General features: G+C 61.7%; 55 protein-coding genes and 1 pseudogene (2 of these 56 running past the window's edge). 30 read left to right on the top strand and 26 right to left on the bottom strand.

The window, feature by feature from the left end; genetic code table 11:
- Both J2W17_RS11265 and J2W17_RS11260 read right to left on the bottom strand, forming a co-directional pair.
- On the bottom strand, positions 1-1,364 hold the start of the coding sequence (locus J2W17_RS11265) for a monovalent cation/H+ antiporter subunit A (RefSeq protein WP_307333571.1). The gene continues 1,555 nt to the left of window position 1, outside the view; 1,364 of the gene's 2,919 nt are visible here — the first part of the coding sequence; its start codon is at positions 1,362-1,364; its stop codon lies off the left edge, out of view.
- Positions 1,365-1,548: 184 nt separating this feature from the next.
- Positions 1,549-2,589, bottom strand: a complete 1,041-nt coding sequence (locus J2W17_RS11260; protein WP_307333569.1) for a DMT family transporter — start codon at positions 2,587-2,589, stop codon at positions 1,549-1,551.
- Here J2W17_RS11260 and J2W17_RS11255 point away from each other — a divergent pair.
- From J2W17_RS11255 to J2W17_RS11250, 3 genes and pseudogenes are all read left to right on the top strand, one after another.
- Complete coding sequence (locus J2W17_RS11255) at positions 2,569-3,132, top strand: helix-turn-helix domain-containing protein (RefSeq protein ID WP_307333567.1); 564 nt, start codon at positions 2,569-2,571, stop codon at positions 3,130-3,132. The genes J2W17_RS11260 and J2W17_RS11255 overlap by 21 nt on opposite strands.
- Positions 3,133-3,292: 160 nt before the next feature.
- Positions 3,293-3,426: pseudogene (locus J2W17_RS31110) on the top strand (ABC transporter ATP-binding protein); the annotation flags it as partial.
- A 79-nt stretch (positions 3,427-3,505) separates the two neighbouring features.
- The gene (locus tag J2W17_RS11250; RefSeq protein WP_307333565.1) at positions 3,506-4,939 is read left to right on the top strand and encodes an FAD/NAD(P)-binding protein; all 1,434 of its coding nucleotides are present in this window, start codon (positions 3,506-3,508) and stop codon (positions 4,937-4,939) included.
- A 193-nt stretch (positions 4,940-5,132) separates the two neighbouring features.
- On the opposite strand, the gene J2W17_RS11245 is transcribed toward J2W17_RS11250, so the two are convergent.
- From J2W17_RS11245 to ppnN, 3 genes are all read right to left on the bottom strand, one after another.
- Positions 5,133-5,357, bottom strand: a complete 225-nt coding sequence (locus J2W17_RS11245) for a hypothetical protein (protein ID WP_307333563.1) — start codon at positions 5,355-5,357, stop codon at positions 5,133-5,135.
- Positions 5,358-5,475: 118 nt separating this feature from the next.
- On the bottom strand, positions 5,476-6,216 hold the full coding sequence (locus J2W17_RS11240) for a response regulator (RefSeq protein ID WP_307333561.1): 741 nt from the start codon (positions 6,214-6,216) through the stop codon (positions 5,476-5,478).
- A 239-nt stretch (positions 6,217-6,455) separates the two neighbouring features.
- The gene (ppnN, locus tag J2W17_RS11235; protein ID WP_307333559.1) at positions 6,456-7,829 is read right to left on the bottom strand and encodes a nucleotide 5'-monophosphate nucleosidase PpnN; all 1,374 of its coding nucleotides are present in this window, start codon (positions 7,827-7,829) and stop codon (positions 6,456-6,458) included.
- 216 nt (positions 7,830-8,045) lie between these two features.
- Between ppnN and J2W17_RS11230 the strand changes: the two genes are divergently transcribed.
- Both J2W17_RS11230 and J2W17_RS11225 read left to right on the top strand, forming a co-directional pair.
- Positions 8,046-8,573: a DUF3087 domain-containing protein gene (locus tag J2W17_RS11230; protein ID WP_307333557.1), complete on the top strand. Its 528-nt coding sequence runs from the start codon at positions 8,046-8,048 to the stop codon at positions 8,571-8,573.
- Positions 8,574-8,724: 151 nt separating this feature from the next.
- A complete protein-coding gene (locus J2W17_RS11225; RefSeq protein WP_307333555.1) occupies positions 8,725-10,302 on the top strand; it encodes a sensor domain-containing diguanylate cyclase in 1,578 nt (525 codons plus the stop codon).
- Between the two features lie 6 nt (positions 10,303-10,308).
- Here the strand turns inward: J2W17_RS11225 and J2W17_RS11220 are convergent, their stop codons facing one another.
- Positions 10,309-10,680 carry a DUF2784 domain-containing protein gene (locus J2W17_RS11220; RefSeq protein ID WP_307333553.1) on the bottom strand — a complete coding sequence of 124 codons (372 nt, stop codon included), beginning with the start codon at positions 10,678-10,680 and terminating at the stop codon, positions 10,309-10,311.
- A gap of 168 nt (positions 10,681-10,848) precedes the next feature.
- Between J2W17_RS11220 and J2W17_RS11215 the strand changes: the two genes are divergently transcribed.
- Together J2W17_RS11215 and J2W17_RS11210 are read left to right on the top strand one after the other, a co-directional pair.
- Positions 10,849-11,016 carry a hypothetical protein gene (locus J2W17_RS11215; protein ID WP_307334102.1) on the top strand — a complete coding sequence of 56 codons (168 nt, stop codon included), beginning with the start codon at positions 10,849-10,851 and terminating at the stop codon, positions 11,014-11,016.
- 280 nt (positions 11,017-11,296) lie between these two features.
- Positions 11,297-12,196, top strand: a complete 900-nt coding sequence (locus tag J2W17_RS11210) for a polysaccharide deacetylase family protein (RefSeq protein ID WP_307333551.1) — start codon at positions 11,297-11,299, stop codon at positions 12,194-12,196.
- Between the two features lie 223 nt (positions 12,197-12,419).
- Here the strand turns inward: J2W17_RS11210 and J2W17_RS11205 are convergent, their stop codons facing one another.
- Positions 12,420-13,304, bottom strand: coding sequence for a LysR family transcriptional regulator (locus J2W17_RS11205; RefSeq protein ID WP_307333549.1), 885 nt, complete (start codon positions 13,302-13,304; stop codon positions 12,420-12,422).
- Between the two features lie 127 nt (positions 13,305-13,431).
- On the opposite strand from J2W17_RS11205, the gene J2W17_RS11200 reads away from it, so the two are divergent.
- The 8 genes from J2W17_RS11200 (at position 13,432) to J2W17_RS11165 (ending at position 21,296) form a co-directional block, all read left to right on the top strand.
- A complete protein-coding gene (locus J2W17_RS11200) occupies positions 13,432-14,580 on the top strand; it encodes a muconate cycloisomerase family protein (protein ID WP_307333547.1) in 1,149 nt (382 codons plus the stop codon).
- Between the two features lie 10 nt (positions 14,581-14,590).
- Positions 14,591-14,881 (top strand): muconolactone Delta-isomerase, encoded by a 291-nt coding sequence (gene catC / locus J2W17_RS11195; protein ID WP_128872106.1) that lies wholly within the window; start codon positions 14,591-14,593, stop codon positions 14,879-14,881.
- Positions 14,882-14,936: 55 nt separating this feature from the next.
- Entirely contained in the window at positions 14,937-15,866 is a 930-nt protein-coding gene (gene catA / locus J2W17_RS11190) for a catechol 1,2-dioxygenase (protein ID WP_307333545.1), read from the top strand.
- Positions 15,867-16,139: 273 nt separating this feature from the next.
- On the top strand, positions 16,140-17,099 hold the full coding sequence (locus tag J2W17_RS11185; protein WP_064677164.1) for an AraC family transcriptional regulator: 960 nt from the start codon (positions 16,140-16,142) through the stop codon (positions 17,097-17,099).
- Positions 17,100-17,474: 375 nt separating this feature from the next.
- Entirely contained in the window at positions 17,475-18,839 is a 1,365-nt protein-coding gene (benA, locus tag J2W17_RS11180) for a benzoate 1,2-dioxygenase large subunit (protein ID WP_307333542.1), read from the top strand.
- Positions 18,836-19,324, top strand: coding sequence for a benzoate 1,2-dioxygenase small subunit (gene benB, locus J2W17_RS11175; protein ID WP_128872102.1), 489 nt, complete (start codon positions 18,836-18,838; stop codon positions 19,322-19,324). Before benA ends, benB begins: the two co-directional genes overlap by 4 nt.
- Positions 19,325-19,334: 10 nt before the next feature.
- Positions 19,335-20,348, top strand: a complete 1,014-nt coding sequence (gene benC, locus J2W17_RS11170; protein WP_064677168.1) for a benzoate 1,2-dioxygenase electron transfer component BenC — start codon at positions 19,335-19,337, stop codon at positions 20,346-20,348.
- Positions 20,349-20,522: 174 nt separating this feature from the next.
- The gene (locus J2W17_RS11165; protein WP_307333538.1) at positions 20,523-21,296 is read left to right on the top strand and encodes a 1,6-dihydroxycyclohexa-2,4-diene-1-carboxylate dehydrogenase; all 774 of its coding nucleotides are present in this window, start codon (positions 20,523-20,525) and stop codon (positions 21,294-21,296) included.
- A 13-nt stretch (positions 21,297-21,309) separates the two neighbouring features.
- Here J2W17_RS11165 and J2W17_RS11160 read toward each other — a convergent pair whose 3' ends face one another.
- On the bottom strand, positions 21,310-21,672 hold the full coding sequence (locus tag J2W17_RS11160; RefSeq protein WP_307333535.1) for an NUDIX hydrolase: 363 nt from the start codon (positions 21,670-21,672) through the stop codon (positions 21,310-21,312).
- A 219-nt stretch (positions 21,673-21,891) separates the two neighbouring features.
- Here J2W17_RS11160 and J2W17_RS11155 point away from each other — a divergent pair, with 219 nt between their 5' ends.
- On the top strand, positions 21,892-22,095 hold the full coding sequence (locus tag J2W17_RS11155) for an SPOR domain-containing protein (protein ID WP_307333534.1): 204 nt from the start codon (positions 21,892-21,894) through the stop codon (positions 22,093-22,095).
- A gap of 5 nt (positions 22,096-22,100) precedes the next feature.
- On the opposite strand, the gene J2W17_RS11150 is transcribed toward J2W17_RS11155, so the two are convergent.
- On the bottom strand, positions 22,101-22,376 hold the full coding sequence (locus J2W17_RS11150) for a hypothetical protein (RefSeq protein WP_307333532.1): 276 nt from the start codon (positions 22,374-22,376) through the stop codon (positions 22,101-22,103).
- A 91-nt stretch (positions 22,377-22,467) separates the two neighbouring features.
- Between J2W17_RS11150 and J2W17_RS11145 the strand changes: the two genes are divergently transcribed.
- The 3 genes from J2W17_RS11145 (at position 22,468) to J2W17_RS11135 (ending at position 24,420) form a co-directional block, all read left to right on the top strand.
- Entirely contained in the window at positions 22,468-23,694 is a 1,227-nt protein-coding gene (locus J2W17_RS11145) for an RtcB family protein (RefSeq protein WP_307333529.1), read from the top strand.
- A gap of 100 nt (positions 23,695-23,794) precedes the next feature.
- Entirely contained in the window at positions 23,795-24,013 is a 219-nt protein-coding gene (locus J2W17_RS11140) for a hypothetical protein (protein WP_307333527.1), read from the top strand.
- Between the two features lie 71 nt (positions 24,014-24,084).
- On the top strand, positions 24,085-24,420 hold the full coding sequence (locus tag J2W17_RS11135) for a hypothetical protein (protein WP_307333525.1): 336 nt from the start codon (positions 24,085-24,087) through the stop codon (positions 24,418-24,420).
- 3 nt (positions 24,421-24,423) lie between these two features.
- On the opposite strand, the gene J2W17_RS11130 is transcribed toward J2W17_RS11135, so the two are convergent.
- Positions 24,424-24,993 (bottom strand): RrF2 family transcriptional regulator, encoded by a 570-nt coding sequence (locus J2W17_RS11130; RefSeq protein ID WP_307333523.1) that lies wholly within the window; start codon positions 24,991-24,993, stop codon positions 24,424-24,426.
- Between the two features lie 255 nt (positions 24,994-25,248).
- On the opposite strand from J2W17_RS11130, the gene J2W17_RS11125 reads away from it, so the two are divergent.
- From J2W17_RS11125 to J2W17_RS11115, 3 genes are all read left to right on the top strand, one after another.
- Positions 25,249-26,451 carry an NAD(P)/FAD-dependent oxidoreductase gene (locus J2W17_RS11125; protein WP_307333521.1) on the top strand — a complete coding sequence of 401 codons (1,203 nt, stop codon included), beginning with the start codon at positions 25,249-25,251 and terminating at the stop codon, positions 26,449-26,451.
- A 393-nt stretch (positions 26,452-26,844) separates the two neighbouring features.
- Positions 26,845-27,399 carry a helix-turn-helix domain-containing protein gene (locus tag J2W17_RS11120; RefSeq protein ID WP_150796278.1) on the top strand — a complete coding sequence of 185 codons (555 nt, stop codon included), beginning with the start codon at positions 26,845-26,847 and terminating at the stop codon, positions 27,397-27,399.
- Positions 27,400-27,422: 23 nt separating this feature from the next.
- Complete coding sequence (locus tag J2W17_RS11115; protein ID WP_307333518.1) at positions 27,423-28,769, top strand: glutamine synthetase family protein; 1,347 nt, start codon at positions 27,423-27,425, stop codon at positions 28,767-28,769.
- 183 nt (positions 28,770-28,952) lie between these two features.
- Here the strand turns inward: J2W17_RS11115 and J2W17_RS11110 are convergent, their stop codons facing one another.
- The 7 genes from J2W17_RS11110 to J2W17_RS11080 all read right to left on the bottom strand — a co-directional run bounded on the left by J2W17_RS11110 (position 28,953) and on the right by J2W17_RS11080 (position 36,674).
- The gene (locus J2W17_RS11110; protein ID WP_307333516.1) at positions 28,953-29,531 is read right to left on the bottom strand and encodes a sarcosine oxidase subunit gamma; all 579 of its coding nucleotides are present in this window, start codon (positions 29,529-29,531) and stop codon (positions 28,953-28,955) included.
- Positions 29,532-29,534: 3 nt separating this feature from the next.
- On the bottom strand, positions 29,535-32,432 hold the full coding sequence (locus J2W17_RS11105; RefSeq protein ID WP_307333514.1) for a 2Fe-2S iron-sulfur cluster-binding protein: 2,898 nt from the start codon (positions 32,430-32,432) through the stop codon (positions 29,535-29,537).
- Positions 32,429-32,728 (bottom strand): sarcosine oxidase subunit delta, encoded by a 300-nt coding sequence (locus tag J2W17_RS11100; protein ID WP_064677183.1) that lies wholly within the window; start codon positions 32,726-32,728, stop codon positions 32,429-32,431. Before J2W17_RS11100 ends, J2W17_RS11105 begins: the two co-directional genes overlap by 4 nt.
- Positions 32,729-32,741: 13 nt before the next feature.
- Positions 32,742-33,983, bottom strand: a complete 1,242-nt coding sequence (locus J2W17_RS11095; RefSeq protein ID WP_307333509.1) for an FAD-dependent oxidoreductase — start codon at positions 33,981-33,983, stop codon at positions 32,742-32,744.
- Positions 33,965-34,870, bottom strand: a complete 906-nt coding sequence (gene folD, locus J2W17_RS11090) for a bifunctional methylenetetrahydrofolate dehydrogenase/methenyltetrahydrofolate cyclohydrolase FolD (protein ID WP_307333508.1) — start codon at positions 34,868-34,870, stop codon at positions 33,965-33,967. The genes J2W17_RS11095 and folD overlap by 19 nt, the downstream gene beginning before the upstream one ends.
- Positions 34,867-35,733 carry a formyltetrahydrofolate deformylase gene (gene purU, locus J2W17_RS11085; protein ID WP_307333506.1) on the bottom strand — a complete coding sequence of 289 codons (867 nt, stop codon included), beginning with the start codon at positions 35,731-35,733 and terminating at the stop codon, positions 34,867-34,869. Before purU (J2W17_RS11085) ends, folD begins: the two co-directional genes overlap by 4 nt.
- A 341-nt stretch (positions 35,734-36,074) precedes the next feature.
- Positions 36,075-36,674 (bottom strand): helix-turn-helix domain-containing protein, encoded by a 600-nt coding sequence (locus J2W17_RS11080; RefSeq protein ID WP_307333502.1) that lies wholly within the window; start codon positions 36,672-36,674, stop codon positions 36,075-36,077.
- 281 nt (positions 36,675-36,955) lie between these two features.
- On the opposite strand from J2W17_RS11080, the gene glnT reads away from it, so the two are divergent.
- From glnT to J2W17_RS11055, 5 genes are all read left to right on the top strand, one after another.
- Complete coding sequence (gene glnT / locus J2W17_RS11075) at positions 36,956-38,290, top strand: type III glutamate--ammonia ligase (protein WP_307333501.1); 1,335 nt, start codon at positions 36,956-36,958, stop codon at positions 38,288-38,290.
- Positions 38,291-38,428: 138 nt separating this feature from the next.
- Positions 38,429-39,334, top strand: a complete 906-nt coding sequence (locus J2W17_RS11070) for a class II glutamine amidotransferase (RefSeq protein ID WP_307333498.1) — start codon at positions 38,429-38,431, stop codon at positions 39,332-39,334.
- A gap of 11 nt (positions 39,335-39,345) precedes the next feature.
- Complete coding sequence (locus J2W17_RS11065; RefSeq protein WP_307333496.1) at positions 39,346-40,029, top strand: protein glxC; 684 nt, start codon at positions 39,346-39,348, stop codon at positions 40,027-40,029.
- Positions 40,030-40,049: 20 nt separating this feature from the next.
- On the top strand, positions 40,050-41,387 hold the full coding sequence (locus J2W17_RS11060) for an FMN-binding glutamate synthase family protein (protein WP_307333495.1): 1,338 nt from the start codon (positions 40,050-40,052) through the stop codon (positions 41,385-41,387).
- 178 nt (positions 41,388-41,565) lie between these two features.
- On the top strand, positions 41,566-42,891 hold the full coding sequence (locus tag J2W17_RS11055; RefSeq protein ID WP_307333493.1) for an ammonium transporter: 1,326 nt from the start codon (positions 41,566-41,568) through the stop codon (positions 42,889-42,891).
- 87 nt (positions 42,892-42,978) lie between these two features.
- Here the strand turns inward: J2W17_RS11055 and J2W17_RS11050 are convergent, their stop codons facing one another.
- From J2W17_RS11050 to J2W17_RS11010, 9 genes are all read right to left on the bottom strand, one after another.
- Positions 42,979-43,911, bottom strand: coding sequence for a bifunctional 5,10-methylenetetrahydrofolate dehydrogenase/5,10-methenyltetrahydrofolate cyclohydrolase (locus J2W17_RS11050; RefSeq protein WP_307333491.1), 933 nt, complete (start codon positions 43,909-43,911; stop codon positions 42,979-42,981).
- Positions 43,912-43,999: 88 nt separating this feature from the next.
- A complete protein-coding gene (locus tag J2W17_RS11045; RefSeq protein ID WP_307333489.1) occupies positions 44,000-45,679 on the bottom strand; it encodes an APC family permease in 1,680 nt (559 codons plus the stop codon).
- 172 nt (positions 45,680-45,851) lie between these two features.
- On the bottom strand, positions 45,852-48,194 hold the full coding sequence (locus J2W17_RS11040; protein ID WP_307333486.1) for a DUF1989 domain-containing protein: 2,343 nt from the start codon (positions 48,192-48,194) through the stop codon (positions 45,852-45,854).
- A gap of 15 nt (positions 48,195-48,209) precedes the next feature.
- Positions 48,210-49,577, bottom strand: a complete 1,368-nt coding sequence (locus J2W17_RS11035; protein ID WP_307333484.1) for an NAD(P)-binding domain-containing protein — start codon at positions 49,575-49,577, stop codon at positions 48,210-48,212.
- A gap of 39 nt (positions 49,578-49,616) precedes the next feature.
- On the bottom strand, positions 49,617-50,483 hold the full coding sequence (purU, locus tag J2W17_RS11030; RefSeq protein WP_307333482.1) for a formyltetrahydrofolate deformylase: 867 nt from the start codon (positions 50,481-50,483) through the stop codon (positions 49,617-49,619).
- A gap of 33 nt (positions 50,484-50,516) precedes the next feature.
- Positions 50,517-51,647, bottom strand: coding sequence for an aminomethyltransferase family protein (locus J2W17_RS11025; protein WP_307333480.1), 1,131 nt, complete (start codon positions 51,645-51,647; stop codon positions 50,517-50,519).
- Positions 51,648-51,680: 33 nt separating this feature from the next.
- On the bottom strand, positions 51,681-52,694 hold the full coding sequence (locus J2W17_RS11020; protein ID WP_307333478.1) for a heme-dependent oxidative N-demethylase family protein: 1,014 nt from the start codon (positions 52,692-52,694) through the stop codon (positions 51,681-51,683).
- A gap of 9 nt (positions 52,695-52,703) precedes the next feature.
- Complete coding sequence (locus tag J2W17_RS11015; RefSeq protein ID WP_307333476.1) at positions 52,704-53,633, bottom strand: PDR/VanB family oxidoreductase; 930 nt, start codon at positions 53,631-53,633, stop codon at positions 52,704-52,706.
- The gene (locus tag J2W17_RS11010) at positions 53,630-54,142 is read right to left on the bottom strand and encodes a dimethylamine monooxygenase subunit DmmA family protein (RefSeq protein WP_307333474.1); all 513 of its coding nucleotides are present in this window, start codon (positions 54,140-54,142) and stop codon (positions 53,630-53,632) included. Before J2W17_RS11010 ends, J2W17_RS11015 begins: the two co-directional genes overlap by 4 nt.
- A 226-nt stretch (positions 54,143-54,368) precedes the next feature.
- Between J2W17_RS11010 and J2W17_RS11005 the strand changes: the two genes are divergently transcribed.
- The 3 genes in view from J2W17_RS11005 to J2W17_RS10995 are tightly spaced (each overlapping or abutting the next) and all read left to right on the top strand, a layout consistent with a single transcriptional unit that may run on beyond the window.
- Positions 54,369-55,514: an ATP-binding protein gene (locus J2W17_RS11005; RefSeq protein WP_307333471.1), complete on the top strand. Its 1,146-nt coding sequence runs from the start codon at positions 54,369-54,371 to the stop codon at positions 55,512-55,514.
- Positions 55,483-56,154, top strand: a complete 672-nt coding sequence (locus J2W17_RS11000) for a response regulator (protein WP_307333469.1) — start codon at positions 55,483-55,485, stop codon at positions 56,152-56,154. The genes J2W17_RS11005 and J2W17_RS11000 overlap by 32 nt, the downstream gene beginning before the upstream one ends.
- Positions 56,155-56,438, top strand: the beginning of a protein-coding gene (locus tag J2W17_RS10995) for a PAS domain-containing protein (RefSeq protein WP_307333467.1). 469 nt of this gene lie beyond the right edge of the window; the window shows 284 of its 753 coding nt (coding positions 1-284); its start codon is at positions 56,155-56,157; the stop codon falls past the right edge of the window.

Genomic DNA, 56,438 nt, shown 5'->3' with positions numbered 1-56,438 from the left:
GCGCGCATCCAGCGTGGCGGTTCATGCGGGGTGTGCGGCAGGTCGGTGGCGGTCGGGCCGAAGAACACATCCACCGTGAAGCGCAGGGAATAGGCGACGCTGAACGTGCCGGCGATGGTCGCGACGATCGGCAGGGTCAATTCGATCCAGGCCGTGGCGTTGATGAACACGGTTTCGGCGAAGAACATCTCTTTGGAGAGGAAGCCGTTGAGCAACGGCACCCCGGCCATCGAGGCACTGGCGACCATGGCCAGGGTCGCGGTGAACGGAATCAGCTTGACCAGGCCGCTGAGCCGGCGAATGTCGCGGGTGCCGCTTTCGTGGTCGATGATCCCCGCGGCCATGAACAGCGAGGCCTTGAACGTGGCGTGGTTGAAGATGTGGAACACCGCGGCCACGGCGGCCAGCGGACTGTTCAGCCCCAGCAGCAGGGTGATCAGGCCCAGGTGGCTGATGGTCGAATAGGCCAGCAGGCCCTTGAGATCGTTCTGGAACATCGCGCAGTACGCGCCGAGCAGCAGGGTGCAGGCCCCGGCGCCGCTGACGATGTAGAACCATTCTTCGCTGCCGGACAGCGACGGCCACAGCCGTGCGAGAAGGAACACCCCGGCCTTGACCATGGTTGCCGAGTGCAGATAGGCCGAGACCGGTGTCGGCGCCGCCATCGCATGGGGCAGCCAGAAGTGGAAGGGGAATTGCGCGCTTTTGCTCAAGGCGCCGATCAGGATCAGGGGCAGCAGCACAGGGTAGAGGGCATGTGCGCGAATCAGTTCGCCGGCGGCCAGGACCTTGTCCAGGTCATAGCTGCCGACCACATGGCCCAGCAGCATGACCCCCGCCAGCAGGCACAGACCGCCCGCGCCAGTCACCATCAGCGCCATGTAGGCGCCGCGCCGTGCATCGGCGCGGTGGTGCCAGTAGCCGATCAGCAGGAATGAAAAGAGGCTGGTCAGCTCCCAGAAAAACACGATCTGGATCAGGTTGCCGGAGATCACCAACCCGAGCATCGCGCCCATGAACGCCAGGAAAAACGCGAAGAACCGCGGCACCGGGTCGTCCGGCGACATGTAGTAGCGGGCGTACAAGGAGACCAGGGTGCCGATGCCGAGCACCAGCATCGAGAACAGCCAGGCGAAACCGTCCATGCGCAGCACGAAGTTCAGGCCCAGGCTGGGCAACCAGAAGAATTCTTCGCGAATCACACCGCCATCGGCGATTTGCGGGAACAACAGGGCGACCTGGATGGTGCCGATCAGGGCAACCAGGCCAGCCAGCAAGGATTCGGTGTTACGCGCGTTGTGTGGCAGCACGGCGGCCAGACAGCTGCCGACAAAGGGCAGAAGCAGTAGAACTATCAGGGACATAGGCTTCTAATCTGCGGAAGTTTGTGAAGCATCATACGTGCCAGCTCCCGGATCGCCAAACACCAAGCTGTCGCAGAATCCTACAAGGTAGAGGGATAAATCCTGTTTTTTATTGTTTCGCAGGTCTGTGTTCAGCAGGGCTTGCTCGCGAAGACTATCTACCAGACGCTACAAATCCAGAAGCTCAACCCTGGATTTCCTGCTCCATCTCTTTCTCAGCCGCAACAATCTTCCCCTTGGTCTTCAACTCACTGACAATCACCGCCGCCACGATCAACCCCGCCCCTAGCAACGCAATTGCCGGCAACCGCTCCCCGGCAATCCGCCCGACAATCCCGGCCCACACCGGCTCTCCGGCATAGATCAAGGTCGCCCGGGTCGGCGAAACGCTCTTCTGCGCCCAGTTCATCGCCACCTGGATCGCCGCACTGGCCGCACCCAAACCCAGCGCACTGCACAACAGCAACCAGGAAAAATCCGGAATCACTTCCTGGGTTGGCACCACCATCAGGAACGCCAGTACCGAGGTCACCGCCAGTTGCACCACCGTCACCCGGCGCACATCGACCTGGCCGGCATAGGTGCTGATCAAGATGATCTCCGCCGCGATCGCCACGGCGCTGATCAGCGTGGCGATTTCACCGGGGCTGAAATTGAAGGCCGCCCCGGAAGGCCCCGACAGCAGCATCAACCCGGTAAACGCCAGCATGATCCCGATGCTCGGCATCAACCCCGGGCGGCGTCCCAGCACCAGCCATTGCAGCAACGGCACGAAAGGCACGTACAACGCGGTAATGAACGCCGACTGACTGCTGGGAATGCTCTGCAAGCCCACGGTCTGCAAGCCGTAACCGAGCATGATCGCCACGCCGATGAAGGCCCCGGCCTTGAGTTCGAACAGGGTCAGCTGGCGCAGATGCCGCCAGGAGAACATCGCGACAATGATCGCCGCAGCGGCAAAGCGCAGGCCGACGAAAAACATTGGCCCGCTGACAGTCATTGCATGCTGGACCAGCAAAAAGGTACCGCCCCAGACCATGGTGATCAGCACCAGCACGCACTCGGCCTTGCTGAACCGTGAGAAACGGGAAGAAACCTGAGAGGAGTTCACCGACGTCATGACCTTGCGCGCTACCTGGGGTCGACGCACAATGCGTCGAATGTTGCGCAGTATACTGCCCAACCCCACCAAGTGAGCAATATAGTGCACAAAGATTCCACGCATCGGGCTTCGGTCCTTCAGCATGTCAGCCACAATGTTCGGCGTCTGCGCCATGCCGCCGACATGAGCCAGACCGCGCTGGCTGAGAAGTCCGGCGTCAGTCGACGCATGCTGGTGGCGATTGAAGCGGGCGAAAAGAATGTCAGCCTGACCACCCTCGACCGCGTGGCCGAGGCCCTGGACGTTGCCTTCAGCGACCTGATCCAGGCCCCGGACGCCCGCGACCCCAGTCGCATCAACGAAGTGGCCTGGGCCGGGACGATTCCCGGCAGCAAAGCCGTTCTGCTGTCCAAGGCCACCGCCACTCGCGAGGTGGAGCAATGGGAATGGTGCCTGCAACCGGGCGAAATCTACCCGTCGCAACCGGATGCCGATGGCTGGAGCGAACAGATCTACGTGTTCGAAGGCTGCCTGACGTTGATGCTCGGCGACACGCCACACGCGATTGGTGCCGGTGAGTTCTATATGTTTGCCAGCAACCAGCCCCATGCCTATCGCAACGACGGGGCGGTGGCCGCGCGGTTCGTGAGGAATGTGGTGATCTGACTGCTTGCCAATCAACACCGGGTAGACACTTAGCCGACACGACACACATCCCCTGTGGGAGCGAGCTTGCTCGCGATGACGGTGTGTCATTCAACATCGATGTCGACTGATGCACCGCCATCGCGAGCAAGCTCCCACAGGTATCGCTCGAATGCTGGGATCCTCCGGTGGCAAGCAGCAGAAGGTCCCATCGGTCCGGCCTGGATCATGCATCCTACTTTGGTACTGCTTGACGAAACTTCCATGGGTTTGACGCCTATTATCGTCCAGAAGATTTTCGTGATAGTCGTCCAGCCCGGCAGCAGCGAGGCGCTGTTGACTCAGGGCGACCTGTACGATTCCTAACAGGCAAACACTAACCAGCGAGAACGGCATGAGCGAACCCCAAAGCGGACCGGTAACCGACGCCATCCGCACTGCAGACATCCTGATCGTCGGCGGCGGCCTCAGCGGCGCGATGCTGGCGGCGCAATTGCTGCGCCTGCCCGGCAAACGATCGGTGCTGGTGATTGAACCCCGCGCCGAACTGGGCCGGGGCGAGGCGTATAGCGCGGTCGAGTTGGGTCATACCCTCAACGGCAACGCGGCCCGCATGAGCGTCGACCCGGACAACGCTGACGACCTCACCCAATGGCTGACCGAATTCATGGCGGCAGGTGGCTGGCCGGAGTCCGACGAGCAGCATGTGCCGGTCAGCGAACTGTTCCCGCCACGAGGGCTTTTCGGGGTTTACGTGCAGCAGCGCCTGGTGCAGGCGCAAGCAGTGGGGGCGTTGAACGGTTCGACGGTCGAGCATGTGCGGGCCGAGGTGGTCGACTTGCAGACGCTGGACGATTCGGTGCGGCTGACCCTGAGTGACGGGCAACGCTTGCAGGGTACTTATGCGGTGCTGGCGACCGGCATGTTCCCCGCCGCGCGTACACCGCAGACCGAATCCAGCGGGTTGAACGCCGCGGCACTCGACCCGTGGGATGTCGCTGCCATGCGCCAGCTTGATCCGCAGTCGACTGTGCTGATCATCGGCTCGGGCCTGACCATGGTCGATGCCGTGGTGTCGCTGGAACAGGCCGGGCATCGCGGGCCGATCGAAGTGTTTTCGCGCCATGGACTGCTGCCGCATGTGCGTCGACAACCGCCGGCCTGGGCGGATTTTCTTGCCGAGGAGCCGAGCATTCGCACGCCGCGCCAGCTGGTGCGCGAGTTGCGCCGGCATTGCCGGGACGCTATCGCCCAGGGCATCGACTGGCAGGCGCCGCTGGATACGGTGCGGGCGCACATCGGCCGGCTGTGGCATCAGGCGACGGACGTGCAGCGTCGGCAGTTCGTGCGGCATGTGCGGCCGTGGTGGGAAAGTCATCATCACCGTTCACCGCCCTTGAGTGCCGAGCTGGTGGCGCGGCTGCATGGAGAAGGACGGTTGCGGATTCAGGCGGCGTCGTTCAAGGGGCTGGAGCCGTCTTCGGGTGGTGAAGTGCGCATTCGTATTCGTCGACGTGGTGAAGTTGAAACTGTTGTGGTCAGTGGTGCCGCGTTGATCAACTCCAGTGGCATTGAATACGACTGGCGACGGGTGGCGCGGCCATTGCCCCAGCAGCTGTTGGCTCGCGGGTTGGTGCGACCGGGGCCGTTGGCGTTGGGGATTGCGGCCGAGGTTGATGGTGCGGTGGTGGGCGTTGATGGTCAGGTTGCCTGTCGACTGTTTGCCATGGGGCCGCCGTTGCGTGGCATGTGGTGGGAGAGTACGGCGGTGACGGATGTGGCGAGTCAGGCCAAGGCTCTCGCCGCTCGACTGGTGACTGGCGGGTAGAGGCCCGGTTTTTGGGCATGAAATCGATCAACCTTATTTGGGCATGACACAGATCACCCTGTAGGAGCGAGCTTGCTCGCGATGGACTTCCAGACAACGCGGGCATTCAGACAGCCCGCGTCATCGTTGACGCCCATCGCGAGCAAGCTCGCTCCTACAGGGGGGGCCGTATCAGGCAGCACAATGCCGTTGATCAATAACGCTGATATTTCGAACCAAACTCGGGACGGTTTTCCGCTACGTAGAGTTTGCCTTGTTGGCTGTCTTTATGGTCAATACCAACGGTGTTCACATTCAACACTGCCGGCTGGCTGACTTTAGCCGCCGCAGCGACAGTTGACGCGGCATGCGGAGCCGCAATGGCGGACGTAGCGCCAAGAACCGACAGGGCGAAACCAAGACCGATAATGCTTTTCATGATGGTGCTCCAAAGAAGTGGGGAGAAGATGTCGCCACTCTAGAGCTGGAACACTGCGATGAAAAAACACCCTGACGCATAGTCTCTATCGAGAACATTGATCCTTTGTCAGCCTGACTCAGGACTCTGCGCCGAGCATCTCCACCGGGTAAGAGAACACATAACCTTCGCTGCGCACGGTCTTGATGTAGGTCGATTCACGGGAGTCGTCCTTGAGCCGCTGGCGCAAACGGCTGACCAGCAGGTCGATGGAACGGTCGAACAGGTCGGCGTCGCGGCCTTGGGTCAGGTTGAGCAACTGGTCGCGGCTGAGGACCCGTTGCGGGTGGTCGAGGAAGACGCGCAGCAGGCGGTATTCGGCACCGCTGAGAGCGACCATGGTGCCGTCTTCGTCCAGCAGGTGGCGGGCGGTGGTATCCAGGCGCCAGCGGCCGAAGCCCAGCTGTCGGCCGCTTTCACTGATCAGCAGGTTGGGGGGCAGCATCCGTGTGCGGCGCAGCACGGCATTGATCCGCGCCAGCAGTTCGCGGGCGGCGAAGGGTTTGGTCAGGTAATCGTCGGCGCCCATTTCCAGGCCGAGGATGCGGTCGGTTTCATCATTACGGGCGGTGAGCATGAGGATCGGCGTGGCCTTGTGCTTGCCCGAGCGCAACTCGCGGCACAACTGCAGGCCGTCATCGCCGGGCATCATGATGTCGAGCACGATCAGGTCCACGGTGTTGGCTTCGAGAAAGCTGCGCATCTGCCGGCCATCGGCGACCACGGTAGTGCGCAGGCCGTTCTTTTTCAGGTAATTGCCCACCAGTTCGCGGATCTCGCGATCGTCGTCGACGATCAGGATGTGGTCCACATGGTCCATTGCTCAACCCTCTTGTCATTCGCACGTTGCGCATTCCAGGGAGCCACGTCGAGGTGCTTGCCGGCCTTTATACATCCTACTGTATCTGGCGTTGCTTCAAGCCTTGTAGCGTCAATGAAGACGCCTTCGCCGGCAAGCCGGCTCCTACAGGTTTTTTTGTGTCGGGTCCATCATGTCAGTCAGCAAGGTATCCGTGGCGAGGGGGCCAGCCCCTCGCCATAGAATTTACTTGAGCAATGTCATGCAACCACTTGATAACACGGAACATACGCCGCGCCACCGGGCAATTTCATCCGGTGCTGGGCGACAAAGGCCTTGAGCAGTTGATCGAGCGGCTGCATGACGGCCACATCGCCGCGGATCTGGTATGGCCCGTGTTCTTCGATCAGGCGGATGCCTTTGTCCTTGACGTTGCCGGCGACGATGCCGGAGAACGCGCGGCGCAGGTTGGCGGCCAGTTCGTGGGCGGGCAGGTTGCGGCTCAGTTGCAGGTTGGCCATGTTTTCGTGGGTCGGATCGAACGGACGCTGGAAGCCTTCATCGATCTTCAGCAGCCAGTTGAAATGGAAGGCGTCGTTGCGTTCGCGGCGGAACTGTTTCACCGCCTTGAGACCTTGGGTCATCTGCCGCGCCACTTCGGCCGGGTCGTCGATGATGATCTCGTAATGTTGCTTGGCGCCTTCACCCAGGGTGGCGCCAACAAATGCATCAAGCTGTTCCAGGTACGGCGCGGCGTGTTTCGGGCCGGTGAGGATGACCGGGAAGGGCAGGCCCTTGTTGTCCGGGTGCATCAGGATGCCCAGCAGGTACAGGAACTCTTCGGCGGTCCCGGCGCCGCCGGGGAAGATGATGATGCCGTGGCCGACACGGACGAAGGCTTCCAGGCGCTTTTCAATGTCCGGCAGGATCACCAGTTCGTTGACGATCGGGTTCGGCGCTTCCGCGGCGATGATGCCGGGTTCGGTCAGGCCCAGGTAGCGTCCGCCATGGATGCGCTGCTTGGCGTGGGCGATGGTCGCACCTTTCATCGGGCCCTTCATCACGCCGGGGCCGCAGCCGGTGCAGATGTCCAGGCTGCGCAGGCCCAGTTCGTGGCCGACTTCCTTGGTGTATTTGTACTCTTCGGTGTTGATCGAGTGGCCGCCCCAGCACACCACGATCTTCGGCTCGATACCGGGACGCAGGGTGCGGGCGTTGCGCAGCAGGTGGAAGACGTAGTCGCTGATGCCCTGGGAGGTGCTCAGGTCGATGCGCTGGGCGTCGAGCTCGTTTTCGGTGTAGACGATGTCGCGCAGGGCACTGAACAGCATTTCCCTGGTGCTGGCGATCATTTCGCCGTCGACGAAGGCGTTGGCGGGCGCGTTCAGCAGTTCGAGGCGAACGCCACGGTCCTGCTGGTGAATGCGGATTTCGAAGTCCTTGTAGGCTTCGAGGATGGTCTTGGCGTTATCAACATGGGCGCCGGTATTGAGGATGGCCAGGGCGCACTGGCGGAAGAGGGTGTAGGTGCTGCCGGATCCGGCTTCGCTCAGTTGCTGTACTTCACGTTGAGAGAGGGTTTCCAGGCTGCCTTTGGGGCTGACCGAGGCGTTGATTACATGTCGTTGGGTCATTCAATGATCCTTAAAACGATGTCATCCGCCCAAGGGAGGACAAATGGCATCCGAATAATATGCATCCATGAAAGAAGATGGCACGAACTGCGCTGGATCGCCATTTTCCCGTGTAACGATAAATATATGAAAAGAAGTCCCAGCATAGCTAAATCCCTCGCAGAGGCGATAATGCCCCGCAGACTTTTTGCCCATGCCCGAAGGAAACCCGACGCAATGTTCGAAATCCAGCCGAAGAATGCCGCCGCCTATCGGCAGCAGACACGCCGCAGCACAATCATCATCGCCCTGATGTTCCTGGCGCTGGCGATGGTGTTGTCCACCGCGGCGGTGGCGCTGTTCGGCGAGCCTGGCGGTGACAATCTGCGTTTCAACGTCGGTGGTGTGTTTGTGGCGGTGCTGCTGATGGTCGCGTTGATGCGCAGCACCTTCTGGACCCAGGAATGGATGGCGCCGGCCGTCTATGGCTGGCAGCTCAAGCGCAGCCTGATGAGCATCACTAACGTCATGCACCAGGTCACGGCAGCCGTGGAGCGGGACGACCCGAGCGCGATGAAGCTGTTGCGCTTCTACCATCTCGGGTTGAGCCAGATGCACGAGCTGGACGGTAATTCCAGTGATCACAGCCAGTTGTCGCGTGAGATGGATCAACACAAGGCGCGGATGGAAGCCTTGGGCATCGACATCGAACAGACCCGGATGAATCCGGCCTGGATCGAGGCGGTGAAACAGGCGTCGCGGTAGTCTCCAGAGCCTGGGCAGAGCACCCCCGGGGTCCAGGGTTGCGGGAAGGTCAGGATTAGGTTGAACTGATCAAGCACAGTGAATGCAATAATGGGTAGTCAGCAACGGCGATCGGGATGGGTCGCCGGTTCATCAGGATTCAGGGAGCGTCATGGGTCATCCGTCCGTTAAAGATCGAATCGAACAATCGCGCCGCGGCGTGGCGCTGATCGCCGAGCAGTCAGTGACCCGCCTCAAGGTCCGCTCGGTGGTGTTTCTGCTGCTCGCGGTATGCCTGTCCATGATCGCCATCGTGATCTGGGAGACCTGGAACTCGCGCCAGTACCATCTGCATGACAAGGAAGTGGCGATGTCCAACCTTGCGCAGACCCTGGCTTCGCAAGCACAAGCATCGATCAAGCAGGCCGACACCCTGTTGTTCACGCTGGTCGACCGCCTTGAAAACGACGGCATCACAAAGGGCCAGGTACCAAGGCTCGAGCGGTTGCTCACGGCCCAGCGCAGTGAGCTGAGCCAGATTCATGGTTTGTTTGTTTATGACGATCAAGGGCGCTGGATTGCCAATTCCAATGGCGCCGTCATGCCCGACGCGAACAATGCCGACCGCGAATATTTCATCTTCCATCGTGATCATCCCGATCGTGGCCCGCATATCGGTCCGTCGATCAAGAGTCGGTCCACCGGCGAATGGATCATGACAGTGTCTCGTCGCGTCAATAATCCCGATGGCAGCTTCGCCGGCGTGGCGCTGGCAACCCTTTATCTCAGTCATTTCCTTACGCTCTACGACAGCATCGACATGGGCCATAACGGCGTGATCAACCTGATCGCCAACGACGCCAGCATCGTCGTGCGCCGGCCGTTCAAGGAGGCTGAAGTGGGCAGCAGTGTCGCCAAGGGGCCGCTGTTCACCCAATTGTTGCCCAAGGGTGACTTTGGCACCGCAACGGTCCCCTCGTATGTCGATGGTGTCGAGCGTGTGGTCGGGTTTCGCAGGGTCGACGATTACCCGCTGATCATTTTCGCCGCGCTGGAAAAAGAGGAAGTGTTGGCCGGCTGGCGCGAGCAGGCGCTGCTGAGTGCGGGCATCGTTTCGTTATTCCTCGGATTCCTGTTGGTATTCGGCTATCGCCTCATTCGCCTGATGAGACAGCAGAATCACGTCCAGAGCGTCTTGCTCGATGCCCAGGAAAAGCTGATCGAGGTCAACCGCAGCCTCGAGTTGCTGGCACTGGAGGACGCATTGACCGGGTTATCCAACCGGCGCCAATTCGATCTGTTCATTCTTGCCGAAATGGGCCGGGCCAGACGGAGCCAGACCCACCTCGCACTGCTGATGATCGATGTCGATCACTTCAAGAGCTTCAATGACCTCTATGGTCATGTGGCCGGGGATGAAAGCCTGCGCAGCATCAGCGCGATCATCAGTGACACCATCAAGCGTCCCGGTGACCTGGCCGCGCGTTATGGCGGTGAAGAGTTTACGGTGGTGTTGCCTGGCACCGACTATGTGGGCGCGTTTCTGGTAGCGGAGAAAATCCGTCGCGCGGTGCAGCAGGCCGGCATCGTCCACAGTGAGGGTGTAGACGGCACGGTCACCGTCAGCCTGGGAGTCTGCGCCTATGACCCGGCCTCTCAGAGCCAGCCCAATGATCTGGTCACTGCTGCGGACAAGGCGCTCTATGTCGCCAAGGCCAGCGGCCGGAACATGAGCGTGATAGCCAACTGAGTGTCATTACACCCGACGCAGCTTCCACGCCCTGGCCAGCCGCCTGTAGATCAGCACGTTGATCACCAGCACCACAACGCCCAGCCCCAGCTGAATCGCCGGCGTCAGGCCGGCCGGGTAAATGACCGGCCACAGGTAATGTTCGATGAAGCCGCCACCATAGCCGGTCTGCCCGGCCCCGTGGCGCATGAGGTTTTCCCAGCCAGTCAGCGGGCAGGGCAAGTGGAAGACTTCCACCGAAACGCCCCAGACAGCCGCGGGCAGGTGCCACCAGATCAAAAGGCGCCATTTGAGCACCAGCAGACCGCCGAACAGTACGAACAGAATGAACAGCAGGTGAAACAGCACCAGCCCGTCGGCGGCGATTCGGTACAGCATTGTCGACACCCGCAAGTGTTATGCCAATGGCTCCATGGTACTCGGACGGGTGACGGAGGCGAACAATCGGCGCCGGTCGCGTTCAAGTGCGCAAGATTGTTCACGCCACCAGGCCGCTCGAAACTGTTCTACGCTTAAGGTTGATGACTGATCCCTTCAGGAACAGAGGTGAGCATGGCAACCGACACCAAACGCCCGGATCCGGATGATGAAGACATGGATGAACCGACGGCAGAAGAACTCGAGGAGCAGCGACGTTCGACGCCGGACTGGAAGCATCCCGACGACGGCAAAGAGCTGTCTGAACGTGACCAGGAACGTCCACTGAAGCCCTGATCCTGCAGATACAACAAACCCGCCATTGAGCGTGATGCCGTTGTAGGAACAAGCTTGCTCGCGATGGACTCTGGGCGCCGCGTTTAGTCAGGAAACATGCGTTATCGTTATCGACCTTCGCTAGCAAGCTAGCACCTGCAATGAATTGCTGCATAGACCTTCACGCATTTTCCGGTTGGAGTCAGGGTCTATCGCGGCACCGGAACCAAATCCTGTGTACCCTGATCCAACCTGCGCCCGCACAGAGGTGTGGGCGTAACAGTCTGGCCCAAGGCAAAACATGAATCAGCTGGTCAAGGTTTTATCTGCGTTCGCCATCGCAGTCGGTCTGCCGGGGTGCATCGCTTCTCCCATTGAGATGACTCCGCAGACCGAGCAAGGTCTGCGTGCGCAACCCCCGATCCGTTTTCTGCTGACCTTCGACGACGGTCCCAGCGCATCCAGTTGGTGGAATCCGACCGTGACCGTGCTCGACAGTCTGGCGCGCAATCCGCTGCAGGCGGACATCAAGGCGGTGTTCTTCGTGCAGACCCGTGCTTCACGGGCCGGCGGCAGCGAGCTGGGGCGCGAGATCATGCAGCGCGAACAGGCCGAAGGTCACATTCTGGGCTTGCATACCGCCACGCCCGGTCATAGCAATCATCGCTCGCTGGATGCGCCTGCACTGCAGCAGTCGCTCAGCAATGGCAGTGCCGATATCGCCGCGATCACCGGAGCGCCACCGACCTTGCTGCGTCCGCCATTCTGGAGCTACGACAAACGCACCTTCGCGGCTTATCGGCAACAGGGCCTGCATCTGCTGCTCACCGACCTGAGCGCCAACGACGGCAAGATCTGGGGTTTCAACGCCAGCCCCCGTCGCCGGGCCAACCTGCTGCGGCAACTGTCCGAAGTCCGTGAGCGTATTGCGCGAGGCGAGCTGCCGACGGTGGATGGCGTGATTCCAGTGGTGGTGACATTCCACGATCTCAATCGATACACCGCCCGGCATACCCGTGAATACCTGCAGATCCTCCTCGACAGCGCCAGCGCAACCGGGGTGAAGTTGGCGCAGAAGCCGTTTTACGACGATACCGCCGCGCTGCAACGGGCCGCCATGGCACGCACCGTTCGTGACAGTTCCCAGGCGGTCAAACTGCCGGGCATCTGGAACTGGCTCTGGAACAGCAACCCCCATTGAAGCACGCTGCGCGCTTCCAATGTAGGAGCTGGCTTGTCGAATCGTCGAACCGCAGCGAAGGACGTCAACGATAACGCGTGTCTTTCTGAATCAACGCGTTGTCCTTGAGTGCTTCGCTGGCAAGCCAGCTCCTACAGGGGGCGATGGCGACCTGACGACCGAACCATCCATTTCGGCCCTGATGGATTCCCCTTAAGACGCATACGTTTGTTGCATCGCGGTTTCATGCCGATGGCAACAGCTCGTCAATCATCCGCAGGCAATGATTCAAACCCGGCGAAACGTCGCCCACTCGCCGACTGAGAATAATCGGCGAGGTGGCGTTATCTTCCAGCAGCGGGGTAAAGCCAATATCGTCGCGGTGCAGCAATTGCACCGAGGCGGGCACCAGCGTGACCCCGATGCCGGCACCCACCAGGCCGATGGCGGTTTGCAGTTCATTGGTCCATTGCGCCACATGGATGCTCACGCCATAGGATTCGAACAAGCCAATCACATGGTCGGCATAGCTCGGTCGCGGGTTGCCGGGGTACAGCACAAAGGGTTCCTTCGCCAGATCGCGCAGGCTGATCGGTCCGGCCAGCAACGGATGGCCGGCGGGCAGGGCGGCGACCAGCCGGTCTTCGGTCAACACGGTCTGGATGATGGCGGGGTCATCGATACGGATCCGCCCGAAGCCGATATCGATGCGCCCGGCCTTGAGCGCCTGCACCTGTTGCAGGGTGGTCATTTCCGAGAGCCCGAGCTCAAGCTCCAGGGGCTCGCCGCTGCGCAAGCGACGAATCAGCTCGGGCAAGACGCCATAAAGGGTCGATGGCGCAAAGCCGATGCCCAGCCAGGTCTTTTCCCCCAGACCGATCCGCCGCGTGTTGTCGCACACCTTGGCCAGCTGTTCGAGCAGGGCGCTGGAGTGCTCATGGAAAAACCGCCCGGCGTCGGTCAGCTTCAGCGGCCGCCCGCGCTCCAGCAACATGACCCCCAGCTCGTCTTCCAGTTGCTGGATCTGTCGACTCAGCGGCGGCTGGGCGATGTGCAGCAGCTCGGCGGCACGGGTGAAGTTGAGCGTTTTGGCCAGCACCTGAAAATAACGCAGGTGACGCAGTTCCATGGAACCTCCGGATATTGAGTGGCTAAATACCTTTAAGGTATCAAGCCAGACTAATTCTATATTGGCCGCCCGGAAAAAGCCGTACGAGAATCCAGATCAGAACTTCAAGAACCTGACGGGTATCGACATGCTTGCAACAGCCATTGAATCGATCGAGACGATCATCGTCGATCTGCCAACCATCCGCCCGCACAAGCTGGCGATGCACACCATGCAGAACCAGACCCTGGTGATCATTCGTGTGCGTTGTGCCGACGGCATCGAAGGCATTGGCGAGTCCACCACCATCGGTGGCCTGGCTTACGGCAACGAAAGCCCTGAAAGCATCAAGACCAATATAGATAAACACTTCACGCCGCTGTTGCTGGGCCAGGACGCCAGCAACGTGAACGCCGCGATGTTGCGACTGGAGCGCAGCATCCGTGGCAACACGTTCGCCAAGTCCGGTATCGAGACCGCTTTGCTCGACGCCCAGGGCAAGCGCCTTGGCCTGCCGGTCAGCGAATTGCTCGGTGGACGGGTGCGTGACGCCTTGCCCGTGGCATGGACCCTGGCCAGTGGCGACACCGCCAAGGACATCGCCGAAGCGGAACAGATGCTCGACCTGCGCCGTCACCGGATCTTCAAGCTGAAAATCGGCGCCGGTGAAGTCAACCGCGACCTGGGCCACGTCATCGCCATCAAGAAGGCGCTGGGCGATCGCGCCAGTGTGCGGGTCGATGTCAACCAGGCCTGGGATGAAGCCGTCGCCTTGCGTGCCTGCCGGATCCTGGGCACCAACGGCATCGATCTGATCGAACAACCGATCTCGCGCAACAACCGCTCCGGCATGGCGCGTTTGAACGCCATGAGCCCGGCGCCGATCATGGCCGATGAGTCCATCGAATGCGTGGAGGATGCCTTCAACCTGGCGCGGGAAGGCGCGGCTTCGGTGTTCGCCTTGAAGATCGCCAAGAATGGCGGCCCGCGCGCCGTGTTGCGCACCGCGGCCATCGCCGAAGCGGCCGGGATCGGCCTGTATGGCGGCACCATGCTTGAAGGTGGCGTCGGCACCCTGGCCTCGGCCCATGCCTTTGTCACCCTGAACAAACTGGCCTGGGATACCGAGCTGTTTGGTCCATTGCTGCTGACCGAGGACATTCTGAGCGAGCCGCTGGTCTATCGCGACTTCGAACTGCACGTGCCGAAAACACCGGGCCTGGGCCTGAGCCTGGATGAAGAGCGCCTGGCGTTTTTCCGTCGCGACAAATCATCCCCTGTCCTTCATCACGCCTGAGGAGTGCACCATGCTGTTCCACGTAAAAATGACCGTGAACCTGCCGGTCGACATGAATCCCGAAATCGCCGCCAGGCTCAAGGCTGACGAAAAAGCCCTGGCCCAGCGCCTGCAAGAGCAGGGCAAGTGGCGTCACCTGTGGCGCATCGCCGGCCTGTATGCCAATTACAGCGTGTTCGATGTCGATAGCGTCCAGGAGTTGCACGATCTGCTGATGCAACTTCCGTTGTACCCGTATATGGCGATCGAAGTCACCGCGATGTGCCGGCATCCTTCGTCGATTCGCGAAGATGACCGCTGAACCCAGCCTGTTCAGTTCGCTACGCTAATAATTACAAGATGAGGAACCCACCAAAATGAACGTCAAGATTTCCCATACTGCCGAAGTACAAAAGTTTCTCGAAGAGGCCAGCGGCCTGCTCAACGATGCAGGCAACCCGCGCACCAAGGCCCTGGTCTACCGCATCCTGCGTGACTCGGTGAATATCATCGAAGACCTGGCCGTGACACCGGAAGAGTTCTGGAAAGCGGTCAACTACCTCAACGTGCTGGGTGCGCGTCAGGAGGCAGGACTGCTGGTGGCCGGGATCGGTCTGGAGCATTATCTGGACCTGTTGATGGACGCCGAAGACGAGCAGGCCGGCAAGGCTGGCGGCACGCCGCGGACCATCGAAGGCCCACTGTACGTGGCCGGTGCGCCGCTGTCGGAAGGCCAGGCACGTCTGGACGACGGTGTCGATCCGGGTGTGGTGCTGTTCATGCAGGGCCAGGTCAAGAACACCGACGGCGAGCCCCTGGCCGGTGCGGTGGTGGATGTCTGGCACGCCAATACCGGCGGCACCTACTCCTACTTCGATACCACCCAGTCGGAATTCAACCTGCGTCGACGCATCGTCACCGATGCCGAAGGTCGCTACCGTTTGCGCAGTATCGTGCCATCGGGCTACGGTTGCCCGCCGGATGGTCCGACCCAGCAGCTGCTCGATCAACTGGGCCGTCATGGCCAGCGCCCGGCGCATATCCACTTCTTCATCTCCGCGCCGGATCATCGCCACCTGACCACCCAGATCAACCTGGATGGCGATCAATACCTGCACGACGATTTTGCCTATGCCACCCGTGATGAGCTGATCGCCAAAATCACCTTCAGCGAAGATCAAGCGCGGGCAGCGGCCCACGGCGTGAGCGGTCGTTTTGCCGAAATCGACTTCGATTTCACCTTGCAGACCTCTGCACAACCCGATGAACAGCAGCGTCACGAGCGGGTTCGCGCGCTCGAGGACTGATATCCTCAAGCAATGGACCCGGGCAGTGGGATAACCCGTGGAAGTGACGTGTGGACTCGACCTGTAGGAGCGAGCCTGCTCGCGAAAAACCCGAGAACGCCGCGCAGTGTCAGGCACCCAGCGCTGTCGTTGACGACCATCGCGAGCAAGCCGGTCTCGCTCCCACAGGTTACTGCTACAGGTTTCTTCCATTAAGTCGCTCCACGGAAACATCCTTGCATGCACTGCCCCGCAAGACCCGCAGCACCCTATAACAACAACGAGAGTGACCCGATGATGCAAGCGCAATTGTTGAGTCAGCGCAGCACCGTATTCGACCACGCCGATCCTTATGCGGTGTCGGGCTACGTCAATCAGCACGTCGGTAACCATTGCATCCTGATGCCACGGGCCGGGCGACCGCTGGCCAGCCTCAATCACCGCAAATTTGCCAGCCTCGACCTCTGCCGCATCAGCTATGGCGGCAGCGTACGGGTCACCTCCGGCGCCCTGGAAAGCATCTATCACCTGCAGGTATTGCTGCAAGGCAACTGCCTGTGGCGCGGCCACGGCCAGGAACACTACTTTGCCCCTGGCGAATTGCTGTTGATCAATCCCGACGATCCGGTTGACCTGACTTACTCCGACGATTGCGAGAAATTCATCCTCAAGGTCCCTACGACATTGCTCGAGTCCGTGTGCGATGAACAGCGTTGGCGGTATCCGGGGCAGGGCGTACGGTTCCTTGAGAACCGCTATCAGCTCGACGAACTTGAAGGCTTTGTCGGCCTGCTGGCGATGATTTGCCAGGAAGCCGAAGCCACCGAGCAGATCCCCAAGGTGCAGGAGCACTACGCGCAGATCATCGTCAGCAAGATGCTCAGCCTGATGAAGACCAACGTCAGCCGTATCAGTCTCGGCTCGCAGACGGCCACCTTCGAGGTGATTGCCGACTACATCGAGCGTAACCTCAAGCAGGACATCGACAGCGAAGAGCTGGCCCGCCAGGCGCGGATGAGCCTGCGCTCGCTGTACGGTCTGTTCGAACGCAACGCCGGCACCACGCCGAAAAATTACATCCGGCACAAACGCCTCGAGCGCATCAATGCCTGCCTTAGCGACCCGACCTGCAACGTGCGCAATGTCACCGAGGTGGCGATGGATTACGGCTTCCTGCACCTGGGACGGTTCTCGGACAACTACCGCAAGCAGTTTGGCGAATTGCCCTCCGATACTCTCAAGCGCCGGCATTGACCTTTTATCATCGCGACACAGATCACCTGTAGGAGCGAGCTTGCTCCGGGCGGCGTTCCGACGATGGACTCGAGGGCGCCGGGTATCTCCAGGCAGCCCGCGTCATCGTTAACGTCCATCGCGAGCAAGCTCGCTCCTACAGTTAACCGCCACATGATCCTGTAGAAGCGAGCTTGCTCGCGATGGGCTCGAGGGCGCCGCGTACCTCCAGGCATCCCGCGTAATCATTAACGTTCATCGCCAGCAAGCCGCCTCCTGCCGTGTCCTCGTTGACCTTTGCACAAAACGGATACAGGTCTGCACCCAGCGGATAGTTCGCCCCATCCTCCCGTCCTAGCATGGCCCTGCCTGACAATAACAATGGAGGCGGTGGCCATGACCCTGCGACCCGAATACCTGCATTCCCTGCTTGAAGACGATCCAGAGCAGGGTATCTATCGCTGCAAACGCGAGATGTTCACCGACCCGCGGCTGTTCGACCTGGAGATGAAACACATCTTCGAAGGCAACTGGCTGTACCTCGCCCACGAAAGCCAGATCCCCAACAAAAACGATTTCTACACCACCACCATGGGGCGCCAGTCGATCTTCATCGCGCGCAACAAGGACGGTGTGCTCAATGCGTTCCTCAACGCCTGCAGTCACCGCGGCGCGACGCTGTGCCGGCACAAGTCCGGCAACAAGAGCTCCTACACCTGCCCGTTCCACGGCTGGACCTTCAACAACTCCGGCAAGCTGCTCAAGGTCAAGGATCCGGCTGAAGCCGGCTACCCGGCCAGCTTCAACTGCGAAGGCTCCCACGACCTGACAAAGGTGGCGCGCTTCGAATCCTATCGTGGCTTCTTGTTCGGCAGCCTCAACGCCGATGTATTGCCGCTGGTCGAGCACCTGGGCGAGTCGGCGAAGATCATCGACATGATCGTCGACCAGTCCGCCGATGGCCTGGAAGTGTTGCGCGGTTCCTCCAGCTACATCTACGAAGGCAACTGGAAACTCACCGCCGAAAACGGCGCCGACGGCTATCACGTCAGCTCCGTGCACTGGAACTACGCCGCGACCCAGAACCAGCGCAAGCAGCGCGAGGCCGGCGATGACAATCCGACCATGAGCGCCGGCAGCTGGGCCAAACAGGGCGGAGGGTTCTACTCCTTCGACAAGGGCCACATGCTGCTCTGGACCCGCTGGGCCAACCCCGAGGACCGTCCGCTGTACGAACGCCGTGACGAGCTGGCCCAAGACTTCGGCAAGGCCCGGGCCGACTGGATGATCGAGAACTCGCGCAACCTGTGCCTGTACCCGAACGTGTACCTGATGGACCAGTTCAGCTCGCAGATCCGCATCGCCCGGCCGATCTCGGTCAACCGCACGGAAATCACCATTTACTGCATCGCCCCCAAAGGCGAAAGCGACCACGCCCGCTCGAGCCGGATTCGCCAGTACGAGGATTTCTTCAACGTCAGCGGCATGGCCACGCCAGACGACCTGGAAGAGTTCCGCTCCTGCCAGACCAGTTATGAAGGCAGCGCGACGGCCTGGAACGACATGTCCCGTGGTGCCGAGCACTGGGTCGAAGGCGCCGATGAGGCCGCGAAGGAAATCGATCTGCATCCGCTGCTCAGCGGCGTGCGCACCGAAGATGAAGGCCTGTTCGTGCTGCAACACAAGTACTGGCAGCAGACCATGCTCAAGGCCCTGGCCGCCGAGCAGTCCGACCTGATTGACGTGGAGGCCGTGCAATGACTATCACCTATGAAGCCGTGCGCGACTTCCTCTATCGCGAAGCGCGCTACCTCGATGACCGGCAATGGGATGAGTGGCTGGAGTTGTATGCAGCGGACGCCACGTACTGGATGCCGTCCTGGGACGACAACGACGAGCTGACCGAAGATCCGCAGAGGGAAATCTCGTTGATCTGGTACGGCAACCGCACAGGCCTGGAAGACCGCGTGTTCCGGATCAAGACCGAGCGCTCCAGCGCCACCATGCCGGACACCCGCACTTCCCACAACATCAGCAACATCGAGCTGCTCGAACAGGCCGACGGATTGTGCAAGGTGCGCTTCAACTGGCACACCCTGAGCTTTCGCTACAAGACCGTCGACAGCTATTTCGGCAGCAGTTTCTACACCCTTGATGTGCGCGGTGAAAACCCGCTGATCAAGGCCAAGAAAGTGATCCTGAAGAACGACTACGTTCGCCAGGTCATCGATGTTTACCATTTGTGAGGCAGCCGTCATGACTCATTCCATCGCGTTCAATTTCGAAGACGGCGTCACTCGGTTCATCGACGCCAATGCCGGTGAAACCGTGGCCGATGCCGCGTACCGCCAGGGCATCAACATTCCGCTGGACTGCCGTGACGGCGCCTGCGGCACCTGCAAATGTTTCGCCGAAGCCGGTCGCTACGACCTGGGCGAGGAATACATCGAAGACGCCCTCAGCAGCGATGAGGCCGAGCAAGGTTTTGTCCTCACCTGCCAGATGCGTGCCCTGAGCGATTGCGTGGTCCGCGTGCCGACCTCCTCGGAAGTCTGCCGCACCCGCCAGTCCAGCTACGACGCCACCATCAGCGCCGTGCGCCAGTTGTCCGACAGCACCATCGCGCTGTCGATCAAGGGTGAAGCCCTGAGCAAACTGGCGTTCCTGCCGGGGCAGTACGTGAACCTGGGGATTCCCGGCAGCGAGCAGACCCGTGCCTACTCGTTCAGCTCATTGCAGCGTGATGGCGAAGTCAGCTTCCTGATTCGCAACGTGCCTGGCGGCCTGATGAGCAGCTTCCTCACCGGCATGGCGAAGGCGGGCGACAGCATGAGCCTGGCCGGACCGTTGGGCAGTTTTTACCTGCGCGACATCCGTCGTCCGTTATTGCTGCTGGCTGGCGGCACCGGTCTTGCGCCGTTTACCGCGATGCTGGAGAAAATCGCCGAGCAGGGCAGTGAGCATCCGCTGCATCTGATCTATGGCGTGACCAACGATTTCGACCTGGTGGAAATGGATCGACTGGAAGCCTTCGCCGCCCGCATCCCCAACTTCAGCTTCAGCGCCTGCGTGGCCAGCCCCGACAGCCAGCATCCGCTTAAGGGCTACGTGACCCAGCACATCGAGCCCAAACATTTGAACGATGGCGACGTCGATGTCTACCTGTGCGGCCCGCCGCCGATGGTCGAGGCTGTCAGCCAGTTCATCCGCGAACAAGGCATCGCCCCGGCGAACTTCTACTATGAAAAATTTGCCGCCAGCGCCGCATAAATCAATGGCGAGCCCGGCACGGAACCCATGTGGGAGCGGGCTTGCTCCGGGCGGCGTTCCGACGAAGAGGCCCGCACATTCAACATCGATGTCGCCTGCCAGACCGAATTCGCGAGCAAGTCGAATCGTCGCACCGCCGCTCCCACAGGATGCATCCTTCGTCACGAGGTACACATGAACAGATTTCACGAAAAAGTCGCGTTGATTACCGGTGCCGCCCAAGGGATCGGGCGCCGGGTGGCCGAACGCATGGCGGCGGAAGGGGCGCGGTTGATCCTGGTCGACCGCTCCGAGCTGGTGTTCGAGGTGCAGAAGGAACTGGCGCCGGGCAGCCAGGTGCTCGCCCTGACCGCCGATCTTGAGCAATACGAGGAATGCAGCCGGGTGATGCAAGCCGCCGTGGAACGCTTCGGTCGCCTGGATATACTGATCAACAACGTTGGCGGCACGATCTGGGCCAAGCCTTTCGAACACTACGAAGCGCAGCAGATTGAAGCCGAAGTGCGCCGCTCGCTGTTCCCGACGCTGTGGTGTTGTCATGCCGCACTGCCGTTCATGCTTGAGCAGGGCAGTGGCGCCATCGTCAACGTGTCATCCATCGCCACCCGCAGCGTCAATCGCGTGCCGTACGGTGCGGCGAAAGGCGGGGTCAATGCACTGACCGCGTGCCTGGCCTTCGAAACCGCCGGTCGCGGGATTCGGGTCAACGCCACCGCACCCGGTGGTACCGAAGCGCCGCCGCGGGCCATCCCGCGCAACACTGCGCAACAAAGTGCCGAGGAAAAGGTGTGGTATCAGCAGATCGTTGACCAGACCCTCGACAGCAGCCTGATGAAACGCTACGGCACCCTGGATGAACAGGCCGGCGCTATCCTGTTCCTGGCCAGCGACGAAGCCTCCTACATTACCGGGATGACCCTGCCGGTCGGCGGCGGCGACCAGGGCTGATAGATCCGGTCGGCTAAAAGCGACGCTGAAACGCTGTGACGATTTTAAGCGTGGCGTCGCTGGTCTCCAGATTGTGGATCGCCTCCAGCGGATACCAGATGCAATCGAAGATTTCGTTCAGCGGCCGAGCCGCTTCAGGGTTCACCACCGACGCCTCATACACGTGGTGTCGCGTGTTGCCGGTTTGCAGCTCCATCAGATACAGCAAGCCATCGACCCCCAGCCCGGTTTCCTCCTGAAGTTCACGCATGGCCGCGCCCGCAATGGTTTCACCCTGCTCGACTTTGCCGCCCGGCAGCGTCCAGCGACGCTTTGGCTTGCGTACCAGCAGGATATGTCGATCCTGCTCGCAAATGACTGTTGCGCGTACTTTCATCTGTCACTTGATCGCCTGTTGTCATGAATCAGACCTGCAAATGCAATATTCCAGCCTGAACCCGCCAGATCGTTGCTCGAAAGGTTGGAGTGACGGGCCGCAAGGAAAGTGCAATCCATCTGCAACCACCGGCGCGACGTCTGGTCTGCATTTAGGTAAGGGGCAGGTGTAAGGTAATCAAGTCAATGGTGGCTGATCACTGCCGAACAGGAGGTAACCATGAGTGTTCCCATGCTCAACAAGATGCACATGAACGGTTATGACGTACTCAGCGTAAACAATGGCCCATGGCGGGTCTGCACCGAGGGTGACCGGCTCGGCGCTTTTGCCAGCAGGGAAGAGGCACTGGCCTTCGCGGCCTCTCTCCCCGGTTACAAGTCTCGGGCAAAGAAGCCCGCCAACAGCCAGAAGACTGATAAATAGTGCCCTTAAGCCCCGGTTCGCCGGGGCTTGTCGTTTTCCGGCGGATTGTGCTCTTTTCGACTGATAGCCTTGGCCTTCACCTCTTCGGCATAACCCGCCAATCGCTGTTCATCGCCCTGGAACAGGTCGCACAGGCGCAGCGCTGCCTGTGCATCCACATCATTGCCCGCCAGGCGCAACTGCTCCGCTATGCGCAACAGCTCGACCGCCGACCATCGCAAGTCCGAAGCAACGCTTTGCAGATCGCGTCGAAGTTCGTTTTCCGATTCGTTAAGCCACATAATGACCTCCTGATAAGCTCCGCTACGAAATTTTAGTCCCATTTCGACGGGGGAGCGTTATGTTCGTCCGATCCCGAGTGGACACGCAATCATGCAAGCATCTACCTGGCAACTGTTGGAAGTGCGCGACGGCAAGCCGATCAAGCTCTGGACCGAGGGTGTCCCGGTCGAAAGCGAAGCCCGGCAGCAACTGATCAACACCGCGAAGATGCCGTTCATCTTCAAACACCTGGCGGTCATGCCCGATGTGCACTTGGGCAAAGGCTCGACCATTGGCAGCGTGATCCCCACCGTGGGCGCGATCATCCCGGCCGCCGTCGGGGTCGACATCGGTTGCGGCATGATCGCCGCGCGCACCACGTTGACCGCCGCCGACTTGCCCGACCACCTGCACGCGCTGCGCAGCGCCATCGAAAAGGCCGTACCCCACGGGCGTACATTGAGCCGCGGTCGCCGCGACGAAGGCGCGTGGCACAGCGTGCCAAAGCAGGCGGACCAGGCGTGGGCGGCGCTGGATCAACGGTTCAAGGCGATTACCGCCAAGTACCCGAAACTGGCCAGCACCAACAATCGCCACCATTTGGGCACCCTGGGCAGTGGCAACCATTTCATCGAGGTCTGCCTGGACGAAGCCGACAGGGTCTGGTTCATGCTGCATAGCGGCTCGCGGGGCGTCGGTAACGCCATTGGCAACCTGTTTATTCAATTGGCCCAGGCGGACATGCGTCAGCACCTGGCCAATCTGCCGGACCGCGACCTGGCTTATTTCAAGGAAGGCAGTCGGCATTTTGCGGACTATGTCGAAGCGGTGGGCTGGGCCCAGGATTTCGCCCGACAAAACCGTGCCTTGATGATGCAGGCGGTGATCGGGGCCGCGAGACAGGTGATCCGCAAGCCCTTCGAGGTGGCGCTGGAGGCCGTCAACTGTCATCACAACTATGTGCACAAAGAGCGGCATTTCGGCGAGGACGTGTGGGTCACCCGCAAAGGCGCGGTGTCGGCGAAAAAAGGCGAGCTGGGGATCATTCCCGGCTCCATGGGGGCGAAAAGTTTCATCGTCCGCGGCCTGGGCAACGAGCAATCGTTCTGCTCCTGCAGCCACGGCGCCGGGCGCACCATGAGCCGCACCAAAGCGAAAAGCACCTTCACCGTCGACGATCATATCCGCGCCACGGCCCACGTGGAGTGCCGCAAGGACGCCTCGGTGATCGATGAAATTCCGATGGCCTACAAGGATATCGACAAGGTCATGCAGGCCCAGCGCGAGCTGGTGGAAGTGGTGCATACCCTGCGCCAGGTGGTCTGCGTCAAAGGCTAGGGATGAAAGGCGCTTCCTTCTGTCGGGAAGATAACGCGAACTCGCCAGGTGGGTGTCGTATTGAAGTAGCCACTTTTTTGCTGCGACGAGGCCCTTTCAAATGACGACTACCGATGATTTCCGATTTCGCGCCCATGAACTGATAGTCGATCTCGACGCGGCCACCACGGAAATGATGAAGCTTATCTCTGCTCATCAGCTGAGCGGCCCGGAATGGGAGCGGGTCAGTCAATGGCAGCATGATGCCTACGAACGATGGATGACCTATCTGAACGCCAGGTCGTATCCGGAATCGGGTGATACAAATGCCCCGCACTGAGTTCTGTTCAATGGATGGATGTCTGGTCGGCGACGCGCTACATTGCCTCCTTTTCAGGAAAGGGCAGTGTCATGCGAATGTTGATCGGGGGCTTGGGGGTGGCGTTACTGGCGGGCTGTTCATTGCCCGCGTCAGTGGTGCCGGGTGAGCCGAATGTCAGCAAGTACAGCGAAAAACCGCCCAAAGAATACGCCGCCTGCGTCCTGCCAGCCTGGCAGCAAGTGGTGCCCAACTCGACTCAGGCGGGGATTTCCAATGGCTACCGGATTACGGCACCGAGCATCATCACGGCCGATGAGATCCTCGATATCGTGAAATCGAAAGACGGCAGTCGCGTTTCGCTTTATCAGGGACCGCCGTGGGCCAAATCGGGGGCGCTGCGCCAGGCCGTGCGAGACTGTCTGTAGGATTCAGTCGCGAATCTCGCTCACCTGGATGAGGGGGTCGTCGCTTGCCTGAGCGTTTGCAGCGCTTTTCTTTTCCCGGCGGTCATTCATCCAGTGGTCCACTTGCACGCCGAACTCCGGCGGGGCTTTGCGCCCGACCCTGCGCGCCAGATCCAGGATGGTCTGCTGTGCGAGGGCTTCTTCCATGCGTTTCTGCGCCGTCATCATCACCGCATGGACCGCGCAGGGACCGGCCACCGCCCAGTCGGGCGTGGCGCCTTCGAACAACGCGCACCGCCCGCGAATCTCGCGGCAATCAAAAATCAGCTTCTGGCCATCGATGGCATTGACGATATCGAGCACGCTGATTTCGTCCGCCGGCCTGGCCAGCTTGAAGCCGCCGCGCACGCCCTCGGTGGCCACCACCAGTTTTGCCTTGGCCAGTCGGGTGAAGATTTTCGCCAGGTAATCCAGGGGCACGCCTTGCAGCTCGGCGAGATCGCGTACGCTCGCCTCACGGGTGTCCCCGTGGTTCCCCACCAGAAAAATCAGGCAATGAATGCCGTACTCGACGCCCGCGCTGTAAAGAGACATTGGTATCTCCGACTAATGTTGTCGTAAATATTAACAGCTGGGAAAGAGCCAGGCAACGCGCCTCATACGCGCTCGATGGCACAGCGCTTATTGGGAGCTAAGGGTATTGAGCAATCACGCGGGTTGATAGCAACCATCACAAAAAAAACATTGCGCAATCTAACTCGGATCAATACAGTCGTAGTTGTTCGGTCGGCACTGGCAAGCGTTCGACCGCTGGCGAATTCATCATTTGGTCTTCCCCCGGAGTTGAAAATGACACAGCACATTCTGGTAATCGGCGCAGGTTTCGGTGGTATGTGGACGGCGTTGAGCGCGACCCGCCTGTTCGATATCCATGCTCACAACGACGTTGAAGTCACCGTGTTGGCCCCGCAGGCCGAGCTGCGTGTTCGCCCGCGCTTCTACGAACCGAATGCGCACCAACTGGCGGCACCGATCGGCGAGCTGTTCGATGCGGTCGGCGTCAAGTTCATCAAGGGCGCGGCAGAATCCATCGATGTGGAGCAAAAGCGTGTGGGCTACGTCGATGCTTCGGGCACCCGACAGCTATGCAGCTACGACAAACTTGTTCTGGCCACCGGCAGCCGCCTGGCACAGTCCAGTACCCCGGGTGTGACCGAACATGCGTTCGACGTCGACCAGATCGAACAGGCCATACGCCTGGAAAACCATCTCAAATCCCTGGCCAACCAGCCCTACAGCAAAGCGCGTAACACAGTCGTTGTGGCTGGCGGCGGCTTCACCGGGATTGAAACGGCGACTGAAATGCCGGCGCGCCTGCGGTCGATCCTGGGTGACGAGGCCGATATCGAGGTGATCATCGTCGATCGCGGCGAGAAAATCGGCGGCTCCATGGGCCCCGAGATCGCCAGGTCGATCGAAGAAGCCAGCCTCGAGACCGGGGTGAAATGGCACTTGCGAGCCTCGGTGGTCTCCATCGACGCCCACGGTGTCAATCTGAACGACGGCCAGCGTATCGACGCCAGCACCGTGATCTGGACCACCGGCGTGCGCGCCAGCTCGCTGACCGAGCAGATCCCCGGCGAACGCGATCACCTGGGCCGGCTGCACGTGGACAGCCACCTGAAAGTCATCGGCCAGGACGACATCTTCGCCACCGGCGATGTCGCCTACGCCGCCACTGACGACATCGGCAACTACGCCTTGATGACGTGCCAGCACGCCATCGTGTTGGGCCGCCATGCCGGCAACAACGTCGCCGCGCAGATTCTGGGCGTGGACCCGACGCCGTACCGCCAGCCCAAATACGTCACCTGCCTGGACCTGGGGGCCTGGGGCGCGGTGTACACCGAAGGCTGGGATCGCCAGGTCAAGCTGGTCAGGCAGGAAGGCAAGGCGCTCAAGACCCAGATCAACACCCAGTGGATCTACCCGCCGGCGGCCAATCGCGAAACGGCATGGGCTGCTGCGGATCCGCTGATCCCGATTGCTTAAGAGGCCTGTAACGTCGTCTTGAAGACGCCACCCGCTGCTAAAAATCCCGTCCGGTTTTCCGGGGCGGGATTTTTTTTTGGAGCTTCTACCGGGTTGGAAGTCACTTCATTTTTCACGCTAACGCGGTCTCTTACAGGCGCTGGCTCGCTGGCATACGCGTACCCCTGTAGGAGCCAGCTTGCTGGCGAAGGGCTCAAGTGCGCCGCGGTTAACCAGACCGAACGCGTTATCGTTAACGACCATCGCGAGCAAGCTCGCTCCTACAGTTACTGCGTTACCGGTATTTCCCAATTGCGTAATAGCCTTTTTACCGGCCGAAAGGTTGCAGTTATGAAATTTAATCTGTATTTTTTCATGAAATTATAAGTATAAAATTTCATGGGCCGCCTTTGGATGGACATGCAAGAAGAAATCTCGGCGCTGGCGATCCTGATCCAGGACCTGCGCAAACACAAAAAATACACGCTCAAGGATTTGGCTGACAAGATCGGTCGTTCCGTGGGCTTTCTCTCGCAGGTCGAGCGCGGACTGTCACGGCCGACGGTGGCGGACTTGACTGCCATCAGCGAAACCCTCGGCGTGCCGACCACGTATTTCTACAGTCTGCCCAAGCCCATGGCCCTGCCGTGGGTGACCCGTCCTGACGAGCGCCGCACCCTGTATTACGCCGACGGCATTACCGACATCCTGGTTTCGCCAAAAATGCGCGCCTCGTTCTCGATGCTGGAAAGCCAGCTCGAGCCCGGCGCCAGCAGCGGCGACCGGCACATGAATGACAGCTCGGAGCAGGGCGGCTATGTCCTGGAGGGCGAGCTGACGTTGTGGCTGGCTGACGACGAGCCGGTCACCCTGCATGCCGGCGACAGTTTTCAGCTGGCCAGTCATGCCCACTGCCGCTACGGCAACCTCTCGGACCGACTCACCCGCGTGCTGTGGGTCTACACCTGATGACACGACAAGGACTATCAACGATGGATGCTGTCTGCTCCGATCTGCTCGCCGAAGTTCGTACCTTCCGCCAGCGTTACCCGGATGTCCGTTACGTAGACTTGATCTCCCTGGACATTCCCGGGCATTTCTACGGCAAGCGCTACCCGATTGAAATGCTGGAAAAGGTCGCTGCCGGCAGCGCCCTCAAGCTGCCGCAGAACTGTGTGTTGCTGGGGGCTCAAGGGGGGCTGTTCAAGATCGGCGACTACTGTTTCAACGACGGCGATCCGGATGCGCCCCGGCGCCTGGTGCCAGGCACATTGAAACTCGTGGGCTGGGAAAAGCAGGCGCTGGGGCAGATGCTGATCACCTCCAGCGGCACCGAACAACCGATCGTCTTCGAACCCCGGGAAGTCCTGGCGCAGGTGCTGGAGCGGCTCGGCCGAAAGGGCATTTTCCCTGTGGTCGCTTTCGAGCTGGAGTTCTATCTGTTCGATCGCCAACTGCAGGATGGCTTGCCCCGGTTCCCGCGGGATCCGCTGACCGGCGATGCGGACGATCAGCCGAACATGCATATCGAGCGGCTGTCGCGATTTTCGACGGTGCTCGATGACATGGTCGAGACCGCGCGGGCGCAAGGCATCGATGCCACGGTGATCACGGCCGAGCTGGGTCCTGGCCAGTTCGAAATCAACTTCGGCCACCTCGATGATGGCCTGCGTGCCGCTGACTGGGCCGCCTTGTTCTGCCGCAGCACTCGGGGGGTGGCGCTCAAGCATGACTATCGCGCCAGCTTCATGGCCAAACCCTACCTGCACCATCCGGGTAGCGGCATGCATGTCCATGTCAGCCTCTACGACGAAGCCGGGAACAACCTGTTGGCCACAGACGGGCAGCGGACGCTGCGCCATGCAGTGGCGGGCTGCCTGGAAGTACTGCCCCATTGCATGCCGATCTTTGCCCCCAATCACAACGCCATGCGACGCCTGAGCGGCACGGTGAACGTCGCCAACCGCGCCAGCTGGGGTTTCGAAGACCGCGACGCGTGCCTGCGGGTACCCGAATCGGATGACCGCAATCTGCGGATCGAACATCGCCTGTCAGGTGCCGATGCCAACCCTTACCTGGTGCTGGCGGCGATTCTGGTGGGTCTGGAACAGGGGCTGAAAGCCGGTCGCGAGCCGATCGCATCGCTCAACGAAGACCGCAACAGCGGTATCGATTTTCCGCTGGAGATGCTCGAAGCGGTGCAATCGATGCAAGGCCATGCGCCGTTGCGCGAGGGGTTGGGCGCGGAGTTCGTGGATGTCTACTGCGAGAATAAGCGTCAGGATCACCTGGCGTTCATGCAGGAAATCAGCGCCCGGGAATACCGTTGGTTTTTGTAGGTCGTCTTGAAAATAGTGTGGATATTTAAGGGCTTGGAAATATTAGTAACTGGATGGTGAGTCAAAATATCTTGTTACAGGGCGAAATATTCAGTAATATTCGCCCCGTGTTCACCACCACGGTTTATGCATTTTTAAGTCCCGGGCGTCCATCAGCTGCCCGGGATTTTTTTTTGCCTGCGTTTAAAGGTGCGCTTTGAACTCCTCCATCGCGTCCAGCAGGGCCTCCTGGAAATACGCCTGCGACGCCCGGTCGCAAAGGATGTGCAGGCTCGCTTGCCGCGCGCTGCCGGCATTGATCACGATCACGTTGATGCGGGCCGCCGATGTCTGCGCCACAGCCCCGGGGCCGAATGCCTGCGGACTCAAATCAACGCCGCAGAGTTTGGCCATCACCTCACTCGGGTTGTCCCCCGTCAGCTGAAACCAGGCATGGCTGTCCTGGCGCGGCAGCAAGTAGTTGGCCTGATGATCGAGCTCCCAGCGCGCCTCTTCATCCGCCAGGCGCTGGCCCTGATCCTCGGGGCTGCCCAGCAGCAGGTATTCGCTCTGTGACAGCCGCGCCACCAGGCTGCCATCGGCTTGAATCACCGCGCGGTTGGGCACATCGGGCAGAGTGAAGCCGCGGCTGCGCAGGTATTCGGCACTGTGGGCGCCGCGGAAACCGACCCGCGGCAGGTCGGTCAGGTCCGTCAGGCTGCAGCCTGGCAACGGCGCCAGGGTTTGCCGGCCAACACGGGGTTGTTCTCTCAGACTGGTCATGGCTCAAAGCTCCTGGCGTTGGTTATCGGGATCGAAGAAAGGCAACTTGACCACCTCGGCCTGGACCACGATGCCGCCTTCGACGCGGATCGGAATCCGTTGCCCCGGAGTGCTCTGGTCGATGCCGGCATAGGCCAGGCCGATGATCTTGCCCAGGCTGGCGGAATACTCGCAGGAGGTGACATTGCCGCTGATGTCCGGACCCTTGAGCACCAGGTGGCCCTCGAGGGGTTGCAGACTGCCCTTGGGCAACGCGAAGCCCACCAGTTTACGCTTCAGCGGCTGGGCTTCGAGGATGTCCACCGAGCGCCGGCCGACGAAGAACGGTTTGTTGCGGCTGACCGCCCAGCCCATGTCGATTTCTGCCGGGTGGGTCATGCCGTCGGTGTCCTGGCTGATGATCACGTGGCCTTTTTCCAGGCGCAGCAGGCGCTGGGTTTCGACGCCGAACGGGCGGATATCGAACGCCTTGCCGGCGTCCGTCAATGCGTCCCACAGTTCGAGCCCGTGGCGCGCCGGGACGTGGATTTCATAACCCAGTTCGCCGACGAAGCCGACCCGCAGCAGGCGTGCCTTGATGCCGGCGACCGTGCCCTGACGCACGCCCAGGTAAGGGAAGCCTTCGGCGCTCAGGTCGAGGTCGGTGCAGACCTGTTCCAGCACTTTGCGCGAGTCGGGCCCGGCGACGTTGACCGCGCAAATGGCCGCGGTGACGTTGGCGACGTCCACATCCAGGCGCCATTGTGCGTTCCACTTGAGCATCTGCTGGTAGATCCGGTCGACGCCGCTGGTGGTGGCGGTGACGTAGAAATGGTTTTCGGCCAGCCGCGCGCAGACGCCGTCGTCGATCACCACCCCGTGCTCGTTGGTCATCAGCGCATAGCGCGAGCGCCCGATCGGCTGCTTGAGAAAGGCAAAGGTGTACATCCGGTTGAGCAGCTCGGCGGCGTCCGGGCCGCGCACATCCAGGCCGCCCAGGGTCGAGACGTCGATCAGGCCGACCTTGTTGCGCACGTGCAGGGCTTCGGCCTGCATGCAGGCCTCGCGCTCCTTGGCGTTGCCGAAGTAGGCCGGACGTTGCCAGATGCCGGCGGGCATCATCTTCGCCCCGGCTTGCAGGTGGCGGGCATGCATCGGCGTTTGCCGGTACGGGTCGAACGCGCGACCGGCGACATGCGCCAGCTTCTCGGCCACGAACGGCGGTCGCGCGGTGGTGACGCCGGTTTCGCTGATGTTGCGCTGGGTCGCCCAGGCCACCAGCCGCGCGGTCGGCAACGCCGAGTGGCGGCCCTGGGAGGGGCCCATGCCGACGGTGGAGTAGCGCTTGACCAGTTGCACGTCGCGATAGCCGATGCGGGTGGCGTTGACGATGTCGGCCACTTGCAGATCCTCGTCGAAGTCGACGAAGTCCTTGCCCTTGGGATGGGGGAAGATCGGCCAGTTGAAGTTGACCCGGGCTTCGCCGCTGAAGGGCACACGCTGGGCACCGACCACCAGGCCCAGGGCGAGGGCGGCCTCGGTGCCGGCATTCACGCCATCGGCTATGACGTTGTCCAGCCGGTGACGCGCATTGACCGAACCTGCGACATTCAGGTTCTGCGGCAGGCCGCTGATGGTGAACTCCGCACGCTGGTCGTCGTAGGCCAGTTTGCCGCCGGCCTGGCACAACAGTTGATAGACCGGCATGTAACCGGCGGACATGCACAACACGTCGCAATCCAGGTGCTGCCCGCTCGCGGCGACCTGGCCTTGTGCGGTGATCATGCGCACGTCGACGCCATTGATATGGCGCATGCCTTTCTCGTGCAGGGCTTCATAGACGGTGCTGTTGCACTGAAGGTAAATCTTGCGTTGCGCCAAGGCGCCCGGCAGGGATTCGTCCGACGGCCCCTGGCGCATGTCCACCACGGCGACCACTTTCACCCCCTGGTCGTGCAAGTCCAGCGCGGCGAGGTAACCGTCATCGTTGCCCGTCAGCACCACGGCGCGATTGCCCGGCTTGACCGCATACAGTTTCATCAGCCGTTGTGCGGCACTGGTCAGCATCACCCCCGGCAGGTCGTTATTGCGAAAGACCACCGGCTGATCGAAGGCGCCGCTGCACACCAGGCACTGCCGGGCACGCACCTTGTACAGGCGTTTGCCCTGGATCACCGGCAGGTAGTTGTCGGTGAACCAGGCGTTGCAGGTGGCTTCGGTGAGGATGCGGATATTGGCGTGCTGCTCCACTGCGGCCAGCAGTTCGCGGCGCAGGGTCTCGGCACGGTTGCCTTCAATATCGAAGCGCGCATAGGTCAGCGAACCGCCGAGCACCGGTTGTTGCTCGATCAGCAACACCTTGGCCCCTGCATTGGCCGTCGTCAGCGCCGCATGCAGCCCGGCTGGCCCGGCGCCGATCACCGCGACATCGGTGAACAGGTAGGCCTTGTCGTAGTACTCGGGCTGGAACGTCAGATCGAGCACACCGAGGCCGGCTTTCTTGCGGATGATCGGTTCCCAGATTTTCCACATGCCCTTGGGCTTGTAGAACGAGCGATAGTAGAAGCCCACCGGCATGAATTTCGAGAATTTGCCGAGGTAGGCGTCCTTGTCGTTGTCCAGCGAGCCGTTGACGTTCTGCGCCGTGACCTGCAAACCGGCGGACAAGGCGTGCGCATCGGCCAGCACGTTAGGCTCCTGGGGCAGCTGCACCAGGCTGTTGGCATCCTGGCCAGCCATGGTCAGCGGGCCGCGGGGGCGATGGTATTTGAACGAACGGGAGATCAGGAAGCGCCCGTTGGCCAACAGGGCGCTGGCGATGCTGTCGCCTTGCAAGCCCTGGTAGCGGTGGCCGTCGAAGCTGAAATCCAATGGCTGATCACGGTCGATCAGCAAGCCCATGGGGGCGGGTAAGCGATTCATCCGGCGATCTCCTTGGCGGCGCTGAAGTCGACGCGGGTGGTGAACAGTTCTTTAGGGTCGAAGGTGCGCAGGATTTCGTCGCTGACGGTGTGACGTTCCGCCAGGAACCAGTAGCTCGATGGCGTGTGCATCCACCACTCGCGCACCACGCCGGCGAGGTTGTCGGTGTTGAACACGTAGTCGGCCCATTCGGCGTCGCTGCAGGTCAGCGGATCGGGCATGGGTTTGAATTCACCGCCATAGGTGAACTCACTGATATTGCGGGGCCCGTTGAGCGGGCACGTCATGATTTTCATAGTCCGCTCTCCGTCAGTGACTGGCCGCCGTGGCGCCCATTTCGTTGACTTGCCGGAAGGTCGAGAAACGTTCCAGGCCGAAGGGTTTGATCAGCTCCGGCACTTTGCCGCCGCTGGCCACCAGCTCGGCCATGGTCTTGCCGCAGATAGGCGTGGCCTTGAAGCCCCAGGTGCCCCAACCGGCGTCGAGGTAGTAATTCTTCACCGGTGACAGGCCCATGATCGGGCTGTAGTCCGGGGTCATGTCGGTGATCCCGGCCCATTGGCGCATCAGCTTGGCGTTGGCCAGGAACGGGAACATCTCGATCGCGTGGGCCAGCAGGCTTTCCTTCAAGTCGAGAGTGGAGCGGGTATTGAACAGCGGATAGGGATCCGAACCACCGCCGAACACCACCTCGCCACGACTGGTTTGCTGCACGTAGCAGTGCAGGGCGGAGGAGCTCACCAGCGGATCGAGAAACGGCTTGAACGGCTGGGTGACCATGGCTTGCAGGGGGAAGGTCTGGATCGGCGAACGGATCCCGGCCTTGGCCATCAGCAATGAACTGTGACCGGCAATCGCCTGGACCGCGCAACCGCACTTGATGGTGCCGCGATTGGTTTTCACCGCGGTGATCGCGCCGTTTTCGATGATCAGGTCCTGGACTTCGGTGAGCTGGTGGATTTCCACGCCGCGCTTGGCCGCCTGTTTGGCGTAACCCCAGGCCACCGCGTCGTGGCGCGCGGTGGCGCCGTCGATGTGCCAGAGCCCGGCGATCACCGGCAAATGGCCGGGATCGAGGTTGAGGCTGGGCACCAGCTCGCGGATCTGCTGGCGGTCGATCATCTCGGTGCGCCCGCCGAAGTGCTTGTTGACCTCGGCCCGCTGACGGAACGAACGTACCGTGGCGTCGGTGTGGGCCAGGGTCAGCTGGCCGCGCTCGGAGTACATGATGTTGAAATCGAATTCGTTGGACAGCGACTGGAACATCCGCACCGACTCGGCATAAAAACGCACGCCTTCGCTGGTCAGGTAATTGGAGCGGATCACTGCGGTGTTGCGCGCAGTATTGCCGCCGCCCAGGTAGGACTTCTCCAGCACCGCGATGTTGGTGATGCCGTGGTACCTGGCCAGGTAGTAAGCGGTGGCCAGGCCGTGGCCGCCGGCACCGATGATCACCACGTCATAGCTCGCCTTGAGTTCCTTCGGTGGCGGCAGATCCACGTCTACCGGGTATTCCGAACTGAGCCCGTATTTCAATAGATTGAATGGCATGGGGCCTCCGATTGGCTGCGTTGAGCCTGGTGTTGCGCAAGGGCCGCGGTCACGGTGTTTTTCATCAGGAAGGCGATGGTCATCGGGCCGACGCCCCCCGGTACCGGCGTGATCGCCGCGACATGGGGCAGGGCGCTATCGAAGTCGACATCGCCCACCAGCCGGCTGCGACCAGCGTCGTCGATGCGGTTGATACCGACGTCGATCACCACCGCGCCGGGCTTGAGCCAGCTGGCATCGATCAGGCGCGGCCGACCCACGGCGGCGATGACGATATCGGCCTGACGGCACAGCGCCTGCGCATCGCGGCTGCGCGAATGCAGCATGGTCACCGAGCAGTCAGCCTTGAGCAGCAGCGCGGCCATGGGCTTGCCGACAATGTTCGAGCGGCCGATCACCACCGCGTGCTTGCCCCTCAGATCACCGCAGGTCTGCTCCAGCAGATACAGGCAACCGCTGGGGGTACAAGGGGCGAGGACCGTGCGACCCTGGCTGAGACCGCCGACGTTCTGGCTGTGGAAACCGTCGACATCCTTGTCTGGGGCGATGGCCTCCAGGGCGCGCAATTCATCCATGTGCGCCGGCAACGGCAACTGCAGGAGAATGCCGTTGATCGCGCGGTCGGCATTCAATGTGGCGATCAGGTCCAGCAATTGTCCGGTGCTGGTGTCCGGGGACAACCGATGCTCCACGGAGCGGATGCCCACCTCTTCGGCACGCAGTATCTTGTTGCGCACGTAGACTTGGCTGGCCGGGTCGCTGCCCACCAGAATCACCGCCAGCGCGGGTTGAATGTCTTGCTCGCGCAGGCGGTCCACGTCCTTGCGGACTTGAACCAGCACCCGGGCGGCTGCGGCCTTGCCGTCGATCAATGTGCAGGCGTTCACCGGAAGATCACCGTTCTGTCCTGGTTGAGGAAGACCCGGTGTTCAAGGTGGTACTTGACCGCCTTGGACAGGGCCACGGTTTCGGTGTCGCGGCCGGTGGCGACCAGGTCGTCGGGCAGGTAGACATGATCGACACGCTGGACCTCCTGCTCGATGATCGGTCCCTCGTCGAGATCGCTGGTAACGTAATGGGCGGTGGCGCCGATCAGTTTCACCCCGCGCTGGTAGGCCTGGTGATAGGGCTTGGCGCCCTTGAAGCCAGGCAGGAACGAGTGGTGAATGTTGATCGCCCGGCCCGAGAGTTGCTTGCACAGGTCGTCGGAGAGGATCTGCATATAGCGCGCCAGCACCACCAGTTCGGTGCCGGTGTCGTCGACGATCTTCATCAGCTCGGCTTCCTGCCGGGCCTTGGTGTCCTTGGTCACGGGCAGGTAGATGAAGCGGATGCCCTCGCGTTCGGCCATGGGCCGCAGGTCGAGGTGGTTGGAGACGATGGCGGTGATGGTCATGTCCATCTCGCCCTTGTGGTAGCGGTACAGCAGGTCGGTAAGGCAGTGGTCGAACTTGCTGACCATCAGTAGCACGCGCATCGGTTCGCGGGTGTCGTGCAGTTCCCAGGTCATGTCGAACGCCTGGGCGACGTCGGTGAAACCGTTCTTGATCTGCTGGATGTCGCCCGTGTGGCCGTCATTGAAGCGAAAGACTGCACGCATGAAGAAGCGGCCGCTGAAGTCGTCGTCGAATTGCGCCATCTCCCCGATGTAGCAACCGTTGTCCGCCAGGTAGGTGGTGACGGCGGCGACTATGCCGGACACCGCGGGACAGGTGATCTTGATGATGAAATGGTTTTTTTCGTGTTGCATGACACGTCCTCGGGATGATGGCGGCAGCTCATCGCATAGCGAAAAAAATGTCAGCGGACAGCGAGGCTCATCCTTGAGCGCGGTTTCTTGATGGGAATAAATTATTCCTGTTGGTGGCTTTATACGGGGGAAGAGGAGGTGGCGTCTAGGGGGTTTTGGAAAGTTTTTTAACTGGCAGGAATTTTATTGCGGATTTTCAGGGCGCACGCGTTCCCATGTAGGAGCTGGCTTGCCAGCGAAGGCGGTGGGTCAGTCGACATATTTATTGCCTGAACGGACGCCTTCGCTGGCAAGCCAGCTCCTACAGGGGGCGGTGTGATATCGGGTGGGCGAGGACTACGTTATTCCCTGTCACTCCCGTAATTCATGATCGACAACAGCCGGATCGGCACCCGCACCAACTCCTCGGGCCCATGGGGAATCTCCCCCTCGAACGTCAAGCTGTCCCCGGCCTCCATCCGATACAGCTGATTGCCATGCCGATAAATCAGCTCACCCTCGAGCAGGTGCAGAAACTCGGTCCCCGGATGCGAGAAGGTCGGAAACTCCTCGCTCGCGTCATCCATGCTGACCATATACGCCTCGAAACTCTTCTTCGGCCCACGGGTGTGATTGAGCAGATGATAGGTATGGCCTTTCTCTGTCCCCCGGCGAACCACCTCCATCCCCTGGTCAGCCTTGACCAGCAACGCACTGCCATCCTGCTGGTCGTACTCGCTGAACAACTTCGACAACGGCAGCCCCAGCACATCGCACAGCCGGCTCAAGGTCTCGAGGCTGGTAGACACCTGGGCGTTCTCGATCTTGCTCAACATGCCTTGGCTGATATCGGCAATCTTCGCCACATCGGACAATTTGAGGTCTTGCGCCTGGCGCTGACGCTTGATCTGCAACCCCAGGTATTGCTCAAGCTTGAGACGCGGTGCGGTTTCGGTCGGCATAGTCATCAGTCCTGCACACTTTCCGTTCAGTAATATTAGTTTCGCACTGAGAAAGTGCAAATCATGGCGCTCGGCGCCCATTCCGCTGGGCGTATTCCCACGGGGAAAAGAATTTTCCCATATATACAGCACAAAAGCGCTTTCCACGACGTTTCAACGGCGCGCTCGCGAATCTGGCAAGGGCCTTGCATTCCTATTGGGAAACTAACTTTCTTTTTAGGAATAAAAAGACAGTCAATGCCAATCCACAATGTTTTGCCTTTCGCGAGGAGTGACGAGCAATGTTGCCAGCAGAAACCCAGCGCATCATCGACAAGCACGGGATCAAGTACGTGCTTGCGCAGTTTGTGGATATTCATGGTGCGGCCAAGACCAAATCGGTGCCGATTTGCGGGCTCAAGACCGTCGCCGAAGAAGGTGCGGGTTTTGCCGGGTTCGCGATCAGCGGCATGGGCATGGAGCCTCACGGTCCGGACTTCATGGCCCGCGGCGACCTGTCCACCCTGACGCCGGTGCCCTGGCAGCCGGGTTACGGCCGGGTGGTGTGTGTGGGACATGTCGACGGCCAACCCCATCCCTATGACAGCCGTTATGTATTGCAGCAACAAGTGCAACGCCTGGCAGAAAAGGGCTGGACCCTCAACACCGGCCTGGAGCCCGAATTCAACCTGATGCGCCGCGATGAACAGGGCAAGCTGCAACTGGTCGACCTCAGCGACAACCTGGACAAGCCTTGCTACGACTACAAGGGGCTGTCGCGCTCCCGGGTGTTCCTCGAGCGGCTGACCGAAGCCCTGCAGGCGGTGGATTTCGAGGTCTATCAAATCGACCACGAGGACGCCAACGGCCAGTTCGAGATCAACTACACCTACAGCGACGCCATGACCTCGGCGGATCGCTTCACCTTCTTTCGCATGGCCGCCGGCGAGATCGCCAATGACCTGGGGATGATCTGCTCGTTCATGCCCAAGCCCGACCCGAAACGCGCCGGCAACGGCATGCACTTTCACCTGTCGATCAGCAGTGCCGACAACAAGAACCTGTTCCATGACGCCAGCGATCCGAGCGGCATGGGCCTGTCGAAACTGGCCTACCACTTCGCCGCCGGTCTGCTCGCCCACGGCCCGGCGCTCTGTGCCTTTGCCGCGCCGACGGTCAACTCCTACAAGCGGCTGGTGGTGGGCAACTCGTTGTCCGGCGCGACCTGGGCCCCGGCCTTCATTGCCTTCGGCGCCAACAACCGTTCGGCGATGGTGCGGGTGCCTTATGGCCGCCTGGAGTTCCGCCTGCCGGACGCCGGTTGCAATCCCTATCTGGTCAGCGCCGCGATCATCGCCGCCGGCCTGGACGGCATCGACCGTCAGCTGGAAATCGACCACGTCTGCAATGAAAACCTCTACAGCCTTAGCCTGGAGCAGATCGCCGCGCGCGGCATCAAGACCCTGCCGCAATCGCTCAAGGAAGCGTGCGACGCCCTGGAAGCCGACCCGCTGTTCGCTGAAGTGCTGGGCCCGCAGATCGTCGGCGAGTTCATCAAGCTCAAGCGCATGGAGTGGGTGGAATACAGCCGCCATGTGAGTGACTGGGAGATCGCTCGCTACACCGAGTTTTTCTGAGCCTGTTGGGCGGCGGCTACAAGCTGCAAGTGTCAAGCCGCAGTAAAAGCGGGTTGGCGGTGTAACACCAGTTTCTGTCTATGCGGTTTGTTTGCAGCTTGCAGCTTGCCGCTCCCGAACGAAGTGAGGACTGCTTTTATGTGTGGAATCGTAGGTCTGTACCTGAAAAATCTGCAGCTGGAATCCCAGCTAGGCAAGCTCTTTGAACCCATGTTGCAGGCCATGACCGATCGTGGCCCGGACAGTGCCGGTTTCGCCATCTACGGCGATGAAGTGGCCGATGGCTGGGTCAAGTTGACCCTGCAGGCGACCACTGAAGGCTTTGACTGGAAAACCCTGATGGGCGAACTGGAAGGGTGCTTGGGCTGTTCCCTGGACTGGTTCCAGAACGCCAGCGCCGCGGTGCTGAAGATCCACGCCGAAGAGGCACCGGTGCGCCTGGCCCTCGCCGAACTGGCCCCGGGCGTGCGCATCATGAGCGCCGGTCAGAGCATCGAAATCCTCAAGGGCATGGGTCTGCCTCAGGAGATTTCCCAACGCTTCGGCCTGGCCGGGATGAAGGGCAGCCACATCATCGGCCACACCCGCATGGCCACCGAAAGCGCGGTGACCATGGAAGGCAGCCACCCGTTTTCCACCGGTGCCGACCTGTGCCTGGTGCACAACGGTTCGCTGTCCAACCACTTCCGACTGCGCCAGGAACTCAAGCGCGAAGGCATTCATTTCGAGACCGAAAACGACACCGAAGTGGCCGCCGGCTACCTGACCTGGCGCCTGCAGCAGGGCGATTCGCTGAAGGAGGCGCTGGATCATTCCCTGGAGGACCTGGACGGTTTCTTCACCTTCGCCATCGGCACCCGTAACGGTTTTGCGGTGATCCGCGACCCGATCGCCTGCAAGCCGGCAATCCTCGCCGAGACCGACGACTACGTCGCCATGGCCTCGGAATACCAGGCGCTGTCGAGCCTGCCGGGCATCGAACACGCCAGGATCTGGGAGCCGGCACCGGCCACCCTGTACATCTGGGAACGCCAGTCAGCTTAAGGAGCGCGCACATGAAAACCATCGATCTTTCCACTGCCACCGTGCGTGAACTCAACCAGGCGCTGCACGACCAGGCGAACACCGTTGAAGACCGCGAATGGGTGGTGACACATTCCAACGGCAAGCACAACCTCGCGGTCGGAGTGAACCAGGCCGTGTCCATCGATATCCAGGGCCACGCTGGCTACTACTGCGCGGGCATGAACCAGCAGGCTTCGATCACCGTTCACGGCAATGTCGGCGTCGGTTGCGCCGAGAACATGATGTCCGGCTACGTCCGCGTCAAAGGCAGCGCCTCCCAGGCGGCCGGGGCCACGGCCCATGGCGGACTGCTGGTGATCGAAGGCGATGCCGGTGCCCGTTGCGGGATTTCCATGAAGGGCATCGACATCGTGGTCGGCGGCAGCATCGGCCACATGAGCTGCTTCATGGGCCAGGCCGGGCGCCTGGTGGTCTGTGGCGATGCCGGCGATGCCCTGGGCGATTCGTTGTACGAAACCCACATTTACGTCAAAGGCACGGTCGAGTCCCTGGGCTCGGACTGCGTCGAGAAAGAGATGCGCGCCGAGCATCTGGAGGAGCTGCAAGGCCTGCTCAACCGCGCCGGTTTCGAGCACCAGGCGGCTGACTTCAAGCGCTACGGCTCGGCCCGTCAGTTGTACAACTTCAAAGTCGATAACGCGTCCGCGTACTGATCCGCGCGAGGAGAACAGATATGAGCGACCCAATCAGTCAAAAAGCAGCCACTCCAGTGCTGCGCGAGTCCGCCACCTTCGACCGCCTGACCATCCAGGAAATCCAGCGTGCCGCCGAGACCGGCATCTACGATATTCGCGGTGGCGGCACCAAGCGCAAGCTGCCGCACTTCGATGACTTGCTGCTGCTCGGCGCCAGCGTTTCGCGCTACCCGCTGGAAGGCTATCGGGAGAAGTGCGGCACCGATGTGATCCTCGGCAACCGCTTCGCCAAGAAGCCGATCCACCTGAAGATTCCGGTGACCATCGCCGGCATGAGTTTCGGCGCCTTATCGGCCAATGCCAAGGAAGCCCTGGGCCGTGGCGCGACCATCGCCGGCACCAGCACCACCACCGGTGACGGCGGCATGACCCCGGAAGAGCGCGGTCAGTCCCAGCATTTGGTCTATCAGTATTTGCCGTCGCGCTACGGCATGAACCCGGACGACCTGCGCAAGGCGGACGCCATCGAGATCGTCCTCGGCCAGGGCGCCAAGCCCGGTGGCGGCGGCATGCTGTTGGGGATGAAAGTGACCGAGCGTGTGGCGGGCATGCGTACGCTTCCAATCGGTGTCGACCAGCGCAGTGCTTGCCGTCACCCGGACTGGACCGGGCCGGACGACCTGGCGATCAAGATTGCCGAGTTGCGGGAAATCACCGACTGGGAAAAACCCATCTACGTGAAGATCGGCGCGAGCCGGCCGTACTACGACGTCAAGCTGGCGGTGAAGGCCGGGGCCGATGTGATCGTGCTCGACGGCATGCAAGGCGGGACGGCGGCGACCCAGGAAGTGTTCATCGAACACGTCGGTATCCCGATTTTGTCGGCCATCCCGCAAGCGGTACAGGCTTTGCAAGAGATGGGCATGCATCGCAAGGTTCAACTGATCGTCTCCGGAGGGATTCGCAACGGTGCCGACGTGGCCAAGGCCATGGCACTGGGGGCGGATGCGGTGGCCATCGGCACGGCGGCGCTGATTGCCTTGGGCGATAACCATCCACGTCTGGACGAGGAATTGCAGAAGATCGGCTCGGCGGCCGGCTTTTATGACGACTGGCAGAACGGCCGCGACCCGGCCGGGATCACCACTCAAGACCCGGAATTGTCCAAGCGCCTGGACCCGGTCGAAGGCGGTCGCCGCCTGGCCAATTACCTGCGGGTGATGGTGCTGGAGGCCCAGACCATGGCCCGGGCGTGTGGCAAGTCGCATCTGCATAACCTGGATCCGGAGGATCTGGTGGCATTGACGGTGGAATCGGCGGCCATGGCCCGGGTGCCGCTGGCGGGGACCAGCTGGATTCCGGGGTCCGGTTACTGAGACCTGCCTCTGTAGGAGCCAGGCTTGCCGGCGAAGGCGATCTTTCGGGCGCCTTCGCCGGCAAGCCTGGCTCCTACAGACGATGATGTTCAACTATTCGAAGAGACCACAACGGTCCGTCGCTTTGCCACTTGCTCACTGCCCGGCACTTCCCATTTCCTTTGCAGGAGCTTTGAACATGGTCAATCGTCCTCTGGGCAAATCCCTTCTCGGCCTGTTGATGACTGGTGCACTGGTGCCGCTCGCGCAGGCGGCCGATGCACCAACCTTGAACACAGGCAGCACCGCATGGATGGTCACCGCCACCGTGCTGGTGCTGTTCATGTGCCTGCCAGGCCTCGCGTTGTTCTACGGCGGCCTGGTACGGGCGAAAAACATGCTCTCGTTGTTTACCCAGTGCTTCGGCATCGCCGGCCTGGTGGGGGTGCTGTGGGTGATTTATGGCTACAGCATGGTGGTCGACAGCTCCGGCATGGTCGAGGGGCAGGTGACCTTCAACAGTTTTGTCGGTGGCTTGAGTCGGGCCTTCCTGGCCGGCATGACCCCGGACAGCCTGGTCGGCGAAATACCGGAAGGGGTGTTCGTGACCTTCCAGATGACCTTCGCCATCATCACCCCGGCACTGATTGCGGGTGCGTTCGCCGAACGCATGAAGTTCTCGGCGGCGCTGCTGTTCATGGCGCTGTGGTTCACCCTGGTGTATGCCCCGGTGGCGCACATGGTCTGGGGCGGAGCGGGGGCCTTGATGCATAACTGGGGCGTGCTCGATTTTGCCGGGGGCACCGCCGTGCATATCAACGCCGGGGTCGCCGCGTTGGCCGCGTGCCTGATGCTTGGCAAGCGCAAGGGCTACCAGAACACGCCGATGCCGGCCCACAACCTGAGCCTGACCATGGCCGGTGCGGCGATGCTCTGGGTCGGTTGGTTCGGCTTCAATATCGGTTCCGGTGGCGGCCTGAGCGGCACCTCTGGCGTCGTCATGCTCAATACCCAGCTGGGTGCTTGCGCCGGGATTCTCGGCTGGATGTTCACCGAGTGGTTCAAGGTCGGCAAGCCGAGTGCCCTGGGTCTTGCTAGCGGTGCCCTGGCTGGTCTGGTAGGGATTACCCCGGCATGCGCCTATGTGGGTGTCGGGGGTGCACTGGCCATCGGTCTGTTGTGCGGGGTGTTCTGCTACCTGAGCGTCACGGTGCTCAAGCGCCGCTTCGGTTATGACGACAGCCTGGATGTATTCGGCTTGCATGGCATCGGCGGGATGATCGGCGCGGTGCTGACCGGGGTATTCTGCGTGCCGTCCCTGGGCGGCCTGGTGGAAGGCGTGACCATGGGCGCCCAGGTCGTGGCGCAAATCAAGGGTGTGCTGATGACAACGGTGTATTGCTTTGTCATCAGCTGGATCATTCTCAAAGTGGTCAATGCGCTGGTCGGCTTGCGGGCCCATGAGTCGGTGGAGGACATGGGGCTGGATCTGGCTGAGCATAACGAGCGTGCTTACAACCATTGAGGATGATGGTCGATCGATATCACTCTTGAGCTTGAAAAAAAACCCTGTCGTTGCCGGCAGGGTTTTTTTCCATGTACAGCGTCCAACTCACCCCGACACCGGCACACTCACCACCTGCGGTCCGCCACGCTGCACGGCACGCTGCAACTGGCTGGCGATCAAGGTGTTCTTCAGCAGATACGCAATGGTCATCGGCCCGACACCCCCGGGCACCGGCGTGATTGCACTGGCGACGGTGCGCGCGCTGGCGTAATCGACATCGCCCACCAGACGAGGACCGGATTCGCCCGCAATCCGATTGATCCCGACATCGATCACCACGGCGCCGGGCTTGAGCCAACTGGCATCGATCAAATGCGGGCGACCCACCGCAGCAACCACGATGTCCGCCATACGGCACAGCGTCGGCGCATCGACGCTGCGCGAGTGCACCACGCTGACCGAGCAGTCGGCCTGCAGCAGCAGGGTGGCCATCGGCTTGCCGACGATGTTCGAACGGCCGATGACCACCGCGTGCAAGCCGCTCAAGTCACCACAGGTTTCACGCAGCAGCCGCATGCAGCCGCTGGGCGTGCAAGGCGTCAGCACTTCGATGCCTTGCACCAGGCCCCCGACGTTTTCCCGATGAAAACCGTCGACGTCCTTGATCGGGTGAATGGCATGGATCACCGCCTGCTCGTCGATATGCCCCGGCAAGGGCAACTGCACCAGGATGCCGTTGACCGAGGCGTCGGCGTTCAACTGCGCAATCAGTTCCAGCACCTCGTTCTGGCTGGCATTTTCCGCCAGGCGGTACTCCAGGGAACGAATACCGACCTCACTGGCGCGCAGCAGTTTGTTGCGCACATAGACTTCGCTGGCCGGGTCATCACCGACGAGCAGTACGGCCAGGGCCGGAAAAATCTGTTCTTCGGCCAGGGCCAGGACTTCTTCCCGAACCTCGTCGAGAACCCGGGCGGAGATGGCTTTGCCGTCGATATCGCGGGCAAGAGCAGGGGGGATGCTGACCAAAAGAGTCACCGTCGTCTTGATTGAAAAAGGGGGCGAAATGATCATCGAGGCGTCGTTGCGCCCCGATGATCCATCAGAGACCTGCAGGCAAGTGCGTTCAGGCTACCAGTTGATGGCAGCCGTACACCACCAGAACACCCGCGATCAGTGTGGCATAAGGCAACCAGCCGGCGCGTTTCTGACCGGCATCGGCCTGAATATGCAGGTCGCTGAGCATCGCTTCGGGGAAGCGTCCGCGGTCCTGCACATAGTGGCGGTAGCAGAATACCGGCAGGATCAACAGCGCCAGCAGCAGACCGGTCATCAGGGTTCCGGCGCCCCAGATATCGGCACCCAGACCCATGCATGCCAGGTTGACGAAACTCAGTACACCGCCTGCCACCAGCAGCACGGTGGGGGCCTTGTACGGGCGTACCCAGTCCGGACGGTCCAGGCGATGGATCCAGCCGGCGTTGAGGTTGAGGAAGTTGAAGATGATGTAGCTGACGTTGGATGCCGCGAGCACGAACACGTAGTCGGACATCAGTAACAGCAGCAGGTTGAACGACAGGTCGGTCCACATGGCGGCGGTCGGTGCGCCGTGTTCGTTGGTGCGGCCCAGGTATTTGGGCAGCCAGCCGTCCACCGACGCCTGGTACAGGGTGCGGGACGAGCCGGACATCGAGGTCATGATCGCCAGCAAGGTGGCAAGCACCAGCATGATCAGCACGATATTGGCCACCAGCTTGCCGCCGCCGATGCTGTCCGCCATGACCTGGCCGACACCCATGCCGCTGTAGATCGCCGGCGACAACAGGCCGCTGTAGACTGCCGGCGTGACCACCGCGCCGCTGGCGTCGAGCACCGCCGGTGTTACCAATTGGCCAAGACCGAGACTGCCCTGAAAGGCCAGGGGCACCAGGGTGAACACCAGGATGCACAACAGGCCGGCGTAGAAGATCGCCTTGAAGGTGTCGCGCTTGGGGTCCTTGAATTCCCGGGTGTAGCACACCGCCGTTTCGAACCCGTAAGTCGACCAAGCGGCCATGAAAAGTCCGCCGGCCATCAGCGACCAGCCGGAAATGTCCCAGGTGCCGTCGATGACTTGCCCGGCCGCATCATGGGCCAGGGGGTACAACGGCAGGAAGTTGGCCTGGGCCGCATCGCCGGTGAACAAGGGCACTACGCCCACCAGCAGCAAGGGGATCAGCGAGGTCACGCCGAGCACCAGGGTCAGGCGTGCCGAGCGCAGGATGCCGCCATGCTGCACGGCGAACACGGTCAGCAGGATCAGCAGGCCGATGGCGAAGGTCGCGTTGATTCGCAGCGACAGGCCGCTCTTGATCCAGCCCAGGTCGAGCAAGGTCAGTTGCCAGGTGTTGATCAGTGCATCGGCGGGAAACAGCGCCGTAAGGATGTAACCGGCTGCCAGCCCTGAACCGATCGACAGCACGGGCGACCAGGCCAGCCAGTTGCACCACACCGACACCGGTGCGATCAACTTGCTGTAGCGCACCCAGGCGACCGCGCCATAGACCGAGGCGCCGCCGGACTTGTGCGGGAACAGCCCGGCGATTTCGGCGTAGGTGAAGGCCTGGATAAAGCCGAACAGGATCGAAACGATCCAGACGATCCAGGCCGGTTTGCCGACCGTGGCGGCAATCGCGCCGATAGAAAACAGCACCAGGGCAGGCACGCCACTGGCAACCCAGAACGCCCCGCGCCAGTCGATCTTGCGCTGCAGGCTGCCCATTGAACCGGCGGCCTGGGGTACGGCCTCGAACGTAGTCGCTTCCATCTTCGTATTCCCATGTTTGAGTCGAACGAGACCTGTAGGAGCGAGCTTGCTCGCGATGAACATAAAAACACCGCGATTAGCCAGAAAAACGGCGTAATCGTTAACGTTTTTCGCGAGCAAGCTCGCTCCTACAGATGTGGGTATGGGCAGTCAAAAGTGAATGAGAGCTCGATCAACTGCGTACCCGGCTCTTGTCCGGGTCGTAGAAAATCGCGGCGGTGACCGTGGCGCTGATGCGCTTCTGCAGGCCGTCGACTTTGCCGATTTCCAACACCGTGCCGACGTCGGCACACGTCACGTCGACCCGGCACAACGCAATGTTGCTGGCGAGCAGGGGCGAGCGGCAGGCACTGGTAATGACCCCGACCTGAGCCCGGCCGCGGTACACCGGGTCACCGTGATGGACGCCTTCATTGCCGCTCAATTGCAGGCCTACCAGCTTGTGGGCTGGATGAGCGCTGCGCCGCAGCAGGGCCTCGCGACCGATGAAATCATCGGTCTTGCTCTTCAGCGTTACGCTGAAACCGATACCGGCCTCGAACGGATCGGTCTGGTCGCTGAACTCGTAGCCGGCAAATATCAGCCCGGCTTCGATGCGCAGCATGTCCAGCGCTTCCAGGCCCAGCGGCACCAGGCCCAACGGTTGGCCCAGAGCCCAGATCCGGTCCCAGACTTGGCCGGCATCCTCGGGCTGGCACCAGACTTCGTAACCCAGCTCGCCGGTGTAGCCGGTGCGCGAGATCATCAGCGGGCAACCGTCATGACCGTCCAGGCGACCCACCAGAAAACGGAACCAGCCGAGGCTTTCCAGTTTCGGCTGATCAGGTGCGGTCCAGACCATCTGCTTGAGCAGCTCACGACTCATCGGGCCTTGCACCGCGAGGTTGTGGATCTGCTCGCTGGCGGATTTGACCCAGACTTTCATGCCGAGCTTGTGCGCTTGCTCACGCAGCCAGGCCCCGGCGTAGTCTTCGCCGCAGATCCAGCGGAAATTGTCCGGGCCCAGGCGCAGCAAGGTGCCGTCGTCGAGCATGCCGCCGTGCTCGTGGCACATCGCCGAGTACACCACTTGCCCCACCGCCAGACGCCGCACATCGCGGGTCAGGCAGTACTGCAACAAGGCCTCGGCGTCGGGGCCGATGATTTCGAATTTGCGCAAGGCGGTCAGGTCCATCACCGCCACCCGTTCGCGGCAACCCAGGTATTCCTCGATCGCGCCATAGCCGTCATAACGCAGTGGCAGCCACCAGTTGCGGTAGTCGACGAAGTTGCCGGTCAAGGCGCGGGTGCGTGAGTGGAACGCGGACTCACGGGTAAGGATCGGGTCGGCATCGGCCGTGGTTCGAGTGCTCATGGCGATGGAAAAACGCTCCTTTTCGCTGTAGATGCGGACATGGATATCGCTCGGGTTCCAGCCGTTGGCCGGGTCGATGTCATCCGGGCACGAGGTACTGGCGCACTGCAGGTCGGTCATGGCCCGCAGCAGCACGTAATCGCCTGGACGCGACCAGGGTTCATCCAGGGTCATCTGCTGGTGTGCGTCGATCCCGGTATTGAAGAAGAAGTTGATCGCCGGCCAGCCATTGCGGGCCTTGACCCCATGGGGCGAAAGCACCTGGCTGAGGTTGTCGCTGCAGTTGTCGTGCCCGAAGTAGCCATGGCTCTCGTAATAGCGCGCCGCGCAGGCCAGGGCGAAGGAATCGTGGCGGCCGACGGTGTCACGCACCACCTCGAGCATCGGTTGCATCTGCCGGTCGAAAAACTTCGAAAACAGACCCGGTGCCGGGTAGGCGCTACCGTTCAGCGTGCGGGTGACGGTCTGGTCCAGGTCCAGCTCCAGGCCTCGGTCGAGCGCCCGTCGATCCAGGGCAACGAAGTCCGAGCACTGGCGGCCGGCGACATCCAGCACCTGCACGTACCGACCTTTGCCGACGGTGTAACTGTGGGCGGTGCCGGCACCGATGGTGAACTCGTCGAGTAGCTCGCCCAAGGGTTCGGGCAACGCGGGGAGGAGCACCGGCGAGGGATTGGCCCGAGTCACCCATAACCTGAGTTCGCTGGGCCGGTATTGCCGGTCAACGGCGGTCGGTCCGGCGGGTGCCGCGACGATCACGAGTAGCTCATCGCCGGCGACGAAGCGGCGGCTGAAATCGGCAGGGCTGTCCTCGTCCCAGAGTGAGGCGGCGCTGGGCAGGTGTTGTGGATCAATCGCGCGTCGGATCAGCGCATCGCCAATGCGGCGCGACTGCAAGGTCGGTCCGGCGAGCCGTGCGCCGATAAACCCGCAAGCCGTCGAACCGCTCAGTGCCCAGGCCGCCAGGGCGCTGCGACCGAGCCTGTCCATGGCCAGCAATTGGCAAGGTTGTCGGCCTTCGAGGTCGATCACTTGCAGGCTGTCGCCGGGTTGCAGCGCGACAAGGGTCAGGCCGCCGGCGGCCACCCGATAGCGCTCCAGGGCCGGGGCCCGGGCAAAGAGACCGGGCTCCCGCGGGCGGGAAACACGAGGTGCATTCATGGTGAGGCTCCCGGGTCAACCGATCGACTTGACGGACATCGGCGGTCCGGCGAGGTACGCCGCCATGGAGTCGTCAAGGGCATGCAGCCAAGGCGTGTGGTGGGGTGGCGACTGGGTGCCGGTCATCAGTGACCGGTAGGACTTGTCGCGGTAACCCATGATGTTGTGGGCCTTGTCGTGCTTCCAGTGCAGGAAGGTGTCGTTGACCGCGGCGATATCGAAGTTCGGGTAGTCGGTGGCGTCCACCAGCTGCTGGATGTAGGCGCCCTGGAATTCGAACATTTGCTGGTTGGTTTCCAGTGTCTGTTCCCGTGCGTGCCATTGCAGGCTGTCGGCGATCATCTCGGCCCGGCCCGGCAGCTGGATGCGTCCGAGGATCACATCGCGGGCGTACCAGGCCTGGGCGTCGAACATGTTGAACGAGTACCACTGGTCCTGCATGCCGAGGTAGATCAGTTGCGGGTTGGGCTCCCAGAAAACGCCCTTGTACAGGTTCATCGGCCATAGCCGGTTGTCGGTCTTGAGGCACAGTTCATCCGGCAGGAAGGGAAAGTGATGTTTGTAGCCGGTGCACAGGATCACCGCATCGATGCGCTTGTGGGTGCCGTCGATAAAGTACGCGCGGTTTTTTTCCAGGCGCTGCAGCAGCGGTTTTTCTTCCCAGTTGGCGGGCCAGTCATAGCCCATGGGGGCGGTGCGGTAGCAACTGGTGATGCTGCGGGCGCCGTATTTGTAGCACTGCGAGCCGATGTCCTCGGCTGAATAGCTGCTGCCGACGATCAGCAGATCCTTGCCCTTGAACTCCAGCGCCTCGCGGAAATCATGGGCGTGCAGGATGCGCCCGCCGAACTGCTCGAATCCGGGGAAGTACGGCATCTTTGGCGTCGAAAAGTGCCCGCAGGCATTGATCACATAGTCGAACTCTTCCGAGGTCCGGGTATCGCTGCCGTGGTCGTGGGCGACCACTGTGAAGCGGCGAGTCTCTTCGTCAAAGGTGACCTGGCGCACCACATTGTTGAAACGGATGTAGTCGCGAACGCCGGCTTTTTCGACGCGCCCCTTGATGTAGTCCCAGAGCACTTCCCGTGGCGGGTAGGAACCGATGGGGCGGCCAAAATGTTCTTCGAAGGAGTAGTCGGCGAACTCCAGGCATTCTTTCGGGCCGTTCGACCACAAATAGCGGTACATGCTGCCGTGCACCGGTTCGCCGTTTTCATCCAGGCCGGTGCGCCAGGTGTAATTCCACATGCCACCCCAGTCCTGCTGTTTTTCATAGCAGACCAGTTCCGGGATGGGCGTTCCCTGGTCCCTGGTCGATTGAAATGCCCGCAGTTGAGCCATGCCGCAAGGGCCGGCGCCGATGATTGCTACGCGTGTGGTCATGGTCGTTTCTCGTGGCTGTGAATCGGAAAAAAGGCTCGCTCAGCGGAAAATCACCGTCTTGTCCTGGTTGATGAATACCCGGTGTTCCAGGTGGTATTTCAGGGCTTTGGAAAGCGCTACGGTTTCGGTGTCGCGGCCGATGGCAACCAGCGAGTCGGGCAGGTGCGTGTGGTCGACGCGCTGGATTTCCTGCTCGATGATCGGTCCCTCGTCGAGGTCGCTGGTGACGTAGTGGGCGGTGGCGCCGATCAGCTTCACGCCGCGGTCGTAGGCCTGGTGATAGGGCTTGGCGCCCTTGAAACCGGGCAGGAACGAGTGATGGATGTTGATCGCCCGCCCAGACAACTGCTGGCACAAACCATCGGAGAGAATCTGCATATAGCGAGCGAGCACCACCAGGTCGGTCTGGGTGTCCTCGACGATGCGCAGCAACTCGGCTTCCTGGCTGGCCTTGCTGTCCTTGGTGATCGGCAGGTAGATGAAGCGGATGCCTTCGCGTTCGGCCATGGCCCGCAGGTCCAGGTGGTTGGAGACCACGGCGGTGATGTGCATGTCCATCTCGCCCTTGCGATGGCGGTATAGCAGGTCGGTCAGGCAATGGTCGAACTTGCTGACCATCAGCAACACCCGGGTCGGCTGGCTGCTGCAGAACAGTTGCCACTGCATGTCGAAGCCGCCGGCCATGTCCCCCAGATCCTCGCGCAGGGCCCCGATATCGCCGCTCACGCCAGTGTTGAAGCGGAACACCGCGCGCATGAAAAACTGCCCGGTGAACTCATCGTCGAATTGCGCCAGTTCGCTGATGTAGCACTGCTGCCGGGCCAGGCATGCGGTGATCGCGGCGACGATGCCGGACGCTGCCGGGCAGTCGATCTTGAGGATGTAATGTTCATTGGAGGTGTCCATTGAATGTTCCCTGATTGCAAGTGAAGGGGCGGCTCAGCCCTTGGCCGTGCGCTTGGTTTTTTCCGGGTCGTCGAAGGGCAGGGCGTGGGTCACGGCGGCGCTTTCCAGGCTGCCGCGCACCTGCAGGGCAATGCCGGGAAGCGAGCAGGCAACGCTCATCCGGGCGATGGCCATGGAGCGTTTGCTCAGACGCGAATACATGCCGCAGGTGATCACCCCGACTTGCCGGTCGCCCTGCCACAGGGTGTCGCCGGCCTCGGCGGCGCGTACGCCGTCGAGCAACACGCCGGTGATCCTGAAACGCTCCTGGCCGCGCAGGCGAAAATGCTCGTCGGCGCCGCGGAATTCGCGCTTGTCCGGGGAGACGGTGAAATCCAGGCCCATTTCCCACAGGGTGTCGCCAGCCTTCTGGTCGGCGAAGGGGTACATCTGCGAGTTGTCATAGGGGAAAAACATCAGCGAACTTTCCACCCGCAACCAGTCCAGGGCGGTGAAGGCGCATGGGATGATGCCCAGGCTTGCGCCCTGCTCGAGGATGCTGTCCCACAGCGCCGGGGCATCGGCGGCCTTGCAGAAAATCTCGTAGCCGCGTTCGCCGGTGTAGCCGGTGCGCGAGATCATCACCGGGCGGTCGAACAGGCGGGTTTGCAGGTGATGGAAGTAGGGCAGCTGACGGATCCCGGGGACGTGCTCGGCGAGAAAGTCCACCGCCAGCGGCCCTTGCAGCGACAGGTCGTGCAGGTCGTCATCGAACAGCATGGCCACCTGCCGACCCTGGGCTGAACGCACCAGCATTTCGTGACCGCTGCCGGCACCGTGGACCACCATGAACGCGTTGGGCCCGGTGCGGTAGACGATGCAGTCATCGACGAACTTGCCGCCCTCGTCGAGCATCGAGGCGTACACCGACTTGCCGGGGTACAGCTTGGCGATGTCGCGGGTGGTGGCCCATTGCAGCAGGCTCTCGGCATGGGGGCCGACGTAGTGGACTTTCTTCAGCCCGGACACATCCATCAGTCCGGCACGGGTGCGGATCGCCTGATGGTGATCGGCCAGGTCGCTGCTGTAGGTCCAGGCAGTGCCCATGCCGTTCCAGTCTTCGAGGTTCGAGCCGAGTGCGCGGTGCCGTTCGGCCAGCGCAGAAATACGCCATGAATGGGTCATGTGAAGATCCTTGTAGGGAAAAGTAGGTAGGGGTCAGGCCTGGTCGAAGCGGCTCAGCCACTGGACCAGGGTCGCTCGGTAGCGGCTCATGCCCTTGTAGTCGGCGATCGGCCCGGGCAGGTCGCGCAGCACTCGGTGCAGGCGGCAGCCCCAGCCGGGCTGGGTGACCAGTTCGTCCATGCTGATCAGGTAGGTGCGGATGCTGAACATCACCGCATTGCTGCGCGGCAGGCGGGCCATCACTTGCAACTCGACCCGCAGATGCACCTGTTGCCCGACGTTTTCGGCGGTGATGCGGCCGCGGTCGGCGCCCCATTCATGGAAAGTCTCGGGCGAGGAATCCAGGCGAGGATTGATCGTCAGTGTCCAGTTCAGGCGCCGTACCGGCTGCCCCACTTGCAGGTTGAGCAGGTACTTCAGCGCGCGGTCGAAGATGCCCATCTGGTGGGCCATGGGTACCGGCGAATGCCACTGCTTGAAACTCATGCCGGCGTCGAAGGCCAGTGACCAGTCGGCCGGGCTGGTGACCAGGCCGGCGTCCATGTACAGATCGCCGTCCCGTTGATCGAGCAGGGCGAAATCCCCCTGCACCTGGCGGCCGATGAACTCCAGGGGCTCGCAGGGCAGGCTCGTGGAATCACCGAACACGAAGCGCTGATCGATAGCCAGCAGCTGGTTGCGCCAATGCCAGTCGTCGCCCACACGCTCAAGGCTGAACCACTGCGGATAATCGGCGGCGAGGTGTTCCATGAGCATCTGCAGCGCATCCCAGGCGGCTACCTGCATGTGCGGCATCACCAGGTAGCGGCGCGGGTCCTTGTCCAGCACCAGGGCGCGCTCGGCCATTTCCGAACGGTAGTGTTCGTCGATGTCGAACCCGTGTTGGTAAATCGAGCCCGGATCCCGGGAAGTCGCCGGTTCGATGTTCACCGAATACAGGTAGCTGTCCTCGGTGAAGGGGAATGGAAAGCGGCGGATGGCCGTGGGGCTGTTGCGAAAACTGAAGTCGTCTCGATAGCTCTGCACGGGGTTTGCTTGAATGGTCATGGTCGACTCCTAAAGATCCAGCGAAACGCATAGGCCGCGGCCGCGAGAGACACAGGGCATGAGAAAGGCGTCCTGTTCGGCGGGGCTCAGGAAGCTGTCGCGGTGTTCGATGTCGCCGCCCCGGTGGCGGGTCATGCATTGGCCGCAGACGCCGCCCCGGCACAGGTTGGGGATCTGCAGGCCGGCCGATTCCAGGGCTTCGAGCAGGCTTTGTTCGGCCCCGACCCGCAGGTGGCGGTTGCTACGCAGCAGTTCGACGTCGAAGGCTTGACCCGGTTGTGCGGCATTGAAGGCTTCCCAGTGCACCCTCCCGAGCGGCCAGCCGAGGGCAGTGGCCTGTTGCCGTACCGCGTCGAGCAACGGTGGCGGGCCACAGGTGTACACATGGCTGCCCAGTGGCCGGTCGCACAGGATCCGGCTCAGGTCCGGACGACTGGGGTAGATGTGCAATCGCGAACCCAGTCGCTGTTGCAACTCATCGACGTAGGCATCACTCAGCCCCGGGCGACACAGGTAGTGCAATTCGAAGTGGGCCCGGCGTTGTTCCAGGGCTGCGATGTAGGCCATGAACGGTGTGATGCCAATGCCTCCGGCGATCAGGATGTGCAGGCTGGCAGTCGAGTGCAGGGCGAACAGATTGGCCGGCGGCGAGATCTGCAGCCTGTCGCCGACCCGGACCTGGCGATGCAGGTAGTGCGAGCCGCCGCGGGAGACGTCCTGCAGGCGTACGGCAATGCGGTAGTGCTGGCTGTGCGCCGGGTCGCCGGTCAGTGAATAGGCATTGCGAACCTTGCCCGTCGCCAGCGGCAGGTGAACCTGCACATGACTGCCGGGGGAAAAACCTGGCAAAGGTCCGGCGCATGACTGCAGGGTGAACTCGCGCACCACCGGGCTGAGCATTCGCGCCGCGCTGACCTGCACGTCGAGTACCGCGCTCATGGCCGGGCTCCGGCGTAAGGCTGGTCGGGGTTGGTGCAGACGCCCAGGTACGCCCCCAGGCGTCTGGAAAAGTGCTCGCGCACTTCCAGCCCGACCGCGCAACCGGTGCAATTCAACAGCGACTCCGGCCCGGCTGCCTGGGTCTGGCCGCAGTGCACGCAATACACCAGGCGCGGGCCGGCAAGCGTGCGGATGATGTCGATCTCATCATCTTCCAGCCCGGCGCTGCGGGCCTGGCCATGGATGCGCCAGATAAAGGCCTCGTCGCCCATGATGTAGAGCTGGCTGCCGACGGTGGCACTGCCCAGCATCTGATGCAGGCGCGGGGCGAAGTCGGCATTCTCGGCATCGAGCACCAGGGGCTGTGCAAGGGCGTCGACAACGGGGGCGCAGGCCGCTGCCGATTGCATGACCACAAGGTTCCGGGTGGCGGTATCGCGGGGCAGTGGCTGGCGATAGCGCGGGAGGCTGTGAAGTCGGTCCGGAGCGGCGCTGTGTCTATCCGTCATGTGGGCTTTCCTGGCTGATCCGCGCCTGTCGAAAAGGCGAGAAAGGTGGCGTTGGACAGAGAATCTGTTTCTTGCTGGGGAAGATACTTTCCTATGGGGAAAATCTTCTCAATCCGGAAAAAGGGCTATGTCTTTGGAGATAAGCCTCGCGCGACACCGGTTCGGGGCATGGAAGTTGCTGGTCTCCCGGTTCAGGGCTGAGCAACCGGACGGGGAGTTATCGAGAGTGCGAACACGACCGCAGTGGTGGCCGCTCTGGTGGGGGCGTATCCGCCCCGATCAGGCGCGCAGCGTGCGCAGGTTGTTGGCCGGGTTGCCCCTGAGCCAAGTGCACGCTGACGGTGCCTTGGCGACTTTTCTGGATCGTTTCGACGCACTGTTGCCCAGCTGCAGGCTGAATCTGATCCTGGGCGGCGAAGACCTGGGGCCGGCACGGCGTGCATCGCTCGAGGGCTGTAAGGGTGTGGAACGCTGTCCCTGGCGTGACGGGGCACTGACGGAAACGGCTCAAGTCTGTGGGCCTTGCCGGCAGCGGGGCGTGCATCGCCTGCTGTGCGTCTTGTCGCCCGGTGACGACTCGGGCAAAGGGGTGTTGCTGCTCGATAGCCCACGACCGATTCACGTCAGCTGGCGCCCATTGCTGGAGGAGGCGGCGCAGGCGGTCGGCGTCACCGTACGCTTGCGCTGCCACAACCGGGAGCAACAGCGCAAACAGGCCACGTTCCAGCACGGTGCCCTGGCCCGTGAACTGCACGATTCGGTGGCGCAGCAGTTGGGTTACCTGGCGTTCCAGGCGCATTTGCTGCGCACGCAACCGGGCACGCCTGCACACGCCACTGCCGTGTTGCAGGAATTGTGCGGCGGCCTGAGCCAGCTGCAACGCCAGGTGCGCGAACTGATCACCAGCGCCCGCCTGACCATGGACGGGCGCTCGCTGCGCCAGGCCCTGGCCGACTCCGTCGCCGAGTTCTCGCGGCGCTGCATCATCGTTTTCGAACTGGACAACCGCCTCGCCGACGATGCCTTGGGCCCGGAAACCGAACTGCAGATTCTGCAGATCATTCGCGAGGCACTGGCCAACGCGGTGCGCCATTCCCACGCGAGGCATGTGCGCATCGAATTGCGGCAAAGCCAGGACGGCGATATCGCGGTATCAGTGGAGGATGACGGCATCGGCCTGAGCGCGGCTTCGGGGGAGGACAACCATTTCGGCCTGGCGATTATCCGTGAGCGCGCCGCGAGCATCGGTGCCCGGCTGACCATTGAAGCGATCCGCCCGCACGGGGTTCGCGTACACCTTGGCCTTTGCCACCACCAGGACCTGCCACAGGGGAGTTTTGATGGACTGCACGACCTTATTACTGATCGATGATCACCCGCTGTTTCGCAAGGGCCTGGCGCAGCTGTTCGGCGCCAGCGATGACTTCGAAGTGGTGGGGCAGGCCGCCAGTGGCCGCGAAGGCATCAACCTGGCCGTGAGCCTGGCGCCGCAGCAGGTGCTGCTGGATCTGCACATGCCTGGCTTGAGCGGCTTGCAGGTGCTCGATGAACTGCGGCAGTTGCGCCTCGATTGCCAGGTGGTGGTGCTCACCGCGTCGATGGATCGCGCCGAGCTGTTGACGGCCTTGCGCCTCGGTGCCAGCGGCTACGTGCTCAAGGAAACCGAGCCCGATGCGTTGTTGGCCTACATGCGCAACTGCCACAAGGGCGCGATCGTCCTGGATTCGACCCTGGTGGCCCTGCTGGCCGATCAACGGGAGTCGGCGCACCGGCCGGCACAGGAACCGGATCCGCTGGACACTGGCAACCTGACCGAACGCGAGGGCCAGACCCTGGCCCTGATCGCAGCCGGCATGAGCAATAAACAGATCGCCCGGGAACTGGGGATCAGCGATGGCACGGTCAAGATCTATGTGCGCAATCTGTTGCAGAAACTTGGCCTGCATTCGCGCCTGGAGCTGGCGGCGTGGGTCCACAACGGTGCGTCGGTGCGACACGAGGAGCGGCATTAGATGATGGATCGGCCTGAGGCATGTGTGCAGACATCGTCCTTGCACCTGATGGACCGCTTTCCGGCGGCGCTGCTCGAACTGCGGGATAACGGGCAGATCGCCCACTTCAACCTGGCTTGGGTCGAGCTGATGGATCGGCCGGGGCCGGAGCGTAATCTCGTCGATTACGTCCACCACGAAGACCGTTCATTGTGGCGCCAGGCCCTGCATGAACTGCGCCGGCGCCCCGAGACCTGCTTCAACCAGCGGTTGCGCTTCGTCCACCCTTCGGGGGAGCTGCGGTG

Source organism: Pseudomonas lini (assembly GCF_030812475.1).
Taxonomy (GTDB): Bacteria; Pseudomonadota; Gammaproteobacteria; order Pseudomonadales; family Pseudomonadaceae; genus Aquipseudomonas; species Aquipseudomonas lini_A.
Note: the sequence above shows the minus strand (reverse complement) of the source record. Positions and strands in the feature narration are given on the sequence as shown.

Coding starts and splice junctions, on each gene's coding strand:
- J2W17_RS11260 (WP_307333569.1), bottom strand. CDS start 2,589: ATGCGTGGAATCTTTGTGCACTATATTGCTCACTTGGTGGGGTTGGGC.
- J2W17_RS11250 (WP_307333565.1), top strand. CDS start 3,506: ATGAGCGAACCCCAAAGCGGACCGGTAACCGACGCCATCCGCACTGCA.
- J2W17_RS11245 (WP_307333563.1), bottom strand. CDS start 5,357: ATGAAAAGCATTATCGGTCTTGGTTTCGCCCTGTCGGTTCTTGGCGCT.
- J2W17_RS11240 (WP_307333561.1), bottom strand. CDS start 6,216: ATGGACCATGTGGACCACATCCTGATCGTCGACGACGATCGCGAGATC.
- ppnN (WP_307333559.1), bottom strand. CDS start 7,829: ATGACCCAACGACATGTAATCAACGCCTCGGTCAGCCCCAAAGGCAGC.
- J2W17_RS11230 (WP_307333557.1), top strand. CDS start 8,046: ATGTTCGAAATCCAGCCGAAGAATGCCGCCGCCTATCGGCAGCAGACA.
- J2W17_RS11225 (WP_307333555.1), top strand. CDS start 8,725: ATGGGTCATCCGTCCGTTAAAGATCGAATCGAACAATCGCGCCGCGGC.
- J2W17_RS11220 (WP_307333553.1), bottom strand. CDS start 10,680: ATGCTGTACCGAATCGCCGCCGACGGGCTGGTGCTGTTTCACCTGCTG.
- J2W17_RS11210 (WP_307333551.1), top strand. CDS start 11,297: ATGAATCAGCTGGTCAAGGTTTTATCTGCGTTCGCCATCGCAGTCGGT.
- J2W17_RS11205 (WP_307333549.1), bottom strand. CDS start 13,304: ATGGAACTGCGTCACCTGCGTTATTTTCAGGTGCTGGCCAAAACGCTC.
- J2W17_RS11200 (WP_307333547.1), top strand. CDS start 13,432: ATGCTTGCAACAGCCATTGAATCGATCGAGACGATCATCGTCGATCTG.
- catC (WP_128872106.1), top strand. CDS start 14,591: ATGCTGTTCCACGTAAAAATGACCGTGAACCTGCCGGTCGACATGAAT.
- catA (WP_307333545.1), top strand. CDS start 14,937: ATGAACGTCAAGATTTCCCATACTGCCGAAGTACAAAAGTTTCTCGAA.
- J2W17_RS11185 (WP_064677164.1), top strand. CDS start 16,140: ATGATGCAAGCGCAATTGTTGAGTCAGCGCAGCACCGTATTCGACCAC.
- benA (WP_307333542.1), top strand. CDS start 17,475: ATGACCCTGCGACCCGAATACCTGCATTCCCTGCTTGAAGACGATCCA.
- benB (WP_128872102.1), top strand. CDS start 18,836: ATGACTATCACCTATGAAGCCGTGCGCGACTTCCTCTATCGCGAAGCG.
- benC (WP_064677168.1), top strand. CDS start 19,335: ATGACTCATTCCATCGCGTTCAATTTCGAAGACGGCGTCACTCGGTTC.
- J2W17_RS11165 (WP_307333538.1), top strand. CDS start 20,523: ATGAACAGATTTCACGAAAAAGTCGCGTTGATTACCGGTGCCGCCCAA.
- J2W17_RS11160 (WP_307333535.1), bottom strand. CDS start 21,672: ATGAAAGTACGCGCAACAGTCATTTGCGAGCAGGATCGACATATCCTG.
- J2W17_RS11155 (WP_307333534.1), top strand. CDS start 21,892: ATGAGTGTTCCCATGCTCAACAAGATGCACATGAACGGTTATGACGTA.
- J2W17_RS11150 (WP_307333532.1), bottom strand. CDS start 22,376: ATGTGGCTTAACGAATCGGAAAACGAACTTCGACGCGATCTGCAAAGC.
- J2W17_RS11145 (WP_307333529.1), top strand. CDS start 22,468: ATGCAAGCATCTACCTGGCAACTGTTGGAAGTGCGCGACGGCAAGCCG.
- J2W17_RS11140 (WP_307333527.1), top strand. CDS start 23,795: ATGACGACTACCGATGATTTCCGATTTCGCGCCCATGAACTGATAGTC.
- J2W17_RS11135 (WP_307333525.1), top strand. CDS start 24,085: ATGCGAATGTTGATCGGGGGCTTGGGGGTGGCGTTACTGGCGGGCTGT.
- J2W17_RS11130 (WP_307333523.1), bottom strand. CDS start 24,993: ATGTCTCTTTACAGCGCGGGCGTCGAGTACGGCATTCATTGCCTGATT.
- J2W17_RS11125 (WP_307333521.1), top strand. CDS start 25,249: ATGACACAGCACATTCTGGTAATCGGCGCAGGTTTCGGTGGTATGTGG.
- J2W17_RS11120 (WP_150796278.1), top strand. CDS start 26,845: ATGGACATGCAAGAAGAAATCTCGGCGCTGGCGATCCTGATCCAGGAC.
- J2W17_RS11115 (WP_307333518.1), top strand. CDS start 27,423: ATGGATGCTGTCTGCTCCGATCTGCTCGCCGAAGTTCGTACCTTCCGC.
- J2W17_RS11110 (WP_307333516.1), bottom strand. CDS start 29,531: ATGACCAGTCTGAGAGAACAACCCCGTGTTGGCCGGCAAACCCTGGCG.
- J2W17_RS11105 (WP_307333514.1), bottom strand. CDS start 32,432: ATGAATCGCTTACCCGCCCCCATGGGCTTGCTGATCGACCGTGATCAG.
- J2W17_RS11100 (WP_064677183.1), bottom strand. CDS start 32,728: ATGAAAATCATGACGTGCCCGCTCAACGGGCCCCGCAATATCAGTGAG.
- J2W17_RS11095 (WP_307333509.1), bottom strand. CDS start 33,983: ATGCCATTCAATCTATTGAAATACGGGCTCAGTTCGGAATACCCGGTA.
- purU (WP_307333506.1), bottom strand. CDS start 35,733: ATGCAACACGAAAAAAACCATTTCATCATCAAGATCACCTGTCCCGCG.
- J2W17_RS11080 (WP_307333502.1), bottom strand. CDS start 36,674: ATGCCGACCGAAACCGCACCGCGTCTCAAGCTTGAGCAATACCTGGGG.
- glnT (WP_307333501.1), top strand. CDS start 36,956: ATGTTGCCAGCAGAAACCCAGCGCATCATCGACAAGCACGGGATCAAG.
- J2W17_RS11070 (WP_307333498.1), top strand. CDS start 38,429: ATGTGTGGAATCGTAGGTCTGTACCTGAAAAATCTGCAGCTGGAATCC.
- J2W17_RS11065 (WP_307333496.1), top strand. CDS start 39,346: ATGAAAACCATCGATCTTTCCACTGCCACCGTGCGTGAACTCAACCAG.
- J2W17_RS11060 (WP_307333495.1), top strand. CDS start 40,050: ATGAGCGACCCAATCAGTCAAAAAGCAGCCACTCCAGTGCTGCGCGAG.
- J2W17_RS11055 (WP_307333493.1), top strand. CDS start 41,566: ATGGTCAATCGTCCTCTGGGCAAATCCCTTCTCGGCCTGTTGATGACT.
- J2W17_RS11045 (WP_307333489.1), bottom strand. CDS start 45,679: ATGGAAGCGACTACGTTCGAGGCCGTACCCCAGGCCGCCGGTTCAATG.
- J2W17_RS11040 (WP_307333486.1), bottom strand. CDS start 48,194: ATGAATGCACCTCGTGTTTCCCGCCCGCGGGAGCCCGGTCTCTTTGCC.
- J2W17_RS11035 (WP_307333484.1), bottom strand. CDS start 49,577: ATGACCACACGCGTAGCAATCATCGGCGCCGGCCCTTGCGGCATGGCT.
- purU (WP_307333482.1), bottom strand. CDS start 50,483: ATGGACACCTCCAATGAACATTACATCCTCAAGATCGACTGCCCGGCA.
- J2W17_RS11025 (WP_307333480.1), bottom strand. CDS start 51,647: ATGACCCATTCATGGCGTATTTCTGCGCTGGCCGAACGGCACCGCGCA.
- J2W17_RS11020 (WP_307333478.1), bottom strand. CDS start 52,694: ATGACCATTCAAGCAAACCCCGTGCAGAGCTATCGAGACGACTTCAGT.
- J2W17_RS11015 (WP_307333476.1), bottom strand. CDS start 53,633: ATGAGCGCGGTACTCGACGTGCAGGTCAGCGCGGCGCGAATGCTCAGC.
- J2W17_RS11010 (WP_307333474.1), bottom strand. CDS start 54,142: ATGACGGATAGACACAGCGCCGCTCCGGACCGACTTCACAGCCTCCCG.
- J2W17_RS11000 (WP_307333469.1), top strand. CDS start 55,483: ATGGACTGCACGACCTTATTACTGATCGATGATCACCCGCTGTTTCGC.